General features: G+C 59.6%; 42 protein-coding genes and 1 tRNA gene. 19 read left to right on the forward strand and 24 right to left on the reverse strand.

Going from position 1 to position 42,236, the window contains the following annotated elements:
• Positions 1-44: 44 nt before the first annotated feature.
• The 4 genes from HBH25_RS06160 to HBH25_RS06175 all read right to left on the reverse strand — a co-directional run bounded on the left by HBH25_RS06160 (position 45) and on the right by HBH25_RS06175 (position 2,046).
• Complete coding sequence (locus HBH25_RS06160; RefSeq protein WP_168082569.1) at positions 45-866, reverse strand: M48 family metallopeptidase; 822 nt, start codon at positions 864-866, stop codon at positions 45-47.
• Between the two features lie 101 nt (positions 867-967).
• Positions 968-1,588, reverse strand: coding sequence for an SOS response-associated peptidase (locus HBH25_RS06165; protein ID WP_168082571.1), 621 nt, complete (start codon positions 1,586-1,588; stop codon positions 968-970).
• A 15-nt stretch (positions 1,589-1,603) separates the two neighbouring features.
• Entirely contained in the window at positions 1,604-1,864 is a 261-nt protein-coding gene (locus HBH25_RS06170) for a putative signal transducing protein (protein WP_168082705.1), read from the reverse strand.
• The gene (locus HBH25_RS06175) at positions 1,864-2,046 is read right to left on the reverse strand and encodes a CPXCG motif-containing cysteine-rich protein (protein WP_168082573.1); all 183 of its coding nucleotides are present in this window, start codon (positions 2,044-2,046) and stop codon (positions 1,864-1,866) included. The genes HBH25_RS06170 and HBH25_RS06175 overlap by 1 nt, the downstream gene beginning before the upstream one ends.
• Positions 2,047-2,120: 74 nt before the next feature.
• Here HBH25_RS06175 and HBH25_RS06180 point away from each other — a divergent pair, with 74 nt between their 5' ends.
• Complete coding sequence (locus tag HBH25_RS06180) at positions 2,121-3,290, forward strand: 1-acyl-sn-glycerol-3-phosphate acyltransferase (protein ID WP_168082575.1); 1,170 nt, start codon at positions 2,121-2,123, stop codon at positions 3,288-3,290.
• A 79-nt stretch (positions 3,291-3,369) separates the two neighbouring features.
• Positions 3,370-3,597: a hypothetical protein gene (locus tag HBH25_RS06185; protein ID WP_168082577.1), complete on the forward strand. Its 228-nt coding sequence runs from the start codon at positions 3,370-3,372 to the stop codon at positions 3,595-3,597.
• A gap of 19 nt (positions 3,598-3,616) precedes the next feature.
• Here the strand turns inward: HBH25_RS06185 and HBH25_RS06190 are convergent, their stop codons facing one another.
• The gene (locus HBH25_RS06190) at positions 3,617-4,201 is read right to left on the reverse strand and encodes a YajG family lipoprotein (protein ID WP_168082579.1); all 585 of its coding nucleotides are present in this window, start codon (positions 4,199-4,201) and stop codon (positions 3,617-3,619) included.
• A gap of 693 nt (positions 4,202-4,894) precedes the next feature.
• Here HBH25_RS06190 and mqo point away from each other — a divergent pair.
• Positions 4,895-6,406: a malate dehydrogenase (quinone) gene (mqo, locus tag HBH25_RS06195; RefSeq protein ID WP_168082581.1), complete on the forward strand. Its 1,512-nt coding sequence runs from the start codon at positions 4,895-4,897 to the stop codon at positions 6,404-6,406.
• Between the two features lie 25 nt (positions 6,407-6,431).
• On the opposite strand, the gene HBH25_RS06200 is transcribed toward mqo, so the two are convergent.
• The 3 genes from HBH25_RS06200 to HBH25_RS06210 all read right to left on the reverse strand — a co-directional run bounded on the left by HBH25_RS06200 (position 6,432) and on the right by HBH25_RS06210 (position 7,894).
• Positions 6,432-6,722 carry a PA4642 family protein gene (locus HBH25_RS06200; protein ID WP_168082583.1) on the reverse strand — a complete coding sequence of 97 codons (291 nt, stop codon included), beginning with the start codon at positions 6,720-6,722 and terminating at the stop codon, positions 6,432-6,434.
• A gap of 61 nt (positions 6,723-6,783) precedes the next feature.
• Positions 6,784-7,257, reverse strand: a complete 474-nt coding sequence (locus HBH25_RS06205) for a hypothetical protein (RefSeq protein WP_168082585.1) — start codon at positions 7,255-7,257, stop codon at positions 6,784-6,786.
• Between the two features lie 79 nt (positions 7,258-7,336).
• On the reverse strand, positions 7,337-7,894 hold the full coding sequence (locus tag HBH25_RS06210) for a hypoxanthine-guanine phosphoribosyltransferase (protein ID WP_168082587.1): 558 nt from the start codon (positions 7,892-7,894) through the stop codon (positions 7,337-7,339).
• Positions 7,895-8,044: 150 nt separating this feature from the next.
• On the opposite strand from HBH25_RS06210, the gene upp reads away from it, so the two are divergent.
• The gene (gene upp, locus HBH25_RS06215; RefSeq protein WP_168082589.1) at positions 8,045-8,683 is read left to right on the forward strand and encodes a uracil phosphoribosyltransferase; all 639 of its coding nucleotides are present in this window, start codon (positions 8,045-8,047) and stop codon (positions 8,681-8,683) included.
• A 2-nt stretch (positions 8,684-8,685) separates the two neighbouring features.
• Positions 8,686-9,927 (forward strand): uracil-xanthine permease family protein, encoded by a 1,242-nt coding sequence (locus HBH25_RS06220; protein ID WP_168082591.1) that lies wholly within the window; start codon positions 8,686-8,688, stop codon positions 9,925-9,927.
• A 56-nt stretch (positions 9,928-9,983) separates the two neighbouring features.
• Here HBH25_RS06220 and HBH25_RS06225 read toward each other — a convergent pair whose 3' ends face one another.
• The 3 genes from HBH25_RS06225 to HBH25_RS06235 form a co-directional block, all read right to left on the reverse strand.
• Positions 9,984-12,035 carry an HET-C-related protein gene (locus HBH25_RS06225; RefSeq protein WP_168082593.1) on the reverse strand — a complete coding sequence of 684 codons (2,052 nt, stop codon included), beginning with the start codon at positions 12,033-12,035 and terminating at the stop codon, positions 9,984-9,986.
• Between the two features lie 79 nt (positions 12,036-12,114).
• Positions 12,115-13,143 carry a ferrochelatase gene (locus tag HBH25_RS06230; RefSeq protein ID WP_168082594.1) on the reverse strand — a complete coding sequence of 343 codons (1,029 nt, stop codon included), beginning with the start codon at positions 13,141-13,143 and terminating at the stop codon, positions 12,115-12,117.
• A gap of 13 nt (positions 13,144-13,156) precedes the next feature.
• Positions 13,157-14,059 (reverse strand): TIGR01777 family oxidoreductase, encoded by a 903-nt coding sequence (locus HBH25_RS06235; protein WP_168082596.1) that lies wholly within the window; start codon positions 14,057-14,059, stop codon positions 13,157-13,159.
• Positions 14,060-14,260: 201 nt separating this feature from the next.
• Here HBH25_RS06235 and HBH25_RS06240 point away from each other — a divergent pair, with 201 nt between their 5' ends.
• The 4 genes from HBH25_RS06240 to HBH25_RS06255 all read left to right on the forward strand — a co-directional run bounded on the left by HBH25_RS06240 (position 14,261) and on the right by HBH25_RS06255 (position 18,778).
• On the forward strand, positions 14,261-15,247 hold the full coding sequence (locus HBH25_RS06240) for an NAD(P)/FAD-dependent oxidoreductase (RefSeq protein ID WP_168082599.1): 987 nt from the start codon (positions 14,261-14,263) through the stop codon (positions 15,245-15,247).
• Positions 15,248-15,353: 106 nt separating this feature from the next.
• Positions 15,354-16,340 carry a YbgA family protein gene (locus HBH25_RS06245; RefSeq protein WP_168082601.1) on the forward strand — a complete coding sequence of 329 codons (987 nt, stop codon included), beginning with the start codon at positions 15,354-15,356 and terminating at the stop codon, positions 16,338-16,340.
• A gap of 3 nt (positions 16,341-16,343) precedes the next feature.
• Positions 16,344-17,294, forward strand: coding sequence for a MerR family transcriptional regulator (locus HBH25_RS06250; protein WP_168082603.1), 951 nt, complete (start codon positions 16,344-16,346; stop codon positions 17,292-17,294).
• 41 nt (positions 17,295-17,335) lie between these two features.
• Complete coding sequence (locus HBH25_RS06255) at positions 17,336-18,778, forward strand: cryptochrome/photolyase family protein (protein ID WP_168082605.1); 1,443 nt, start codon at positions 17,336-17,338, stop codon at positions 18,776-18,778.
• Positions 18,779-18,807: 29 nt separating this feature from the next.
• Here HBH25_RS06255 and murI read toward each other — a convergent pair whose 3' ends face one another.
• From murI to hemA, 5 genes are read right to left on the reverse strand one after another with little or no spacing between them, the layout of a single operon-like run.
• Positions 18,808-19,608 carry a glutamate racemase gene (gene murI, locus HBH25_RS06260; RefSeq protein WP_324616862.1) on the reverse strand — a complete coding sequence of 267 codons (801 nt, stop codon included), beginning with the start codon at positions 19,606-19,608 and terminating at the stop codon, positions 18,808-18,810.
• A complete protein-coding gene (locus HBH25_RS06265; protein ID WP_168082609.1) occupies positions 19,601-20,356 on the reverse strand; it encodes a molybdopterin-synthase adenylyltransferase MoeB in 756 nt (251 codons plus the stop codon). Before HBH25_RS06265 ends, murI begins: the two co-directional genes overlap by 8 nt.
• The gene (gene prmC / locus HBH25_RS06270; RefSeq protein WP_168082611.1) at positions 20,350-21,180 is read right to left on the reverse strand and encodes a peptide chain release factor N(5)-glutamine methyltransferase; all 831 of its coding nucleotides are present in this window, start codon (positions 21,178-21,180) and stop codon (positions 20,350-20,352) included. The genes HBH25_RS06265 and prmC overlap by 7 nt, the downstream gene beginning before the upstream one ends.
• Complete coding sequence (gene prfA / locus HBH25_RS06275; RefSeq protein WP_168082613.1) at positions 21,181-22,263, reverse strand: peptide chain release factor 1; 1,083 nt, start codon at positions 22,261-22,263, stop codon at positions 21,181-21,183.
• Complete coding sequence (gene hemA, locus HBH25_RS06280) at positions 22,260-23,537, reverse strand: glutamyl-tRNA reductase (RefSeq protein WP_168082615.1); 1,278 nt, start codon at positions 23,535-23,537, stop codon at positions 22,260-22,262. The genes prfA and hemA overlap by 4 nt, the downstream gene beginning before the upstream one ends.
• Positions 23,538-23,713: 176 nt before the next feature.
• On the opposite strand from hemA, the gene HBH25_RS06285 reads away from it, so the two are divergent.
• From HBH25_RS06285 to ychF, 8 genes are all read left to right on the forward strand, one after another.
• Positions 23,714-25,441, forward strand: coding sequence for a tetratricopeptide repeat protein (locus HBH25_RS06285; protein ID WP_168082617.1), 1,728 nt, complete (start codon positions 23,714-23,716; stop codon positions 25,439-25,441).
• A gap of 3 nt (positions 25,442-25,444) precedes the next feature.
• Positions 25,445-26,062 (forward strand): lipoprotein insertase outer membrane protein LolB, encoded by a 618-nt coding sequence (gene lolB / locus HBH25_RS06290; RefSeq protein WP_168082619.1) that lies wholly within the window; start codon positions 25,445-25,447, stop codon positions 26,060-26,062.
• The gene (ispE, locus tag HBH25_RS06295) at positions 26,063-26,914 is read left to right on the forward strand and encodes a 4-(cytidine 5'-diphospho)-2-C-methyl-D-erythritol kinase (RefSeq protein WP_168082621.1); all 852 of its coding nucleotides are present in this window, start codon (positions 26,063-26,065) and stop codon (positions 26,912-26,914) included. It begins immediately after the preceding gene.
• Between the two features lie 34 nt (positions 26,915-26,948).
• Positions 26,949-27,023, forward strand: a tRNA-Gln gene (locus tag HBH25_RS06300).
• 45 nt (positions 27,024-27,068) lie between these two features.
• Complete coding sequence (locus HBH25_RS06305; RefSeq protein ID WP_168082623.1) at positions 27,069-28,010, forward strand: ribose-phosphate pyrophosphokinase; 942 nt, start codon at positions 27,069-27,071, stop codon at positions 28,008-28,010.
• A 134-nt stretch (positions 28,011-28,144) separates the two neighbouring features.
• Positions 28,145-28,747: a 50S ribosomal protein L25/general stress protein Ctc gene (locus HBH25_RS06310; RefSeq protein WP_168082624.1), complete on the forward strand. Its 603-nt coding sequence runs from the start codon at positions 28,145-28,147 to the stop codon at positions 28,745-28,747.
• Positions 28,748-28,835: 88 nt separating this feature from the next.
• Positions 28,836-29,420, forward strand: coding sequence for an aminoacyl-tRNA hydrolase (pth, locus tag HBH25_RS06315; protein WP_168082626.1), 585 nt, complete (start codon positions 28,836-28,838; stop codon positions 29,418-29,420).
• Between the two features lie 21 nt (positions 29,421-29,441).
• Positions 29,442-30,542, forward strand: coding sequence for a redox-regulated ATPase YchF (ychF, locus tag HBH25_RS06320; RefSeq protein WP_168082628.1), 1,101 nt, complete (start codon positions 29,442-29,444; stop codon positions 30,540-30,542).
• Positions 30,543-30,619: 77 nt separating this feature from the next.
• On the opposite strand, the gene HBH25_RS06325 is transcribed toward ychF, so the two are convergent.
• The 6 genes from HBH25_RS06325 to ydiJ all read right to left on the reverse strand — a co-directional run bounded on the left by HBH25_RS06325 (position 30,620) and on the right by ydiJ (position 37,302).
• Entirely contained in the window at positions 30,620-31,726 is a 1,107-nt protein-coding gene (locus HBH25_RS06325; RefSeq protein ID WP_168082630.1) for a Gfo/Idh/MocA family protein, read from the reverse strand.
• 83 nt (positions 31,727-31,809) lie between these two features.
• Positions 31,810-32,223: a type II toxin-antitoxin system VapC family toxin gene (locus HBH25_RS06330; protein WP_168082632.1), complete on the reverse strand. Its 414-nt coding sequence runs from the start codon at positions 32,221-32,223 to the stop codon at positions 31,810-31,812.
• A complete protein-coding gene (vapB, locus tag HBH25_RS06335) occupies positions 32,220-32,450 on the reverse strand; it encodes a type II toxin-antitoxin system VapB family antitoxin (protein WP_168082634.1) in 231 nt (76 codons plus the stop codon). Before vapB ends, HBH25_RS06330 begins: the two co-directional genes overlap by 4 nt.
• Positions 32,451-32,578: 128 nt before the next feature.
• Positions 32,579-33,604 (reverse strand): UV DNA damage repair endonuclease UvsE, encoded by a 1,026-nt coding sequence (uvsE, locus tag HBH25_RS06340; RefSeq protein ID WP_168082636.1) that lies wholly within the window; start codon positions 33,602-33,604, stop codon positions 32,579-32,581.
• On the reverse strand, positions 33,601-34,191 hold the full coding sequence (locus HBH25_RS06345) for a cupin domain-containing protein (RefSeq protein WP_324616863.1): 591 nt from the start codon (positions 34,189-34,191) through the stop codon (positions 33,601-33,603). The genes uvsE and HBH25_RS06345 overlap by 4 nt, the downstream gene beginning before the upstream one ends.
• 69 nt (positions 34,192-34,260) lie before the next feature.
• Positions 34,261-37,302 carry a D-2-hydroxyglutarate dehydrogenase YdiJ gene (ydiJ, locus tag HBH25_RS06350; protein ID WP_168082638.1) on the reverse strand — a complete coding sequence of 1,014 codons (3,042 nt, stop codon included), beginning with the start codon at positions 37,300-37,302 and terminating at the stop codon, positions 34,261-34,263.
• Between the two features lie 122 nt (positions 37,303-37,424).
• Between ydiJ and HBH25_RS06355 the strand changes: the two genes are divergently transcribed.
• Positions 37,425-38,309, forward strand: coding sequence for a LysR substrate-binding domain-containing protein (locus tag HBH25_RS06355; RefSeq protein ID WP_168082640.1), 885 nt, complete (start codon positions 37,425-37,427; stop codon positions 38,307-38,309).
• A gap of 24 nt (positions 38,310-38,333) precedes the next feature.
• On the opposite strand, the gene HBH25_RS06360 is transcribed toward HBH25_RS06355, so the two are convergent.
• A complete protein-coding gene (locus HBH25_RS06360) occupies positions 38,334-39,557 on the reverse strand; it encodes an MFS transporter (RefSeq protein ID WP_168082642.1) in 1,224 nt (407 codons plus the stop codon).
• A gap of 77 nt (positions 39,558-39,634) precedes the next feature.
• Positions 39,635-41,689 (reverse strand): methyl-accepting chemotaxis protein, encoded by a 2,055-nt coding sequence (locus HBH25_RS06365; RefSeq protein ID WP_168082644.1) that lies wholly within the window; start codon positions 41,687-41,689, stop codon positions 39,635-39,637.
• A gap of 180 nt (positions 41,690-41,869) precedes the next feature.
• Here HBH25_RS06365 and HBH25_RS06370 point away from each other — a divergent pair.
• On the forward strand, positions 41,870-42,236 hold a 367-nt coding region (locus HBH25_RS06370; protein ID WP_168082646.1), incomplete at its 3' end, for an NCS2 family permease.

The raw sequence follows: 42,236 nt of genomic DNA on the forward strand, positions 1-42,236 counted from the left end.
AGGCGCAGGCCGGGAACCTGAGGGTGCTGTGATGAGGCGGTTACTCAACCTTTCTTTGCCGCCTGGTACAGGGGTTCTACCTTGGGGATGGCAGCTTGCAGGGCGGCGATGCGGTTGCCGCTGGAAGGGTGAGTGCTGGTGAACTCAGGCGGTGCGTTGCCAGCTTCGGCGGCGGACATTTTCTTCCACAACGTGATAGCCGCATTGGGATCGAAACCGGCCCGTGCGGCAAGCTCCAGGCCGATCAGGTCGGCTTCGTTTTCGTTGGCGCGGCTGTTGGGCAAGGTAAGGCTGTATTGCACCACGGTATCGGCCAACGCCAGGCTGTCCTGCCCCAGCCCTAACAGTGCGCCCGCACCCGTTCTCGCCATCTGAACGCCATAGGCCTTGGACATGGCTTCGCGCCCGTGTTCACGCAGAGCGTGGGCAATCTCATGGCCCATTACAGCAGCCAGCTCATCATCGGTCAGCTTCAACGTATCGATAATGCCGGTATAGACGATGATCTTGCCGCCGGGGCCGCAGTTGGCATTCAGTTCATCGCTTTTGATCACGTTTACCTGCCAGTCCCACTGGGCGGAGTCTGGGCGAAGTTTTGGCGCCTGGGCGATCAGCCGGTCAGCAATACCCTGAACACGCTTGGCCTCGGCGCTGTTCTTTTCCAATACGCCTTTGCTGGACGCCTCGGTCAGGGTTTGCTGATAAGACTGTGCATACATCTCGTTTACCTGCGCAGTGGACAGCATGCTGAACATGTACTGCTTGCGCTCCACACCCACGGCATCGCCGCTGGTGGTGTTGACGGCTTGGCATGCACCTAGCAGCAGGGTGCTGCTCAAGGCCAAAGTGGCAAACGGCTTACGCATTGGAGGCTTCCTGTAGGGGGCAGGCCAGCAATGCTAGCAGTTCTGTATCGAGCCGGACACAAGGGCGCGGCCAACCTTGTCGCTGAGCCTGAACTGGCAGCTCACGCGGGCGTAAGGCACTCCGGCGCATTGAGCGCGGGGTCGTTCACCAGGTGTGCCAAGGGGCGCTCCATCAACGCGGCAGGGGGCTGGGCCAGCAGCGAATGCAGCACCGGCAGAGGTGTTTCAAGGTTGAGCCAGGCGGCCTGCCCTGCGGCATCGAGCATTAGCGGGCGGCGTTGGCTGGCGGCGGCCTGGGTCACAATCGCCATGCTCAACCATACCTGCTCCTGCACAGGGAACGCCTCCCAGATAGCCGCGAAGTACAAAAACGACCCCTGCGCCGGTGTGAGCCAGTAAGGGCGCTTGCGTACATCCCCACGCCATTCGTAGAACCCGTTGGCTGGAACAAGGCAGCGACGAGCCGCGAACGCGCCCTTGAACATTGGCTGTTCCACCAGGGTTTCGGCGCGGGCATGGGCGGGCGTACGGGACAGGTCGGTGAGCCAGGGTGGGGTAAGCCCCCAGCGTGCCATATCAAGCTGGCGACCTTCGCTGCCCTGGCGCTCAATCAGTACCCGCTGGCCGGGCGATATGTTCCATTGCGCATGGTGCCCGGGGGGAAAGCCTGGCAACGCCGCGAAGGCCGGTGCCCAACGGAACAATGCATAACGACCACACATGGAGAAGGCTCCAGCTCAACACAGCAAACTGCCAGGGTAGCTGTCCGGCGCGTCGGCCGGCAGCACAGAAGCAGCATTGTACGCATCGATCAGGGCACGTGCCCGTTCTGCCTGTGCATCCTCGATCAACAGCGCCAGCAGCCCCAGTGCAGGCAACTCCCCTACCCCACCCAACAGATGACGGCCACTCAAGTGCGCAGCGATGCCTTCGCTACCTAGCATACTGATCAGCAGCTCGGCCTCCAGCAGACTCTCTGGCTCATAGACGCGACGCATCATTCGTTCTCACTGCGCACATCCAGCGACCATTCGGTGCCGTTGGTGTGCAGGCTGAAAATCAGCGGCCTGCAGCACACAGGGCAATCCTCTATATAGTGCTGGTCACCGCCAGACAGGTCGAGTACGGCTTCCACCGGCTCGCCGCAGCAAGGGCATTGGTAACGCTCGGTCTCCAGCATCGGGCCACCTCTACAAGTTATGCGTATAATACAGCGTCTGTTTATAACCCTAGCCGTTTCCAACAAGAGAGCATATGGGCGAATTCGATACCATCCGGCCCTACGATGATTCCGAGGTCGAGGCCGTTCTCAAACGCTTGCTGGCAGACCCGGCTTTCCTCGACATTCTTACCCGCTTTCGCTTCCCGCGCTTCGCCGGGCCGCTGGGCTGGGCACTGCGGCCTTTGATCGCCCGCAAGCTGCGTAGCGAATTCGCGGGCATCGAAAGCGTGTCGGCCCTCCAGGACAAGATTGAAGTCTATGTGGACCACACGATCGAGCGCGCCACTGACGGCGTGACCTATACCGGCGTCGAGCAACTGCGCCGTGGTACGGCCTATCTGCTATTGGCCAACCACCGGGATATCGTGATGGACCCGGCCTTCGTCAACTATGCCGTGTACCATGCAGGCCTGCCTACACCCCGCATTGCCATTGGCGACAACCTGCTGCAAAAGCCCTTTGTCAGCGACCTGATGCGCCTGAACAAAAGCTTTATCGTGTACCGCAACATCACCGGCCGGCGAGAGAAGCTTGCCGCTTACCAGTTGTTGTCTGCGTACATCAACCACTCCATCCGTAACGACTGCCAATCGGTATGGATTGCCCAGGCCGAGGGCCGTGCCAAAGACGGCGACGACCGTACCGATTCGGCCATCCTCAAAATGTTCCACATGAGCCGCAAAGACGAGCCCTTCGCCGAGGTCATCCGGTCGCTCAACCTCACGCCTGTCTCCATCAGCTACGAATACGATCCCTGTGACCTGGCCAAGGCGCGTGAGTTGTATATCCGGGCAACCACCGGGGAATATGTGAAGGCGGCAGGGGAAGACGATGTCAGCATCGCTTTGGGCATCACCGGCTACAAGGGGCGGGTACATATCAACTTCACCCCGCCGTTGACGGAAGGGTTCGACGACCCACGGCAGTTGGCTGCCGAGATCGACCGCTGCGTACTGGCTGGGTACCGCTTGTTTCCCGTGCATTACCTGGCCTATGCACAATGGGACGGCGCCGACGCTAGCCTGAACGTGCCTGCGGCCGCGCGGCTTTTTGGCTCTGATGAACTGGACAAGGCTCAAACCGAGTGGCATCGACGGTTGCAAGCCTGCCCTGAAGAACACCGCCCGTGGCTGATTGCCCAGTATGCATGCCCTGTGCGCAACCAGTACCGGATAAAGGCCGGGCTACCGCTGGACCTGTAACTCGGCAGTTGTCATACAGTCGTCATCCGAGCCCGTCAGGCTGTGCGCCCACTTCCCTGCACAGTTCGACGGAGCCCGCATGCTACATGCTCACAATCAGGATCGCCTTTACCTCATCACCCCCAGCGAAGACCAGGAGGCCCTGGTTGGCGGGCTGGCGGTGAATGTGCAGGATCACGGTTGGCTGGTGTATTGCGCCTTGGGTGGGCACCAGCATGTCCAATGGCCGGATACGGACCCGGCCACTGGCATCAGCCTACTGGACTGGCCCATCGAACTGCCGCTGGCGCAGCACTCGGGAGCATGACCGTGTTGGGCCGCCTGGGTTATTGGCCCAGTTTCTGCCCAATGGTTGCATCCTTGAACAAACGTGTCAGCGAATCGCTGAGTACGTCGCTGACCAGCTTGGTATTGGTCTCCTGGTTAGGCGCCATGCCGAAACGCTGGTCCAGAGACGCACTGTAACGCCCGCTATAGCGCCCACTGCTGTTCTGCACATCGGCGCGGAAGGTTGCACTGATGGTGGCTTCAGTGGCGTACACCTTGTCCTTTGGGGTCTGGTACTTCAGGTCTGCCAGGGTAATGGTGAGCTGAGGGGCGTTATACGCACCGGCGCTGGGGGTAAAGCCAAGCAGGCGTACGGCCGCTTCCGCCTGCGCCTGAAGCTTGGGTAGCACATCAGCGCCATTGACCGAAACAGCGCTGGTTTCCGGGTACAGCCCACCACGGGTGCCTAATGTGGGCGAAGGGCGACCATCGACAACGCGGACCACGACAGGCTGGCCATGGCCCACAGGCGCCAGCTGCTCAGTGATTTTCGGCTGCGGGTTGAGTTGCTGAGGGCTGTTGGCGCAGCCCGTCAGGGCCAGGGCAGACGCGGCGATCAAACCGAACAACAGGCGTGGCAACATGCGAAGCTCTCCAGAATAAAGACGAGGCGGCAGTATATCTGAACGCCCCTAGCGGCTCACCACGCGGGCGGACATGCAATGCTGTTCGGACATCGCGCAAGAATTGCCGGTTCCAGGCGCATTTTATTCCGTTTGGCCGTTATAATCTTGCCCCGATTATAAGGATGTCTCCTGATCGGGCCCTGCCGCCTTCGTGCACATCGTGCGCCTCCAGCCGCGCCCCACAGAGAGGCCTCCACTCGGGTCAGCAATAGGGCGTGCCTGTACGCCTAGGGTTGGCCCTCGGGCTTCGCCACCTTCAACTGCGGCGGACCTTGCTTTGAGGTTTACGACTCCAAAAGAGCGTGAAAAACACCGGTTTTCACAACTTCACGAGAGTGTGGCGAGCAAATAATGAACAACATTGCGTCAGCAAGCACAGCCCTAATGCCCCCGTTCCAGTCATTGCATCGGAGCCTTCACTGCCGGTGACCCTCTCTCACTGCCCTGCTCTCGACTATTGGTCTATTGCCCTGCGGCCGCACACATGCGTTCATGGAGGCAATGCAGGCCTGGTGGCTGACAGCGGCGTGAGCGCAGAAAAATCGGCCTCGGCGATCCAGTCATGCTTGTTTGCGGCCTGTGTGCAGGTCGTGCGGAGCAACCCGGAGCCCTGGCTGTCTATTTGATGCAGAAGATTTTGGAGATGCGTTAATGACGCAGAACGAAGCAGTCGACGTGGTCCTGGTTGGGGCCGGCATCATGAGCGCTACCTTGGCGGTACTGCTCAAGGAGCTTGACCCTTCATTGCGGGTCGAAGTGGTCGAGGCAATGGATTCGGGCGCTGCGGAGAGTTCCAACCCTTGGAACAACGCAGGTACCGGGCATGCAGGGTTGTGCGAGCTCAATTACACACCACAGGCGGCAGACGGCTCGATCGATATCAAAAAAGCCGTGCAGATCAATACCCAGTTCGAGGTCTCCAAACAGTTCTGGGCCTACCTCGCAGCCAAAGGCGCTATTGCTTCACCCAAGGCGTTCATCAGCCCGGTGCCGCACCTGAGCTATGTAGCTGAAGGTGGCATAGGCTTTTTGAAGAAGCGTTTTGAGAGCCTCAAGCCGCACCATGCCTTTGCAGACATGGAATACACCGAGGACCACGCCAAGCTTGTGGAGTGGATGCCCCTGATGATGGATGGGCGCCCTGCCACCGAGCGGCTGGCGGCTACTCGCGTCGCCAAAGGTACAGACGTGAACTTTGGTGCACTGACCAACCTGCTGCTGGGGTACCTGGCTACTACAGCCGAGGCTCAGGTCAGGTACGCCAGCAAGGTTACCGGGCTTGCTCGTCACGCCGGAGGCTGGACTGTCGATGTGAAGGATGTGCGCAGCGGCCACACTCGCCAGCTGGAAGCGCGTTTCGTGTTTCTTGGCGCAGGGGGTGCGGCCCTACCGTTGCTGCAAATGTCCGGTATCGAAGAAAGCAAAGGGTTTGGGGGCTTCCCGGTCAGCGGGCAATGGCTGCGCTGCGATAACCCCGACATCGTCAACCGGCACCAGGCCAAGGTGTACAGCCAAGCAGCTGTAGGCTCACCGCCCATGTCGGTGCCCCACCTAGACACCCGCGTCGTAGACGGGAAAAAGTCCTTGCTGTTTGGGCCTTATGCAGGCTTTACCACCAAGTTCCTCAAGCATGGCTCACTGCTGGACCTGCCTTTGTCGGTACGCGTAGGGAACATTGGCCCGATGCTGGCAGTGGCCCGCGACAACATGGACCTCACCCGGTACCTGGTCAGTGAAGTAAGGCAGTCCATGGAGCAGCGCCTGGAGTCTCTGCGCCGCTTCTATCCCCAGGCCAGGGCTGAGGACTGGCGCCTGGAAGTGGCCGGGCAACGTGTGCAGATCATTAAGAAGGACCCGAAAAAAGGCGGCGTGCTGCAGTTCGGCACTGAGCTGGTCTCCGCCAAGGATGGTTCGCTAGCGGCCTTGCTAGGTGCTTCGCCGGGTGCTTCGGTGACAGTATCGATCATGCTTGAACTGATTGAGCGCTGCTTCCCTGAGCAATACCGTTCGCCCGCTTGGACGGCAAAGCTTCAGGCCATGTTCCCGGCGCGCGAAAAAGCGCTGGCCACTGACGCTGGGCTGTACCGCGAGGTATTCGATCGCAGCAACGCACAGCTGGAGCTGGTACCTGCCGGGCCAACCGGCGGCGAGCGCTACGCCTGAAACAGGCGCATCACCCTACAGGCCGTCAGGCGTTGGCGGCCCTGCGCACGATGTCGATGTAATCCTCTGCGTTGCGCTGATCCTGGATCAGCGCAACGAAGTCCTGACCTTGCGCATCTTTAGCACTCAGGTCATAACCGGCTTCAACGAAAAATCCTACGAACCGCTCGAAGTCATCCACGCGCAAGCCGCGGTAGGCTTTTACCAGCTTGTGCAGGGCTGGCGGCGTGTCATCAGCAGGCTCTACTGCCAGGAACAGCTTGATCTGCTCATCCGCAATCTCATCGCCGATCACCTGTTTCTTGTCTTTGCGCATTGCGTTTTTCACCTTGTGGATAACCCTAGTACGGCAGTTTACTCTGCGCCGTCGCCAGCACTCAACGCGCCTTCACGCTGCCTGTGTGCAAGTCAGCCCATACATGGCCGTTGGGGTAGGCCAGGAACTGCACGTAGACCTGATCGTTTCGCAGCATGTCCATCAGCACCCGGTACTGGGCCAACGGGTAGGCCAGCAGGAGCGTGTGGCTGTTTTCGTCCAGGGTTGGACGTTTCAGGCTTTTGCTTTCAGCGTCGAAGCTGACGATGACCTGAGTGAGGGTGCCGCCTTTGACCAACGGCTTGCCCTTGAGCCTCAGAGTAACAGGGGCGGTGACAGGAATAGGCTGTTGGTTGGACAACCGCTGGTTGCCGGCCACCACGGAAAATTCCGTTACCTGGAACAACTGCTGTTGTTCCGGTGCCTCGGCGCGGAGCCCCTGTTCATCAGGCGGAAGGTACTGGCTGTGCATAGGGTCGGCGGCCAAGGGTAGCGCGCAGGCAAGCAGGATCACAGCAGGGAATACAAGGCGCATGGCAGGCTCCGGAACCGGGCCTGCCACTGTACACCATCGCCGGTAAAACAACCGGCTGTACAGCTCGCTGCGGTAAGGGCTATAGGCCCTTCACAGCATAGATGCCGGCAGCGTTGCGCCAGTAACCCTTGTAGTCCATGCCATAACCGAAAATGAACCGGTCGATACAGGGCAGGCCTACAAAGTCCGCTTTCAGGTCCGGGCTGGCCTTGCGATCGTGCTGCTTGTCGATCAATACCGCCGTATGAACAGCCGAAGCGCCTGCATGATGGCAGAAGTCCATGATTGCGCTAAGGGTATGCCCTTCGTCCAGGATGTCGTCGATGATCAGTACATCGCGATCAATAAACGAAATCTCTGGCTTGGCCTTCCAGAACAGGTCACCACCACGGGTTTCATTACGGTAACGGGTGGCGTGCAGGTAGCTGGCTTCGAGCGGGAAATTCAGGTGGGTAAGCAGCTTGCCCGCGAAAATCAGGCCGCCGTTCATCACACAGAACACGACAGGGTTACGATCAGCCAGCGTTGCGCAGACCTCCTTGCCCACGCGTGCGATTGCAGCTTCGAGCTCGGCTTCGGTGTACAGGCAATCGGCCTCGCGCATCACTTGACGGATATGTTCGAGATCAGCGGGCATGGCGCTCTCCAGGGGGCTGCGGGTAAAAGGCGGCAAAGGTACGCACCCGGACGGAACGAATCAAGCGTTTCTGGACTAACGTCCAGACAGCAGGCGGTGGATAGATTACTCTACCGCGCATTTTTCTGACCGCTCCGGAGACATTTTCCCATGCCCACTCGCGAAATCCGCCACCCGTTAATCCGCCACAAGCTGGGCTTGATGCGCCGTGCTGATATCAGTACGAAGAACTTTCGGGAGCTTGCCCAAGAAGTCGCCGCCTTGCTGACCTACGAGGCCACCAAGGACCTGCCGCTGGAAACCTACGAAATCGAGGGGTGGTGCGGCCCTGTCCAGGTTGAAAAGATCGCGGGCAAGAAAATCACCGTGGTGCCGATTCTTCGGGCCGGCATTGGCATGCTGGACGGCGTGCTCAGCCTGATTCCTGGGGCCAAGGTCAGTGCGGTTGGGGTTGCCCGCAACGAGGAAACCCTGGAAGCCCACACCTACCTGGAAAAACTGGTCACAGGCATCGAGGCTCGCCTGGCCATGATCATCGACCCAATGCTGGCCACAGGCAGCTCCATGGTGGCGACCATCGACCTGTTGAAAAAGGCCGGGTGCCGAGACATTCGCGCCATGGTGCTGGTGGCGGCACCCGAGGGCATTGCAGCCGTTGAGCAGGCCCATCCTGATGTGCAGATCTATACCGCTTCGATCGATGAGCGGCTGAACGAGCATGGCTACATCATTCCCGGCCTAGGCGATGCGGGCGACAAGATCTTCGGCACCAAGCAGAAGGACGCCTGAACATGCAGGACGAGTTCAAGGACCCGCTCTGGCGACAGGTGATCAGCGGCGCGCAAATGCTGTTCGTGGCGTTTGGCGCACTGGTACTGATGCCGCTGATCACCGGGCTGGACCCTAACGTTGCCTTGTTCACCGCCGGGCTGGGTACCCTGCTGTTCCAAGTGGTGACGGGCCGGCAGGTGCCGGTGTTTTTGGCATCAAGCTTCGCGTTTATCACACCTATCATTCTGGCCAAGGGGCAGTTCGGGGTGGCCGCTACCATGGGCGGCGTCATGGCGGCCGGGTTTGTGTACACCTTTCTAGGGCTGGCCGTAAAAGTCAAAGGCACGGGTTTTATCGACCGGTTGCTGCCACCTGTGGTGATAGGCCCTGTGATCATTGCCATTGGCCTGGCCATGGCGCCGATCGCGGCCAACATGGCTATGGGCAAGAGCGGCGACGGGGCGGAACTGATCCCGTACCGCATCGCCATGCTGATTTCCATGCCAGCCCTGCTGACCACGCTGGTTGTGGCGGTGTTCGGCAAAGGGATTTTCCGCCTGGTGCCTATTCTGGCGGGTGTGATCGTAGGGTTTTCCCTAGCCCTTTGGTTTGGAGTGGTCGATACCACGCGTATCGCCGCCGCCCCTTGGCTGGCGCTGCCGCATTTCACTGCGCCGGCTTTCAACCTTCAGGCCATCCTGTTTATCGTGCCTGTGGCGCTGGCACCTGCCATCGAACACATTGGCGGCGTGATTGCGGTAGGCAGCGTGACGGGGCGCGACTACCTGCGCACCCCTGGGCTGCACCGCACATTGCTGGGTGACGGTATTGCAACCACGGCGGCCGGTTTGTTCGGCGGGCCGCCCAATACAACCTATGCCGAAGTGACCGGCGCCGTGATGCTGACCAAGAACTACAACCCGAAAATCATGACTTGGGCGGCGGTATTTGCCATCACCCTCGCCTTCATAGGCAAGTTCGGCGCATTACTGGAAAGCATTCCAGTACCCGTCATGGGCGGTATCCTGTGCCTGCTGTTCGGGTCTATCGCGGCCGTTGGCATGAATACCTTGATCCGCCATCAGGTAGACCTCAGCGAAGCACGCAACCTAGTGATCGTGTCCGTAACGCTGGTATTCGGCATTGGCGGGGTACTGGTAGGCACTGGGGCGGGGCCTGGTGACTTCGGTTTGAAAGGCATTGCACTCTGTGCAGTAGTGGCCATGGCATTGAATCTGCTGCTCCCCAAGTCAATGCACTGAAGTGAACCCCCTGGCGCAGCTGCAGGCTGCGCGCAGGGGGTTTAGCCGATTGCCGATTATTCTACGCCATGCATCCATATCAATTCGCGGTACTCCTTGATCTTGTAGGTATTGTCCTTGCCCAACGCTTTCAGCCGAGCCCTGGCTTCATTGAGCTCATCGAAGCGAATTTGAAGGACCTTCAGGTATTGACCCGCCTGAGCCAACTTGTCCGGGTTGGCCTTCACCCACTCCTCAACAATCGGGATGTACCAGCTAACGCTTGGGGTGTGAGGATGTACAAAGTAGCTTGCGGCCAAGTAGTCAGGCCGGCGCGATGAGTTTCCATGCCAGGCTTCGAACATTGCACGCCCTACCCTTTCGACCGCGCTTTGTGCCAATGCCACTGTCAGCCCGTGGAGGGGGTGGGTCGCGTGGTCCTTGGCAAGTTGAGTGTGCGTGGCAGGCACCCCGGCAACCTGGTTTGGATCGGCATCCATTGTCCAGTAACCCAGGTTGTCGCCCACCCACCTGAGCAACGGTTGCATCACCAGGTTTTTAGCGTAGCTAAGAGCATTGAGCGGTAGCTTAGCTATCCATGCGGCCCCATGTAAGGCTTGGAAAAAAGAATTTTCCGCGGCCTTGTCCCGCTGCTCCAAGGCTTGCTCCAAGGCTGCATGCGCTTTGTGCTCACCCATATCCTTGAGCATGATCAACAGCATCTTTTCAGTGTCACTGCGGTGCCCAGGTTCGATGCTTTGGTAATCCAGCCCGTCCAAGGGAAACAATGCCTTGGCTAATGGCTCGGCAACGCTTGAGACCACATCAGTACTGCCAAACACGCCGGTTATCAGTGGCAGCTTATGCGCCGTATCCTCCTTGGGGACAGTCCAGACCGCTATATCGGCATGCCCCAACCTACGCAGGCATAGTTCTGCATAATTGGAATGCGCAAACAGATCTTCAAGCACATGAAGCGCTTCGCCAAAATAACGAAACCCAGCCGACGTCATGCCCTCGGCCTGTGCAGCCCTTAGCTTTTGACGCATGTAACTGATCGCGAACTTGAAATGAAGGGGAAGGGAGTATTTGGCATGAATGCCGTCAAGTGGGTCGCCAGGCTTGATCAGCGGGTCAAAATCAGGGTCGATGGTTCGAGGGTCAATAGCATCTTTATCGAGGCTGAGCGGGTTATCGATATGCTCTCGTGGGCGATAGACTAACAGTATGTCCGGGGTAACGGTGTACTCCGATCGGCCTGCTTCATCCGCTTCCAGTGAATGAAATTCCCTGGCCGCCAGTACGTCAACTACCCGCGTAAGCGCATCCCGGGACAATAACGCCGGAAAGCTACAGGGGGCGCCGGGTGCCCGTACCAGTTTTGGGTCCACCAGTTGCGAGTGATCCCGCAGCCAGTTGCCAAAATAGATCCGCTCGCACTGCTCTTCGGTAAAGCCCACTGCCAGCAGAGGGGCGCGTTCTATGGAGGCATGGCCAAATTCGCCTTCCGACGGATTGCCGTGCCCTTCGGCAAAGCGTTTGTTTCGCCGCGCACGCTGTCCACTTGCGGCCTTATTGATGGGCGCCAGTGCTGGCAACTTCAGCAATAGCGGGCCATCGAAGTCAACCTTGGTGTAATGGCCAAAACTCACGCCATCTTCAGGAATGGCGTCCATGAACGTCACGCTGGCGGCATACCGTGTGCCTAGTTCTGTCGGCGCTGCTGCAAATGCCACCTCTGGATCTGGCAATGCATCGGCAAAATCATGGCGCAAAATATTGTCAACATGGTGGGCGAATGCTTCGATCATGGCAACCAACAGCCCCGTGGTCTTTTCAGGGTCTGCCACTGCTTCGTCGAGGCCGGCCTGCGACACCCGCAGGGTACGGGTTTCATACTCGTAATCAGCCAGGCCTGCCTCTAACTGGGTAACGTGCAGGGTAGGATTGGCCACCTGTGCGCTCAACAAGGCCGTGCGCAATGCCTTGAACAGCAGAACAGGTAGATTGCCTTCGAACACAGGAAGCATCACTTGCGCAAAGGACAGGTCGCTCGATGCAGCCGCCACGCGCGTCAGTTGGTCCAAGGCATAGGTGCTTTGCAGTACAGGGGTCACTTCGTCAGTCATGGGTGCATCCTTTCGGGTGAGGGACGCTGCATGCTGAAGCGTGCCCCCTCCCTGTCACAGCAGGAAAGCCACCCTGTACTTAGGCTTGTCGCGCTAACCGCTCACACAGCCCGGTCAATGTATCGGCCCATTGCGGGTTATCGTTCAGGCAAGGCACGAGCACCAGTTCCTCGCCCCCCGCCTCACGGAACTGCTCGGCCCCGCGAATGCCGATTTCCTCCAGTGTCTCGATGCAGTCCGCTACAAACGCCGGGCACATGACCAACAAGCGTTTGACACCCTTGGCAGCCAGGGCATCGAGCACCGGCTCAGTGTAGGGTTCGATCCATTTGTTTTTGCCCAAGCGAGACTGGAACGAGACCGACCACTTGCCCTCGGGTAGCCCCATTCGGTGCGCAAAAGCTCGGGCAGTGTGGATGCACTGGCCGCGGTAGCACACCGCGCGTTCCTGAGCCGAAGCATTACGGCAGCAATCTTCGGCCCTGAGGTCGTGCCGGCTGCCTTTGGGCAGCAGCTTTTTGATATGGCTTTCTGGCAACCCGTGGAAGCTAAGCAACAAGTGGTCAAAGTCGTGTTCCAGCCACGGCTGTGCGCTGGCCACAAGCGCATCAATGTAGGCTGGCTGATCATAGAACGGGGGCAGCAACTTGAGCTCAAGGCCCAGGCTGTCCTCTTTGACCACCTGCTGTGCTCGCTCCACCGCCGTGGTGATGGTGCTGTCGGCGAACTGCGGATACAGCGGGGCCAGCGTAACGGTTTTCATGCCACGCTGGGCCAGGCTCCGAAGCACGCTGTCGATTGAAGGCTCTCCGTAGCGCATGGCAATCTCTACAGGGCCATGGGACCAGCGGGGGGCAACCTGTGCCTGCAACCGCCGCGTCAGCTCTACCAGTGGAGAGCCTTCGTCCCACCAGATAGAGGCATACGCATGAGCGGACTGCTCCGGTCGCTTGATCAGCACCAATGACACGATCAGGCGGCGCAGTGGCCAGGGCACGTCGATCACGTAGGGGTCCATCAGAAACTGATTGAGGTAGCGCCGCACAGCCTCCTTTTCAGGAGACGCCGGCGAGCCCAGGTTGATAAGCAACAATGCGTGGTTGGTCATGCGGGGTCCTGATTCAAGAGCGATGAAGCAGATCATCCAGGGCGCTTGGCAATGCCTGGAAACTAAAAGTGAAACCGGCGCGCTGCAGCCTGGCAGGGACAGCTCGCTGCCCACCTAGCAGCAACCCGGACATTTCGCCCAGGCCCGCCTTGAGCACACATGCAGGTAGCGGAACGACGGCTGGCCGGTGCAGCGCCCTCCCCAACTGCTTGGCAAACTCACGGTTACGCACAGGGTGAGGCGCGCACGCATTATAAGGACCGCTGGCGGCTTCGTTGTTCAACAAGAAATCAATCGAGGCGATATGGTCAGCAATGTGAACCCACGGCATCCATTGCCGGCCATTGCCTATGGGGCCACCCAGCCCCAGGCGGAACGGTTTGAGTAACTGAGCCAGCATTCCACCGTCGGCGCTGAGTACCAACCCGGTACGTAGCAGCACTACCCTCATGCCCAAGGCTTCAGCACGCAGGGCGGTTTCTTCCCAGGCGGTGCACAACCGGCTGGCAAAATCCTCCTTGGCGGGCGAGGCCTCTTCATCCAGCTGCCGCTCGCCCCCATCGCCATACCAGCCTACTGCAGAGCCGGAAATCAACACACGCGGCCGTTGTGGCTGTAAGGCCAGCCACGCCAGCAATTGTTCTGTGAGGGTGATGCGGCTGGCCCAAAGCACCTCGCGCCGACGGCGAGTCCAGGGGCGCTGTGCAATGGGTGCGCCAGCGAGGTTGATCACAGCGTCCACAGGTTCGCCCTGCAGGGCTTCAAGCGTGGCAATGCCTCGAACACCTACGCCACACAGCTTAGGCACCCGCTCGGGATGACGGCTCCACACCGTCAGCCGATGCCCTTGGCTAAGCCAATGACGGCACGCGTGAGTACCGATCAAGCCGGTACCACCTGCCAGCAGAATATGCATAGGGGCGTCTCTCCTGTTCACCAGACCCTCTCGCAATGGGTCTATTTTTGTTCAGACAAGGCACTAATGACCAAGGCGGGTCTCAGAATAATCGAGGGCATGCAGAGAAGAGACCGCTAACGCGTACTTATACTCGCTTTCGCGATTGTACAGGCTTTGATACGCAACGCCTGGCTCACGGAAACCAGTAAAGAGGACACTATGACTGTACCCATCGCCATTATCGGTGCTGGCATCGCCGGGCTGTCGGCCGCCAATGCGCTGATGAAAGCAGGCAAGGCTGCTCATCTGTTTGAAAAAGCCAAAGGCCCTGGCGGCCGTATGGCCAGCAAGCGCAGTGAGGTAGGTTCGCTGGACATGGGCGCGCAATACTTCACAGCGCGAGACCGCCGCTTTGTAGCGCAGGTGCAGCAATGGCAGGCCCAGGGTTGTATTGCCGAATGGCAGCCGCAGATGTACCACGCACGCGCCGGGCAATTGACCCCCTCCCCTGACGAACAGACGCGCTGGGTAGGTACGCCTCGCATGAGCGCCATCACACGCGCCATGGCGCAGGACGTGCCCGCCACCTACCGCTGTCGGGTCAGTGAGGTGTTCCGGGGCCAGGACTATTGGCACGTACTGGATGCCGACGGCACCAGCCATGGGCCGTTCAGCCATGTGATATGCGCTCTGCCAGCCCCCCAGGCCACTGCGTTGCTAGCAACCGTACCTAAGCTGGCGGCCGCTGTAGCGGGTGTGACCATGAACCCTACCTGGGCTGTGGCATTAGCGTTTGAGACGCCTCTGGAAACGCGCCTGCAAGGATGTTTCGTGCAGGACAGTGCCCTGGATTGGTTCGCACGGGATCGTAGCAAACCAGGCCGTAACAGCCTGGCCGATACGTGGGTATTACACGCCACCAGTGAATGGAGCCGCCAGCATCTCGACCTTGACGCCATTACGGTAGTGGAACGGCTGCATGGCGCTTTCGCCGAACTGATCAATTGCTCAGTACCTGCGCCCGTGTTCTCGCAGGCCCAGCGTTGGCTTTATGCCCGCCCGGCGGGTAACCACGAATGGGGCGTACTGGCTGATGCGAGCTTTGGGATCTACGTTTGCGGGGACTGGTGCTTATCTGGGCGAGTGGAAGGTGCTTGGTTGAGTGGGCAGGAGGCTGCCCGCCGTTTGCTCGAACAGTTGGATTGATTCAGCGGGCAATCGTCAGCTGGGTATTAGTTGACTTCTTTTACAGGGAACCTATGATCGGCTAACTGTACAAACTTTATAGTCTGTACAATTTTTAGAGGTTGCTATGCGGGATTTCTCTACCGACCTTCCACCCTTGCCTGAAGGCTTTCGCCCAAAGCTTGGCATCAGTGCGTGCCTGGTCGGGGAGGAAGTTCGCTACAACGGTGGCCACAAGACCTCCAGGTACTGTACCCAAGTATTGGGCGAGTACGTGGATTTCGCACCTGTATGCCCGGAAATGGCCGTGGGCCTGGGCGTGCCTCGCGAACCCATCCGCCTTGTAGGTGATCCAGAGGCGCCTAAGGCCCTTGGCAGCGTTAACCCGTCTTTAGACGTCACAGCACCGCTGCTGCGATACGGCGAGCAGATGGCAGCTGAGCTGGGGGATATTTCTGGCTACATCTTCATGCACAAATCACCATCTTGCGGCCTTGAGCGTGTCAAGGTGTACCGTGAAAACGGCGTCACGCAAATGCAAGGAGGCCGAGGCCTGTTCGCACAAGCATTCTGTGCAGCACGCCCCGACCTTCCCGTTGAAGAGGACGGGCGCCTGTGCGACCCCGTACTTAGAGAAAATTTTCTGGTCCGTGTCTACGCCTATGCCCACTGGCAGCACCTATTGGCAAGTGGGTTGACCAAGGGTCGGCTACTGGCATTCCATGCGCGGTATAAGTACCAGCTGATGGCTAACAATCCTGAACAATATAAGGCATTAGGCCACTTGTTAGGGGCTATGGGCCAGTTGGACGTTGAACAAGTCGCTCCCCAGTACTTCAGCCAGTTAATGGCAGCGCTGCGCCGGTGTGCGACCCGCGGCACGCATACCAATGTGTTGCAGCACATCGCCGGTTACCTCAATGGCGTGCTCGATGCCGCTGGGCGCCAGGAGCTTCAAGGCCTTATCACGCAGTACCGTGAGGGTACCGTCCCACTGGTAGTACCGCTCACCCTACTCAAGCATTTATTCCGTCTTAATCCTCACCCTTACATTGCGGCACAGGTGTACCTGCAACCGCACCCGGAAAAATTGAGCCTTCGCAATGCGATCTGAATCATGAAAGCCCTTCCCGAACCTTCCTATCTTGAGGAAAACACCGCCGGCGATGTGTTGCCAGACAACGCGATAGCTCAAGGCTGGCTGCCTATCCGTGAAGTATCCAGGCGGACAGGTGTCAATCCTGTAACGCTGCGCGCCTGGGAGCGGCGCTATGGCCTTATCGTTCCCCATCGCACGCCAAAAGGGCACCGCTTGTATTCGCCCACGCATTTGGAGCGTATCCAGCGCGTTGTTACCTGGCTGAATCGGGGTGTTTCGGTCAGCCAGATCAAAGCGCTGCTGGATACACCTCAGCAGCGCCTCCAGGCCCCCACAGTCAGCGACTGGGTCCCTTTACGGGAAAGCTTGATGCAAGCCATTGCAGGGCTGGCCGAGCGGCGCCTGGACGAGCAGTTCAACCAGGCGATGGCACTGTACCCGCCTACTACGTTGTGCGAACGCTTGCTACTTCCCTTGTTGGCCGACCTGCACGTGCGATGGCAGCAGCAGTTCGGTGCGAACCTTGAGCGTGCTTTCTTCTATGGATGGCTGCGGAGCAAGCTGGGTACGCGGCTGTACCACAACAATCGCCAACTCAGCGGTGCTCCGTTGCTGCTGGTCAAGTACAGCGAAGTGCCTTTTGACCCGGAACTGTGGCTAACCGCTTGGCTTGCAAGCAGCGCTGATTGCTTGGTTGAAGTGCTGGATTGGTCGCTGCCGGCAGGGGAGCTGATGCTAGCCGTGGAACGCCTGTCTGCCCGTGCATTGGTCGTTTATGCCAGCCGTCCCTTGCAGGTAGACATACTGGCCCGGCAGCTAGAGAACTGCCCGTGCCCAGTGCTGCTGGCTGGTCCTGCTGTGGTCATTCACGGGCAGGCCCTGCAGGAGCACGAAGCACTTCGTGCGGTCATGTTGGCCAACGATCCTCTGGCTGCGCAACTCGCACTGCGTCAGCGCAACCTGCTCTGACCTTTTCCGTAAGGCTTTTGTAAGCTCACCGAAGGACTGTTATGCCTCACGACGCACCGCGCCAGCTGGTCTGGCTGCGCACCGACTTGCGCTTCGAAGACAATACCGCTTTGCTCGAAGCCAGCAGCCGGGGGCCTACCTTGGCGCTGTTTGTGGTCAGCCCCGCGCAATGGGCGTCCCATGATGATGCCAGCTGTAAAGTGGATTTCTGGTTGCGGCTATTAGCTACTCTAGAGCGCCAGTTGGCAGCGGTAAACATTCCTTTGCTGATTCGCACGATTCCTCATTGGCATGACGTTCCAGCCGCCTTGGGCAAACTTTGCCAAGAGCAGAGCATACAAGGCGTTCATTGCAATGAAGAGTACGGCTTCAATGAGCGGGAGCGGGATACAGCCACGGCCACCTACCTGGAAAAGGCGGGGGTAAGCTTCAACAGTTACCTCGACCAAAGCTTGTTCGCACCCGGTACCGTGCTTACGAAAACAGGCAATTATTATCAGGTATTCGGTCAGTTCAAGCGCGCTTGCCTGGAGCAGCTGCGGTTTGGCACGCCTTCGACGGGTGGCACACCACGCAAGCAGGCAGCGATCAAGGTTCACAGTGATGCGGTACCTAGCCAGGCAACAGGCTTTACAACACCCTCCAAACGTATTCAGGAGCACTGGCCTGCCACGCAGGGCGAAGCTCAGCGTCGGCTGGCGGCTTTTACAGATGAGGCCATCCACGACTATCACATTGCACGGGACCTGCCCTCGCGACCGGGCACCAGTGAACTGTCAGCTTACTTGAATGCAGGCGCCCTTTCGGTACGCCAATGCCTGGCTGCAGCGCTATTAAGCAACCAAGGCGAGTTGGATAGCGGCAGCGTTGGCGCCACTACCTGGATAGGCGAATTGCTATGGCGGGAATTCTACAAACACATCCTGGTGGGCTACCCCCGGGTCTCTCGCCACCGGGCTTTCCGTCAGCACACAGAAGCGTTGCCCTGGCGAAATGCGCTTGAAGACTTCGCGGCCTGGCAGGAAGGCCGTACAGGCATCCCTATCATCGATGCCGCCATGCGCCAACTGAAGGCCATTGGCTGGATGCACAACCGCTTACGCATGATTGCCGCCATGTTCCTGAGCAAAAACCTGTTGATTGATTGGCGCCTAGGCGAGCAATACTTCATGCAGCACTTGATCGATGGAGAGTTGGCAGCCAATAACGGGGGGTGGCAGTGGAGCGCGTCCACGGGTACGGACTCAGTGCCTTACTTCAGGGTGTTCAACCCTGTTAGCCAATCGGCGCGGTTTGATAGCCAGGGCGTATTCATCAAGGCGTGGGTCCCGGAACTTAAGTCACTTGGCCCTAAGCACGTGCATGCTCCGGCACATGGCAATTCCCTCCCCGGTGCCTTGGCATATCCTGCCCCCATCGTGGACCTGGGCGAAAGCCGAAGGCGAGCACTGTCAGCCTTCAAGAATCTGCCAAGGCAGGGCTAACCTACGGCCAACCGCACGCGCACGTTCCTTCATGTTTCGAACGTGTACACGGCGTCACTGCCCATGCCGAACGCCTGCAACACCTTATGGAAATGCGGCACGTTCCCAGACGTCCAGTACTGAACAGGTGCTGGGGCTGTGGCGCTCAATCGACCTTCGTTTCCCAGTAGCCGGTGCAGCTGTCGCGCCACGGCTGCGCCAGTGTCCACCAACGCTATAGCTTCAGGAAGAAGCTCTGCCAATAACGGCCTGAGGAAAGGATAGTGGGTACACCCAAGGATCAGCGTGTCGCACCCTGCAGCCAGAAGGGGGGTCAAGTAATGCATCAGCAGCGCCCGCAAGGCAGGGCTGTGCAAGTCGCCTTGCTCGATCAGCTCTACTAGCCCTGGGCAAGGTTGAGTTACAACGGTCACGTTCATTGCAAAACGGTCGAGCAGCGCGGCAAAGCGCGCACTCTGCAAGGTGCCTGTGGTGGCCAACACCCCGACAATGCCATTGCGGGTTGCCTGTGCGGCAGGTTTGACTGCAGGCTCCATCCCGATGATGGGCCAGCCTGGGTAGCACTGCCTGAGGTCTGCCGCTGCTGCCGCGGTCGCTGTGTTACATGCGATCACAAGCGCCTTGGCGCCTTGGGTACGGAAGAATTCGGCAATGGCAATGCACCGGCTGCGGATGAACTCAGGGCTTTTCTCGCCATAGGGCATGTGGCCACAATCGCCGACATACAGTAGCGATTCGTTGGGAAGCAGCCTGCTGATTTCCGTTAAAACGGAAAGCCCCCCTACACCGGAGTCGAACACGCCCACCGGCGCGCCTGCACGTTCAACCACCGCGCACCTGACAGACCGGGCACTGCGGGTCACGCTTGAGCCGTAACTCGCGAAAGCGCGATGTGAACCCATCGATCAACAGCAGGCGCCCTATCAGCGGCTCTCCGAAGCCGGCCAGCACCTTGAGCGCCTCAAGCGCCTGGAGGCTACCCACCATTCCAACGAGTGGCCCCAGTACCCCGGCCTCGCTGCACGTAAGCTCGGCGTCGCTGCCATAGCCATACAGGCAGTGGTAGCAGGGGCTACTGGCCAGGCGCGGGTCAAATACCGACAGTTGCCCTTCCAGGCGAATGGCAGCACCGCTCACCAATGGCTTGCCCTGTTTAAAACAGGCGGCGTTTACCGCGCTGCGAGTGGCGAAATTGTCGGAACAGTCCAAAACGAGGTCTACGGACGCTACGGCGTTTCCCAGGCTATCAGTGTCCAGTGCCTGCACATGGGGCACCAGCGCTATCCCAGGGTTGATGCTGCGCAGGCGTGCCATGGCCGATGCCACCTTCGGCTGCCCTACCGCTTCGGTGCCATGAAGCACCTGCCGCTGCAGGTTCGTGAGGTCCACTGTGTCGAAGTCTGCCAGGTGGAGCTCGCCAACACCCGCAGCTGCCAGGTACAAGGCCACGGGTGAGCCCAACCCGCCAAGCCCAACGATCAGTACACGGCTGGCCTTGAGCTTCAGCTGGCCGGCTACATCGACCTGGGCCAGCAATATCTGCCGGCTATAGCGCAGCAGTTCCTCATCGCTTAGCACGCCAGGCGCCCCAGGGTCACGCGTTCGTGGTTACCCAAGTCGATGCGGCTCTCGATCTGCTCAAAGCCCTGGCGTGCCAGTAATTCCCGTACCTGGGCCGCTTGATCATACCCATGTTCCAGCATCAGCCAGCCACCGGGCGCCAGGTGTTCAGGTGCAGCGGCCACAATGTGGCGGATGTCGTCCAGGCCATCGTTGCCCGATACCAGCGCGCTGACAGGTTCGAAGCGTACATCTCCTGCACTCAGGTGAGGATCCTGGCTACGGATGTAGGGCGGGTTGCTCACGATCAGGTGGAAACGTTCGCCAGCCAGCGCACTGAACCAGTGGCTGGTGCGCACGCTCACATTGCCCAACCCAAGGCGGGCCCGGTTGCGCTCGGCCAAGGCCACCGCCTCCGGAACCCGGTCTACGGCCACCACGTCCCAGGCCGCGCGCTCGCACGCCAATGCCAGGGCGATGGCCCCGGTGCCGGTGCCCAAGTCCAGCACACGCGCCTGCTCGACAGGTAGGCAGTGCAGGGCTAGCTCCACCAACAACTCGGTTTCCGGCCGTGGAATCAGGGTATGAGGCGCCACTTCCAGGTCCAGCGACCAGAAGCCTTGCTGGCCCAGGATGTAGGCCACCGGCTCGCCTTCACGGCGGCGCGCCACATAGCTTTGGAAAACCTGAGCAGCCTCGCTGCCAACGATGCGTTCTGGCCAGGTACGCAGATAGCTGCGGCTTTTACCCAGGGCTGCGGCCAGGAGCAGCTCGGCATCCAGGCGTGCGGTAGGCGAATCAGGAAGCTGCGCTTCACGCAGCAGGCTGGCGATAATAGTCATTTATTCACCCAGGGCCGCCAGTTGGTCTGCCTGGTATTCGGCCAGCAGGGGCTCGATCACCGCATCCACACCGCCTGCCAGGATGTCATCAAGGGAATACAGAGTAAGGTTGACACGGTGGTCGGTTACCCGGCCCTGAGGAAAATTGTAGGTACGAATACGTTCCGAGCGATCCCCCGAGCCCACCAGCAGCTTGCGCTCGCTGGCAATGGCGTTCTGTGCGGCGCTGGTCTGGATGTCGTTGAGCTTGGCGGACAGCCAGCCCATGGCACGGGCTCGGTTCTTGTGCTGGGAACGCTCTTCCTGGCACTCCACAACGATACCCGTAGGCAAGTGCGTGATACGGATAGCCGAGTCGGTTTTGTTGATGTGCTGCCCACCTGCGCCCGATGCGCGGTAGGTGTCCACGCGCAGGTCGGCCGGGTTGATCTCGATCGCCACCTGCTCATCGGGCTCGGCCAGCACCGCTACGGTACAGGCTGACGTATGGATACGCCCCTGGGATTCGGTTTCCGGCACCCGCTGTACGCGGTGTGCGCCGGATTCGAACTTGAGCTTGGCGTAGACGTTGTCACCTTCTACGCGGGCAATCACTTCTTTATAGCCGCCGTGCTCGCCTTCGTTCTCGGACAGCACCTCTACTCGCCAACCACGCTTTTCGGCGTAGCGCGAATACATGCGGAACAGGTCCCCGGAAAAGATCGCCGCTTCGTCGCCGCCGGTGCCGGCACGTATCTCAAGGAAGACGTTACGGCTGTCGTTCGGGTCCTTGGGCAACAGCATGCGCTGGAGCATGTGCTCCAGGTCAGCCAACTGCTGCTTGCCTTCGCGCACCTCTTCCACGGCCATTTCACGCAAATCCGGGTCGTTGTCCTTGAGCAGCGCTTGTGCGCCTTCAAGGTCTTCCTGAACCTTGCGCCATTGGCGGAACGCCGCAACCACCGGTTCCAGTTCCGCGTATTCGCGGGAAAAGCTACGGAATCGCGTTTGGTCGGAAATGATTTCGGCATCCCCTAGCAGCGCGGTCACTTCTTCGTAGCGCTCCTGGAGGATATCCAGTTTGTTCAGCAGAGACGCTTTCATTGCACAGGTCTGTCCGTAGCGCCCTCATCGAGGGCAAACAATTCTTGAGCCATGGCCAGTGCATCGAGGCGGCCTTCGGCGGAGAGTTTCTTGAGCTGTACGCTCGGGGCATGCAACAGCTTGTTGGTCAGGCCTCGCGCCAACTGTGCCAATACCTCTTCAGCATTACCCCCGTTGGCCAGCAACCGCTGGGCCTTTTGGAGTTCCTCGTCGCGCAGGCGTTCACCCTGCTGCCGGTAGGCCCGAAGCACATCCACCGCGGCCAGTTCTCGCAGCCGGGCCATGAAGTCGGTCACCCCTTCGGTCACCATCTCTTCAGCAGCCTGGGCAGCGCCCTGCCGGCTCTTGAGGTTCTCGGCCACTACATCGTGCAGGTCGTCGACGGTATACAGGTAGACATCGTCCAGTTCACCCACTTCTGGCTCGATGTCCCGAGGTACTGCGATATCCACCATGAAAATGGGCTTGTGACGGCGCAGCTTCAAGGCGCTTTCCACAGCGCCCTTGCCCAGGATCGGCAATTGGCTGGCGGTGGAGCTGATCACAATATCGCTATTGACCAGCTCCTGGGGTATATCGGCCAGCAGCACAGCATGGGCACCAAATTCCTCGGCCAGCACCTTGGCCCGTTCCAGGGTGCGGTTGGCGACCACGATGCGTTTCACACCCTGTTCATGAAGGTGCCGGGCAACCAGGGTAATGGTTTCTCCCGCGCCGATCAGCAGTGCCTGGCTGCGCTGCAGGTCCGAGAAGATCTGCCGCGCCAGGCTAACCGCCGCAAACGCCACGGACACCGGGTTTTCACCGATGGCCGTGTCGGTGCGTACTTGCTTGGCGGCATTGAAAGTGGCCTGGAACAGCCGCCCCAGCAATGGCCCAACGGTGCCAGCTTCACGTGCCACAGCATAGGCGGATTTCATCTGGCCCAGGATTTGCGGTTCACCCAGCACCAGCGAGTCCAGCCCGGCCGCCACGCGCATCATGTGGCGCACCGCGTCGGCATCTTCGTGCACATAGGCACAGGCCCGCAGCTCGGCTGCGCTGAGCTGATGGTACTCTGCGAGCCAGGCCAATACCGCTTCGGCTTCAGCACTTGACTGCTCGATGTACAGTTCGCTGCGATTGCACGTAGACAGAATCGCGGCTTCGCGGCTGCCGGTACGCTGACACAGCTGCTGCAACGCCCCGACCAGTTGCTCAGGCGTAAACGCCACGCGCTCGCGCACGTCTACCGAGGCGGTCTTGTGGTTGATACCGAGGGCGATGAAGGCCATGCACTGTCGCTGAAGGGATTCTGAGCCGGCAATTGTCCTACTTCATCAAGCTCAGAACAACCACCGTACTCTATTGTCCCAATAGACGGATGACATAAAGCCGCCTGTATGGGTATTGCCGTCCGGCTTGTGTCATGATGCCCACCACTGCAGGTAAGCCGCTCGATTTCCCCCCTATGAAAAAATCCCCCGCGTTGCTTCTCGCTCTCGCCATGTTAGGCGGCTGCCAAAACTGGGCTGCCACCCACGGAACTGCGGCCCCTGCCGCTGCCGAGGCCCCCACTACGCCACCCGCCCCGCCGGTGGTGTATGGCTCGTTCACCGAGGAAACGCTTTACAGCCTGCTCACTGCCGAGCTGGCAGGCCAGCGAAACCGTTTCGACATTGCGCTGGACAATTACGTTACCCAAGCTCAGAAAACCCAGGACCCGGCCGTGGCCGAGCGTGCCTTCCGGATTGCCGAGTACATGGGTGCAGACCAGTCTGCCCTTCAAACGTCACTCATATGGGCCCGCAGCGCGCCTGCAGACCTTGACGCGCAACGGGCAGCAGCCATTGCCCTGGCGCGGTCAGGCCGCTATGACGAGTCCATGGCCTATATGGAGAGAGTACTCCAGGGCAAAGGCGACACACACTTCGACTTTCTGGCGCTGTCGGCAGCCGAGACCGACCAGGCTACACGAGATGGCCTGCTTCATGGCTTTGAACGGCTGCTGGCCAAGTACCCAGGCAACGGCCAGCTGATTTTTGGCAAAGCCTTGTTGCTGCAGCAAGATGGCAAAGCTCAGGAAGCTTTGACCTTGCTGGAACGCAACCCGCCCAAGGACGAAGAAATCGCCCCGCTGTTGTTGCGCGCCCGCCTTCTGCAAAACCTTGACCGCGGGAGCGAAGCGGTTCCCTTGCTGGACAAGGCGGTACGGAAGGCGCCTGAGGACAAACGCCTGCGCCTTGCACTGGCCCGTACTTTGGTTGAACAGAACCGCATCGAAGACGCCAAGGTCCAGTTCCAGGTATTGCTACAGCAGAACCCGGACGACGATGAGTTGCGCTATTCCCTGGCACTGGTGTGCCTGGAAGCGAAAGCCTGGGATGAGGCCGAGGGCTACCTGAACGACCTGGTAACACGCGGTGCCCACGTAGATTCTGCCCACCTGAACCTGGGCAGGGTCGCTGAGGAACACAATAACCCCCAGCAAGCCTTGAGCCAATACGCACTGGTGGGGCCAGGCACTGACTACCTTCCCGCCCAATTGCGCCAGGCCGACATACTCACAGCCAACGGCCAAGCCGCAGAAGCCTCTCGTCGCCTGGCCGCACAACGCGCTGCCAACCCGGACTATGCCGCACAACTGTACTTGGTGGAGGCCGAAACACTGGCCGACAACAACAGGAATGACCAGGCGTGGGCAGTACTGCAAACAGCCCTGGGGAAATTCCCTGGCGATTCCAACCTGCTCTACACACGAGCGATGCTGGCAGAAAAGCGCGGCGACCTTGGCCAGCTTGAGGCGGACCTGCGCAGCATCCTGCAACGCGAACCCGACAACGCCATGGCGCTCAATGCCTTGGGCTACACCTTGTCGGACCGTACCGACCGTATTGCCGAAGCCAAAGCGCTCATCGAAAAAGCCCACCAGCTCATCCCGGACGACCCCGCCGTGCTGGACAGCCTGGGCTGGGTGAATTATCGCCTGGGCAACCTTGAAGCCGCAGAAACCCTGTTGCGCCAGGCCCTGGCCCAGTTCCCCGATCACGAGGTTGCTGCCCATTTGGGTGAAGTGCTGTGGGTACGCGGGAAACAACGCGAGGCGCGTCAGGTATGGGGTAATGCCCTCAAAGACCAGCCAGACAGCCCTACCCTGCGCAGCACCTTGCTGCGCCTCACCGGTTCCGAGAAGCCCTGACCCATGCTGTTGCGTAATTGCTTTGCCCTTTTGCTTGTTACTTTACTCGCTGGCTGTGCCGGCCTTGGCCCGCAGGAAGCTGTGCAAGGGCAAGGCACGGCACAGGGCTGGCGGGCTCACAAAACCGAAGTGGCTGCCATCGATGGCTGGGAAATTTCCGGCAAGGTCGGCATCCGTGCGCCCAGCGATTCGGGCAGCGGCACCTTGTACTGGCTGCAGCGCCAGGACTATTACGACATTCGCCTGTCCGGCCCTCTGGGCCGTGGCGCTGCACGGCTGACGGGCCACCCTGGTGATGCAAGCCTGGAAGTGGCCAACCAAGGGCGTTACCAGGCGGCCACGCCTGAAGACCTGCTCCAGCAGCAACTGGGCTGGCGTTTGCCGGTAGGGAACCTGGTGTACTGGGTACGCGGCCTGCCAGCGCCAGAGGGCAAGAGCTCACTGACGCTCGATGGCGATAGCCGCCTGGCACGGCTTGAACAGGACGGCTGGACAGTGGAATACACCCGTTACAGCCAGCAAGGCGCCTACTGGCTGCCCGAGCGTATGAAACTGCATGGCCAGGACCTGGACGTGACCCTGGTGATCAAGGACTGGCAGCCACGCCAGCTGGGCCGCTGAATGTCACAGCCACGCCTGACCCTGCCCGCCCCTGCCAAGTTGAACCTGATGCTGCACATTTTGGGGCGTCGCGCCGACGGCTATCATGAGCTGCAGACCCTGTTTCAATTTCTGGACCATGGCGACGAGCTGGAATTTGCGGTACGCGAGGACGGCATCATCCAGTTGCATGGCGAACTCCAGGGCGTACCGGCTGACAGCAACCTTATCGTCAAAGCCGCCCGTCGGCTGCAGGCCGAGGCCGGCATAAGCCTTGGTGCTGATATCTGGTTGCGAAAAGTGTTGCCCATGGGCGGCGGCATAGGTGGCGGCAGTTCAGACGCGGCAACTACGCTGGTAGCACTCAACCGCTTGTGGAAGGCGCACTGGAGCGAGGATCGCCTGGCCGAACTAGGGTTGGCACTAGGGGCCGACGTACCCGTATTCATACGCGGCAGGGCCGCATTTGCGGAGGGTATCGGAGAAAAGCTGACGCCTGTAGACCCGCCAGAACCGTGGTACCTGGTGCTTGTTCCGCAAGTGGCTGTAAGTACAGCAGAAATTTTTTCAGATCCGTTGTTGACACGAGACTCTCCCCCCATTAAAGTGCGCTCCGTTCTCAGGGGAAACAGCAGAAATGACTGCCAACCCATAGTAGAGCAGCGTTACCCAGATGTTCGTAACGCTTTGAGTTTGCTAAGTAAATTTACTTCAGCTAGACTCACCGGTACTGGAAGTTGTGTGTTTGGGGCCTTCCCAAACAAAGCTGAAGCTGATAAAGTCTTGGCCCTTCTGACAGATACCATCACAGGGTTTGTAGCGAAAGGAAGCAACGTTTCGATGTTGCATCGCAAGCTGGAAACACTGTTCTAAAGAAGCGAGTGCTCGGCACTTGATGATCCGCTACAGGGGCGTCGCCAAGCGGTAAGGCAGCAGGTTTTGATCCTGCCATGCGTTGGTTCGAATCCAGCCGCCCCTGCCATTTTCTATACTCATCCAGGTATACCCCAGCCGGCAGGTACTGCGCGTGTCCAAGATGATGGTCTTTACGGGGAATGCTAACCCCGATCTGGCTCGGCGTGTTGTACGTCAGCTGCATATCCCGCTAGGTGACGTTTCCGTCGGCAAGTTCTCCGATGGCGAAATCAGTACTGAAATCAATGAAAACGTTCGTGGTAAAGACGTATTCATTATTCAGCCCACCTGCGCCCCTACCAATGACAACCTGATGGAACTGGTCGTGATGGCAGACGCCTTCCGCCGTTCTTCTGCGTCGCGTATCACAGCTGTGATCCCCTACTTCGGCTATGCCCGCCAGGACCGTCGTCCTCGCTCGGCCCGGGTAGCGATCAGCGCCAAAGTGGTTGCAGACATGCTGACCGTAGTCGGTATCGACCGCGTACTCACCGTGGACCTTCACGCCGACCAGATTCAGGGCTTCTTCGATATTCCTGTCGACAACATCTACGGCTCGCCCGTACTGGTCGATGACATCGAAGACCAACGTTTCGAAAACCTGATGATTGTCTCCCCTGACATTGGCGGTGTAGTGCGTGCGCGTGCCGTTGCCAAGTCACTGGGCGTCGATCTGGGCATCATCGACAAGCGTCGCGAGAAAGCCAACCATTCCGAGGTGATGCACATCATCGGGGACGTGGAAGGCCGTACCTGCATCCTGGTCGATGACATGGTCGATACCGCCGGCACCTTGTGCCATGCGGCCAAGGCCCTGAAGGACCACGGCGCTGCCATGGTCTATGCCTACAGCACCCACCCGGTGCTTTCGGGTCGCGCCATCGAGAATATCGAAAACTCCGTGCTGGACGAACTGGTGGTGACCAACACCATTCCGTTGTCCGCCGCGGCGCAAGCATGCTCGCGTATCCGCCAGTTGGATATCGCACCTGTCGTTGCCGAAGCGATGCGTCGCATCAGCAATGAAGAATCGATCAGCGCGATGTTCCGTTAAGGCTCAGGCCTTGCGAACGCCCTGCTGACGAACATGCCCCGCCCCGACACCTGTCCGGGCGGGGCTTTTTTGCCCTACCCTCCCCGCACTGGTCGCAAGTGTCGGGTAGCTCAAGGGCCAATTGGAGAGACAACATGACTGATTTCACTCTGGAAGCCGAATCGCGTTCCGACCTGGGGAAAGGTGCGAGCCGCCGCCTGCGTCGCCTCGCTGCACAAGTGCCTGCCGTTATCTACGGTGGCGAGCAAGCCCCTGAATCCATCAGCCTGATGGCCAAGGAAATTGCAAAGCTGCTGGAAAACGAAGCGGCCTACGCTCACGTAATCGAGCTGAATGTTGGTGGCACCAAGCAGAACGTCCTGATCAAGGCCCTGCAGCGTCACCCTGCCAAAGGCCATGTACTGCACGCTGACTTCGTCCGCGTGATCGCTGGCCAGAAGCTGACCGCTACTGTAGCGATCCACTTCATGAACCAGGAAGCTGCAGTCAAGAAAGGCGGCGAAATCTCGCACGTTGTTTCCGAACTGGAAATCAGCTGCCTGCCAGCAGACCTGCCTGAGTTCATCGAAGTCGACCTGGCCAACGCCGAAGTCGGTACCATCATTCACCTGTCGGACGTGAAAGCGCCTGCTGGTGTTGAATTCGTTGCACTGTCGCACGGTAACGACCTGGCTGTTGCCAACGTTCACCTGCCGCGCGTTCAGGAAGAAGCAGAAGGCGAAGCTTCGGCCGAGTAATCAGCCAAGCCCTTGCGGAAGGGTAAGGTACCTAGGTGCCCTGCCCTTCCTCATACGCTATGCACGCATTCAGAGAAGAGCCCCTGACGTGACCGCCATCCAGTTGATCGTCGGCCTGGGAAACCCCGGCCCCGAATACGAACAGACCCGGCATAACGCAGGGGCTTTTTTCGTTGAGCGCATTGCGCGCGACCAGAACATCAGCCTGGTTCCCGAGCGCAAATTCTTTGGCCTTGCAGGGCGTTTCAGCCACAAGGGCCAGGATGTTCGCCTGTTGATCCCCACCACCTACATGAACCGTAGCGGGCAGGCTGTTGCCGCGCTGGCGGGTTTCTATCGCATTCCGCTGGAATCGATCCTGGTGGCTCACGACGAACTCGACATTCCGCCTGGTGTGGCCAAGCTCAAACAGGGCGGCGGCCACGGCGGGCACAACGGCTTGCGCGACATTATTGCGCAACTGGGTAACCAGAACGGCTTTCATCGCCTGCGGCTTGGCATCGGCCACCCAGGGGATGCCAGCAAGGTATCGGGCTTCGTGCTAGGGCGCGCACCTCGCGCCGAGCAGGAGAAACTCGACGCCAGTATCGACTTCGCCCTCGGCGTGTTGCCAGACATCCTTGCCGGGGACTGGCCCCGGGCAATGAGAACGCTGCACAGCCAAAAGGCCTGACTTCACACAGAGGGTTGTACCATGGGTTTCAATTGCGGCATCGTCGGCCTGCCTAACGTGGGCAAGTCCACCCTGTTCAACGCGCTGACCAAATCCGGTATCGCCGCGGAAAACTTCCCGTTCTGCACCATCGAGCCCAACAGCGGTATCGTGCCGATGCCCGACGCTCGCCTCAATGCGCTGGCAGCGATCGTCAAGCCTGAGCGCGTGATCCCCACCACCATGGAGTTCGTGGATATTGCAGGCCTGGTGGCCGGCGCCTCCAAGGGCGAAGGCCTGGGCAACAAGTTCCTGGCCAATATCCGGGAAACCGATGCCATTGCTCATGTGGTGCGCTGCTTTGAAGACGAAAACGTGATTCACGTTTCCAACAGCGTAAACCCCAAGCGGGACATCGAGATCATCGACCTGGAGTTGATCTTTGCCGACCTGGACAGCTGCGAGAAGCAACTGCAGAAGGTTACGCGTAATGCCAAAGGCGGTGACAAGGATGCACTGGCACAGAAGGCTGTGCTTGAGCGCCTGATCCCTCATTTCACCGAAGGCAAGCCAGCCCGCAGCCTCATGAAAACCATGAGCGTGGATGAAAAGCAGGTGATCCGTGCCTTCCACCTGCTCACCAGCAAGCCTGTGATGTACATCGCCAACGTGGCCGAAGACGGCTTTGAGAACAACCCGCACCTGGACGTGGTCAAGGCCATTGCCGAAGAAGAAGGCGCACTGGTAGTACCGGTGTGCAACAAGATCGAAGCCGAAATCGCCGAGCTGGACGACGGCGAAGAAAAGGACATGTTCCTGGAATCCCTGGGGCTGGAAGAGCCTGGCCTGAACCGCGTGATCCGCGCAGGGTACTCACTGCTCAACCTGCAAACCTACTTCACCGCTGGCGTGAAGGAAGTACGCGCATGGACCGTGCGCATTGGCGCCACGGCCCCCCAGGCTGCTGCGGTGATCCACACGGACTTCGAGAAAGGCTTTATTCGTGCCGAAGTGGTCGGCTATGACGACTTCATCCAGTACAACGGCGAAAGCGGTGCCAAGGAAGCCGGCAAGTGGCGCCTGGAAGGCAAGGAATACATCGTTAAAGACGGCGATGTGATGCATTTCCGGTTTAACGTGTAATCGTTACCCCGCAATGAAAAAGCCCTTGTAGTGAACGCTACAAGGGCTTTTTTGTGGTTTATGGCTTTGAGGAGGGCTTACCCCACCGGTAATTCGGTATTGATAAACTCGGGCACCTCGGCCAATTGGAACTGCCGCTGCTGGTCCTGTTTAACCGTACGCTTGGGTGGCAGCGGTTCCAGCGTTTGGGCCTGCCCCGTTTTCAGCGCCTCCTCGATGGCGGTGATCACGCGTACATCGCGCCAGCCTTCGTCACCATCCGGTTCCACCTCGAGGTTTTTGAGGATGCAGTCGGAGAAGTAAGCCGTTTCGCCTGCGAACTGATCGACCACGGGATGGGTGGTTTCCTGGGTCTCACCGTCCAGGGTCGCGCGGTAACTGATGGCTACGCCTTCGCCAAAACCAAAGCACGGCGACGCCTCGATCTCACCCTTCGTCCCCAGCAATTGGAAGCGCTCAGCGCTTGGCAAGGTGCAGCTGACGGTGAACTGAGCCAAGCGCTCTTCAGGGAAACGTAGCGAGACCGTGACCGTGTCCCAGCTATCCATTTCGCTACCTGGCGTCTTGATGCCCACCGCACTGACCTCGATGGGATCAGCCCCAAACAGTTGGCGCACCATGTTCAGTGGGTAAGGCCCCATATCGAACACAGGCCCGGCAGCAAAGCCATTCTTCATGCGATGGTTACTGGGTTTCACGGTTTGAGTGAAGGTTGACGTGAACAGCCGTGGGTCGCCGAAATCGCCGGCATGCACCCGCTGAATCATCTCTACCGTACCTGGCTCGGAGTGCAGGCGATAGGCAATCATCAGCTTGGCGCCAGACTTGTCCGCTGCCTCGATCATCGCCTTGCAATCCGCTTCCGTCGTCGCCATGGGTTTTTCCAGCAGCACATGGATGCCGGCTTCCAGTGCAGCCACCACAAACTCCCGGTGATAGAAGTTAGGCGTGGCAACGTACACGGCGTCCACTTCGCCGGACTTCAGCAGGTCTGGGAATTGCTCATAGCTGTAGCTCTTGAGCCCGTACTGTTTGGCCAACTGATCGGCCTTAACGGGATCGCCCGTGACCAACGCGGTCATTACCGAATTGTCTGTCTGGCCAACGCCAGGCATGAAAGCGCCTTGGGAAATCCATCCACCAGCTACCACGCCATAGCGGATCTTGCCGTTTGAATCAGGCATCAGGGGCTCCTCTGATAGAAATGAATACCTAGCAGAGGAGCCTTGTGGGGAAACGGAAGTTCCTTTGAATCTCGTGCCGGCTGCTAGGCCACCCAGTCTTCGAATTTCAGACGTTGCACCCGGCTGAACTCCCGCACATTGTTGGTCACCAGAGTACAACCGGCGGCAATGGCGTGCCCCGCAATCGCCGTATCGTTTGGTCCAATCACTGTGCCAGCCTTACTCAGCTGGCTTTTTACTAAAATCGTCTGATCTACTGCGTACAGGTCCCAAGGCAAAATATCGTCAAGCCGCTTTACGAACTCATCAACCAATACCTTGTGCCTTGAAGATGCTTTTTTCCCTACCTGGCCATAGCGCATTTCCGCATAGGTAATGGCAGAAATCACTATGCGGTTGTTTTGGCTGACTTCATGCGAAAGACGCAGCAGCACGGCTTCTGGGTGTTCACGCATTATGAAGGAACAGATACACGTATCGAGCATATACGTGATCACAGCGAAAACCTGCCCTCATCATCTATGATGACTGGGCGCTCGTTAAGAAAGTCATCTTTTGCTTTGGTCAACTGACCCAATGAGAGCCAGCTGGGCCGTACAGGCCGAAGTGTAATGGTATCCCCATGGCGCGTGATTTCCAGCTCGCCTACATCTGTGTAGGCCATATCAGCCGGCAAACGTATGGCTTGGTTTTTACCATTTTTAAAAATCGAGACTGTTCGCATATCCTGGCCCCCCACCTATTGCAAGCATCATAACGAGCCCCCTAGGCCTATGCAAGGCATATGCCTGCTTTACCCTATTACAGCTCGGTTCAGACAGGCATCCGGTACCTAATATTTTATTCCCATGCTCACCTATTCATCAGGTAGCGCTGATAGAACTCCAGAGTGGCCAGGTTCTTTTCCTTGGCCTCGAACATGATGTCAAAGCGGTCGAGAAACTGGAGTGCGTAGTCATTGGTGGCCTGGTTCCACATGCGCGCACTGTGCAGGTACAGGTCGCGCTTATTGACCTTTTCCAGTAGGGCCGGCATTTCCAGTGGGGCATCGGGGGCGAAACCTAGGGCCTGCAGGTGCTCAGGGGGCTGTGAGTAATGCATGGCCGGGCGCACGCCACGCCAGCTTTCGATAATGCGCTGCACGCGATCACCGTGGGGGTCGATGTAGTCGCCTTCATTGATCCAGCAGTGGTGGATGTCCAGCACCACAGGTGCGAGGTCTGCCATTTCCAGGCAGTCATTCACGCCGTAGGTTTTCTCTTCGTTCTCGAAGGTGATGGTATTGCGTGCTACGTCCGAAAGCCGCGGCCAGACGGCTCTTACACCCGCGACGCCCGACCGTCCGGCGATGTGCACGTTGCACTTGAAGTCTTGAAACTGCTGGCCATACCCCATCATGCGAATCATGTCAGCATGGTATTCAAACTCTGCCAGGCTGTTTTCTACCACTTCCGGCCGGTCCGACCCTAGCACGCAGTATTGGCCGGGGTGGAACGACAGGCGAATATCAGCCTTACGAGCGTATTCGCCTATTTCGCTAAAGCGTTCCTGCAGGTAGGCCTGCAGCGTGGACGTCTGATAAAACGCGGCCACGCTGGGGTGGCTGTACAGCGGCAGCAGGTCACTGCTCAACCGCAGCATGTGCAGTTCCTTCGGCAATTCGGCCACGTACGCCAGCAACCTCAGTTGCGCCTCAAGGTTGTGCTCGATCAACTGCAACAGCTTCGTCTCGGCCGCTTCTACCGTGGCGCTGCTGATCCAGCGCAGGGTGGTCGTGCGTGGGTTGAAGGCCTTTTCAATGGCTTCCAGCTCCTTGGCGGCCAAGCTACGGTGGGAATGGCGGTACATGCAGGCAAAACCCAGGCGCCCTGTACTCATGATGCAGCCCCCCATAGCACGTGGAACGGCCCTTGGGCGCCAAATACCGGGTCAGACACTGGGTACGTGGCCTTGGCAATGGCATGGGACTGCTCAGGGGTAGGCGCTTCCCGGCAAATGTCAAAGTGCGCGTTAGCCGGGTAGGCACCCACTACAAGAAAGTCCTTGCTGGCGCCAAGCCTGCAATGCCCCGTACCTGCCGGCAGCAACAGCACGTCACCGGCCTGCACGTCTACTTCATGGCCACCGGGCCCGCCTATTACCAGGCGTGCATTACCTTCGGCAATGCCCAGTACTTCGTGGGCTGTGGAGTGGTAGTGATGGTACTCGAACACGCCGTCTCGCCACTGAGCAGGCCAGTGGTTCACGCCTAACAGTTGCTCGAAGGCCGTTGCCAGGTCGCTGACCTGGGACAGCACCTGGCGGTAGAGGATGACCGGCAGGTGCGGATGATTAGGCACCCAGCCGTTACGGCTTAGTTGAACCGCTTCGACCACGGCCAGGGTACCGTCTGCCAGCATGGGCAGGTTACCAACGGCCAGGGGTACGTTCAGGGGATGAATGAAGCCGTTTTGGGAATGGGCCACGGGGCGCTCCTGACACAAGGGATACCTTGTGGACAGCGGAACGCCTCAGGCTATCAATCCAGAACGCCCTCACCCCATGGCACGCTGCACGTCCAGGAGCACCTCCAAGGGGTGGCGCAGCTCCCGGCCTGCCAGCCGCTTGGCCTGGCTGCGGCATGAATACCCGGTGGCCAGCGCTTCACCCTGTTCGTCTGCCGAGGCTGCGACCTGTGCAGCCCATGACTGGTCAAAGATCGTACGGGAAGTGGCCTGGTTACGGGCTTCATGGCCATAGGTGCCTGACATGCCACAGCAGCCTGTGGCTTGGGTAGCCAGCACCAGGCCAACGCGGGCGAACAAGGCCTCCCATTGTTTTGTACTGGCCGGTGCATTGGTTTTTTCTGTGCAATGGGCCAGCAGCCGGTAACGGGTTGGGGTATTGGCCTTGAGTGTTTCAGGCAAGGCTTCCAGCAACCATTCCTGCAGCAGCTCCACCTTGGGCAACTGTGCGATACCTGGCACCTTGGCATATTCCTGGCGGTAGACCAGGGTCATGGCCGGGTCCAGGCCCGCCATGCGTACCCCGAAGGCACTCAAGGCTTGCAGCTGGCTAGCGTTGCGAATGGCGGCCTTGTTGAAGGCACGCAGAAAACCCTGCACGTGCAAAGGCTTGCCGTTGGGGAAGAACGGCGCCAGGTACACGCGATAACCCAGCCGCGTGATCAACTCGATGAGGTTGACCAGCAAGGGCGTCTCGAAATAGCGCGTGAACGCATCCTGCACCAGGATGACGCTGCGCGCTCGCTCTGCCTCGGTCAACCCGATCAACTGTGCGGCCGTGGCGGGTTGTACGTTCCAACGCCTCAAGCTCGCGTGGAAGTTGAAGCGGCTCAGCAGGGGGCTGTCCACCATGCCGACCTGGCGAGCCAGCAGCCTCTCGACCACAGGCGCTTTCATAAGGCCGTTGTACACCCCTGGCAGCCGGGCCAGGTAGGGGACGGTAAATTCCAGCGAGCCGATGAGGTAGTCGCGGGCCGGGCGCAGGTAGCGGGTGTGGTACAGCTCCAGGAAACGGGAACGGAACTCAGGCACGTTCACCTTCACCGGGCACTGCCCTGCGCAGGATTTGCACGCCAGGCAGCCCGCCATGGCGTCATACACCTCGTGAGAGAAGTCCTGCTGGCCTGCCTTGCGCTCACGGCTGTTGCGCCAGCGTTGTGGCAGGGTTTGCCAGAAGCCCGGCTCGCGCCTGGCCGGCGACAGCACGTCGACGCCCGCCGCCCCCTGCAGCCGCAGCCACTCACGCACTAAGGACGCACGGCCCTTAGGCGACTGCGCTCGTTCACGGGTCGCTTTCCAGGACGGGCACATGGCGTCGTCTGGGTCATAGTTGTAGCAGGCGCCGTTGCCGTTGCAGTGCATGGCCGTGCCGTAGCTTTTCCATACACGCTCATCGATGGTACGGTCCAGGTCGCCCCGCAATTGCACCTCATCGACCCGTAACAGGGGTTCGCTGCTGTCCAGCGGCGTGCAGATTTTGCCGGGGTTGAGCTGGTTATGGGGGTCGAACGCGGTCTTTAGCGCCTGTAACGACGGGTACAGCTCCCCGAAGAAAGCCGGTACATATTCGGAACGCACACCCTTGCCGTGCTCGCCCCACAACAGGCCGCCGTACTTTTGCGTCAGCGCGGCTACAGCATCGGAGAGGGGGCGTATTAGTGCTGCCTGGGCGGGGTCTTTCATGTCCAGGGCTGGTCGTACATGCAGCACACCTGCATCCACATGGCCGAACATGCCGTAGGTCAAGCCATAGCCGTCTAGCAGGGCGCGAAACTCGGCGATGTAATCCGCCAGTTGCTCAGGTGGCACAGCCGTATCTTCCACAAAAGGTTGCGGGCGGATCTCGCCGTCCACATTGCCCAGCAGGCCCACGGAGCGCTTTCGCATGGTGTACACCCGGGTCACCGCGTCATGGCCAACGGCAAGGGTATGGCCCAGGCGCTCCACACTGAGGTCGGCCTGCAGGTGGGCCGTGAAAGCAGCCACACGGGCGTCAACGTCTTCAGCCTCGTCCCCGCTGAACTCGACAATGTTGATACCCAAGGTGTCGCGACCGGGGTCGGCCGGGAAGTACTCGGCCACGCTGTGCCACACGATGTCCTTCATCGCGAGCATGAGCACACGGGAATCTACGGTTTCGATAGACAGCGGGGTGTGCTGGATCAAGGCGCGGGCATCGCGCAGGGCGTCCATGAAGCTGCCATAGCGCACATTGACCAGCACCGAGTATTTCGGGATCGGCAGCACATTGAGCTTGGCCTCCACCACAAACCCTAGCGAACCTTCGGCGCCACATAGCACGCTGTTGAGGTTGAAGCGGCCGTCGGCTTCACGCAGGTGTGCCAGGTCATAGCCCGTAAGGCAGCGGTTAAGCTTGGGGAACACCGCATCGATCAATTCGGCCTGTGTGGCGTTGATATCACGTGCCGTACGGTACACCTGGCCAACCCTGTCCTGACGGGCGCACTGGTGCTCCAGTTCCTCTTCGTCGATAGCCAGGCTATGGACAGCCTCGCCCCCTAGCAACAGGGTGTGCAGTTCGAGTACGTGGTCTCGTGTTTTGCCGTAGGTGCAACTGCCTTGGCCGCTGGCATCGGTATTGATCATGCCGCCGATAGTGGCGCGGTTGGAGGTGGATAACTCAGGGGCGAAGAACAGCCCGTGGGGCTTGAGGGCGGCGTTGAGCTGATCTTTCACGACACCGGCCTGGACACGTACCCAACGCCCTTCCACGTCAATTTCCAGGATACGGTTCATGTGCCGCGACAGGTCCACCACAATGCCGTCCGTAAGCGACTGGCCATTGGTGCCCGTACCGCCACCACGGGGCGTGAGCTTGATCCCCACATAAGCAGGCTCGGCCATCAGCCGGGCAATACAAGCCACATCACTAGCATCGCGTGGAAAAACGGCCGCCTGGGGCAGGCGCTGGTAGATGGAATTGTCTGTCGCCAGTACGGTGCGGCTGGCATAGTCAGCACTGATTTCGCCTTTGAAGCCATTGGCCTGCAGGGCGACGAGAAAATCCTGATAGCTGGCCTTCACGGTGGCCGGGTGCAACTGGGCGATCATGGGTGATGCCTCTTTGAAATAGCGTGCGCTCGATGCAGGGATGCATGGCAGTTGCATCATATTCACCGGGCAGCGCCTTGCGCGCAAACGGATATTCCGCCACCAACTGATGACTTTTTCGAATGAATCACCGTCGCCTTACCCCTTCCATGTCCTTATTGCTGGCGTTCGAAGCGGCCGCACGCCATGAGAGTTACACCCGTGCGGCACAGGAGCTGTCCCTTACCCAAAGCGCGGTGAGCCGCCAGGTACAGGCGCTGGAAGCGCTACTGGGGCTTACGCTGTTTCGCCGTGCAGGCCGGCAGGTACAACTTACGGACGTGGGGCGGCTGTATCAGCGGGAATTGAGCGACGCCTTGGGGCACATACGCAGCGCTACCTTGCAAGCGCTGGCATTTCAGTCCGGTGTAGGCACGCTGCGGCTGGCCACGCTGCCCACATTTGGGTCCAAGTGGCTGTTGCCGCGCCTTCAAGACTTCTACCGCGCCCACCCTGGCATGACCGTGCACATCCACTCACGCATCGAGGCCATCGACTTTGCCGCCAGCGAGATCGATGCGGCTATCAGCGTAGGCACGCACGAACTGCCAGGGTTGGTGAGCCATCGGCTGCAAGCCGAGCAACTGGTGGTGATTCTGGGGGGCGAAGGTGCCAAAGCGCTGGGTACGCTGGCGCCTGAGCATATCGCCAGCCAAACCTTGCTCTCTGTGGCCAGCAACCCCAATGCCTGGGCGGAATGGTTCAGCCACCATGGCCTGCCCCACCGCAGCATGCGCCTGGGGCCTCGCTTTGAACTCACATCACACCTGATTCAGGCCGTGCACGCCGGTATTGGCATAGGGCTGGTGCCGCGGGTGCTGGTGGAGGACGAGCTGGCCAGCGGTGAACTGGCCAGCGATGGCCAGCCGGTGTTCAGCAAGCGCAGCTACTACCTGGTGTACCCGCAGCGCAACGAAGCCTTACCGTCTCTGCGTGCGTTTCGCCAGTGGTTGCTGGCGCAGATCTAGCCGACCGGTTTCGCGCGGCCAGCCCTATGCCTTGGCTTTAGTCGAAGGCAGCAGTACCGTGAGGATGCCCAGCAGTGGCAGGTACGAGCACAGCCTGTATACAAACTCGATACCGTGCACGTCCGCCAGCTGCCCCAGCAATGCCGCGCCAATGCCGCCAAACCCGAACATCAGGCCAAAGAACACACCGGCGATCATGCCCACGTTACCGGGCAGCAATTCCTGCGCGTACACCACAATGGCCGAAAAGGCCGAGGCCAGCACAAAGCCGATCACTACGCTAAGCACGCTGGTCCAGAACAGGTCCACGTAGGGCAGCATCAGGGTGAAAGGCGCAGCGCCCAGGATGGAAAACCAGATAACAGCCTTACGCCCGATACGGTCACCGATTGGCCCGCCAAAGAAAGTGCCTGCGGCAACCGCACCCAGGAACAGAAACAGGTGCAGTTGAGAGCTGGCCACAGACAGGCCGAACTTTTCGATCAGAAAGAAGGTGTAGTAGCTGGTGAAGCTGGCCATGTAGAAATACTTGGAGAAGACCAACAACGCCAGCACCACCAGTGCGCCCGTAATGCGCCTGCGAGACAGGCCGTGGGACGCTTCACGCCCGCGCTTAGCTGAAAAGGTGTTGAGGTGATGGCGATACCAGCGGCTGAGGCCGTATTGCACACCAATGGCAAACACAGCAAACACACCGAACCAAGCAACATGACCTTGGCCAAACGGAATTACGATGGCAGCGGCCAACAGTGGACCAAAGGCCGAACCCGCATTGCCGCCGACCTGGAAGCTGGACTGCGCCAAACCAAAGCGCCCACCCGAGGCCAGCCGGGCCACACGTGACGTTTCCGGGTGGAAGGTGGATGAACCGACGCCAATCAGCGCAGACGCCAACAGGATCATCTCGAAACTGCCCACCATGGCCAACATCAGCACGCCGACCAGCGTACAGACCATGCCGGCGGGCAACAGGAAGGGCTTGGGATGACGGTCAGTGTAAAACCCGATCCAGGGTTGCAACAGCGAGGCGGTAATTTGAAACGTGAGGGTAATCAGCCCGACCTGCGTAAAGCTCAGCCCGTAGTTGGCCTTGAGCATGGGGTAGATAGAAGGCAATACGGACTGGATCAGGTCATTGATCAAGTGAGCCAGCGCACAGGCCCCGATGACTTTCATCACCAGAGGGCTGGCAGTGGCGGGTGTAGAAGGCGAAGAGGCGGTAGAGGCACCGGCTGAAGCAACGGACATGAATCACCTGCTGGTCAAGGACGCACTGTTCAGGTGCGCCACTGTGACATTTTGTAGCACTTTCTACCATTCAAACCTTAAGCCGTTTCAAATCGGGCAGTGGTCGCGCGCAATGCATGGCTGCCTGCATTGAGCCGGTCGGCCGCCCCGTTTACTTCCCGTGCGCCCTCAAGCAAGCGTAAGGCGGCCTGATCTACCTGTTGAATGTTGCCGCTGACTTCATCGGCAGTGGCGGCCTGCTGCTCCACCGCTGTCGCGATATGCGCCAAGGTATCGTTCACCGTCTGAACTGCGCTGGCAATCGAGCCCAGGCTTGCACCAAGCCCAGTGACAGCTTTGGCATCCCCCTCCGCTTGAGAACACGCCGCCTGCATCAGTTCTACAGCCTGCTGTACGGTGCTGCGCAAGCTGTCGACCGTAGCAGCGATCTGCGCAGTGGAGGCCTGGGTCCGCTGGGACAGGCTACGCACTTCATCTGCCACCACCGCAAAACCACGCCCCTGCTCTCCAGCCCGGGCGGCTTCGATAGCGGCGTTCAACGCCAGCAGGTTGGTCTGCCCTGCGATGCCACCAATCACATCCACCACAGACTGGATCTGCTGGCCCTGCTCACTCACTTTGCCCAGCGCCTGCGCACTGGCGTTCAGCCGTTGGTTAAGCTGCTGGATGTTGCGTGTAGTGAGTTCGCTCTGGCGGCTGCTGTCCATGGCAATCTGCTGGGTGTGGCGCGCGCTTTCAGACGCTTGTTCGCAGCTCTTCGCAACGCTTTGCGAGGTGGCGGCCAATTGTGTCGCCGCCGTGGCGATCTGGCTGATCTGCAGCTGCTGCTGCTCCACTTCCTGCAAGGTGTCACCCGCTTGCGCCGTCAGTGTGTTCACAGCACCACTCACCGTGGTGCTTTCCTTGTCCACGGCAGCCAAGCTGACGCGCAACTGGCCCACGGCACTGTTGAGCGCTCGGGAGATAGCCGCCAGCTCATCACGGCCGGCCACCTCAACCTGAACTCGCAGGTCCCCGTCGCGCAGGGATTCAGCCAGAGTGGTAATACCTGCAGCGCTGCGCCGGATAGAGGCTTGCAAGCAGATGAACAGGTACAGGGAAATCAGCAGCAGCACGCCGAAACCAATGGCCACCGGTACGCCTTCTGCAAGGGTTTGCTTACGGTAATTGGCCAGTTGTTGGTCCAGCGATCCCAAAGCCTGCTGGCGAAGGGCTTCAATGGCGTGGGACAGTGTATCCACTGAGCTATCGAAGGCTTCACCGTTCAGGTTTACGGTCCCCCCGAACAGCTTTTCATCCAGCATTTTTAGGGTGCTGTCGAGCAGCGCCGTGCTTTGCGTGTACTGCTGCGCCCATGGGCTATCGCTCGGTAGGCGATCACCGAGCGTAGTACCGCTTTTCACCAACTGTTCGCGGGCATCGCTAATACGGCTGCGCAAGTCGCGCATCTGCAAACGGCTTTGCAAGCTGAATTGCCCGGATGCTACCGAGCTTTCGCCAGCGGCCGCCAAGCGTCCTATGCGCTCATAGAGGTCCGGAGCACGCTGCGTTGCAATTTCCATCAGCAAGTAAGTATCCAGCCATGGGTCAAGAATCAACCCGCTATCTATGGCCATTTGCTCGCGCAAGAGCTGCAGCGTGCTGATGGCAGCCGTGAACTTGTCATAGCCGTCAGGCCACCAGCCCAAGGTGCGCAGGCTCTTCAGGTCCAGGCCTGCGGTGGCTTGCTGTAGCGTCTGGTAACGGTTCATTACCTCTGCGCTTGCACCGGTATCACTCAGGGTTTGCCCCAACTCGGTCAGAGCTTGCTGCAGCTGTGGCGCGGTGGTTTCCAGGGCACTGATCGCGGCCTTGGCGGCGGGTGTAGGTTCACGAAGAATGTCCACAGCCTTCCAGCGTGCCGCCAGCGACCGTTGCAGGCTCAGCGCACGGTCCACAGGCTCTAGGGCAAGCAATTGCGTTACGCCACGGCGTTCTTGAGCGATCAGGCTCAGGCGATCGCGGTAGCCACTCCCCAACAGGCCCAGGCTTACAATCAACGGCACTACAAACAACAGGAACAACAGCAGAAATTTGCCTGCGAACGTGAACCGGCCAAGCAGGCGGATGCCGGGGGAAAGTAGTGTAGACATGTCCGAAAGCACTCCTGGACAACAAACGCGCCCGGCATGCCGGGGTAAGCCTAATGAGAGGCAAATTTCATACCGCTAGCATAGCGCCAGTAGCCCGCTGGCGACGGCTGGCCCGGAATGTGCTTCAGGCCCTGCCGAGAAACTGACCAATCGGTTGATTTTTAACACTTGGGGAAGCACATGCTGGAAGCGTTATTCAAACTCAGGGCCCACAATACCAACGTGCGTACGGAAATCCTGGCGGGGGTCACCACCTTCCTGGCCATGGCCTACATCCTGTTCGTGAACCCCAGCATCCTGGGCGCCACCGGCATGGACAAAGGCGCCGTGTTCGTGGCCACCTGCCTGGCCGCCGCCATCGGCTCGGCCACCATGGGCCTGATCGCCAACTACCCCATCGCACTGGCCCCCGGCATGGGCCTGAACGCCTTCTTCACCTACACCGTGGTGCTGCACATGGGCCACTCCTGGCAAGTGGCACTGGGCGCCGTGTTCATCTCGGCCGTGTGCTTCTTCCTGCTGTCCATCTTCCGCATCCGCGAATGGA

Origin of the sequence: Pseudomonas quercus (assembly GCF_012033695.1) — a bacterium.
Classification (GTDB): Bacteria; Pseudomonadota; Gammaproteobacteria; order Pseudomonadales; family Pseudomonadaceae; genus Aquipseudomonas; species Aquipseudomonas quercus.

What these genes read in the sequence shown, in the direction of transcription:
- HBH25_RS06255 (WP_168082605.1), top strand. Translation starts at nt 17,336, where the DNA reads ATGCCTCACGACGCACCGCGCCAGCTGGTCTGGCTGCGCACCGACTTG.
- HBH25_RS06355 (WP_168082640.1), top strand. Translation starts at nt 37,425, where the DNA reads ATGAATCACCGTCGCCTTACCCCTTCCATGTCCTTATTGCTGGCGTTC.
- HBH25_RS06240 (WP_168082599.1), top strand. Translation starts at nt 14,261, where the DNA reads ATGACTGTACCCATCGCCATTATCGGTGCTGGCATCGCCGGGCTGTCG.
- HBH25_RS06170 (WP_168082705.1), bottom strand. Translation starts at nt 1,864, where the DNA reads ATGCGTCGCGTCTATGAGCCAGAGAGTCTGCTGGAGGCCGAGCTGCTG.
- HBH25_RS06165 (WP_168082571.1), bottom strand. Translation starts at nt 1,588, where the DNA reads ATGTGTGGTCGTTATGCATTGTTCCGTTGGGCACCGGCCTTCGCGGCG.
- HBH25_RS06245 (WP_168082601.1), top strand. Translation starts at nt 15,354, where the DNA reads ATGCGGGATTTCTCTACCGACCTTCCACCCTTGCCTGAAGGCTTTCGC.
- HBH25_RS06180 (WP_168082575.1), top strand. Translation starts at nt 2,121, where the DNA reads ATGGGCGAATTCGATACCATCCGGCCCTACGATGATTCCGAGGTCGAG.
- HBH25_RS06220 (WP_168082591.1), top strand. Translation starts at nt 8,686, where the DNA reads ATGCAGGACGAGTTCAAGGACCCGCTCTGGCGACAGGTGATCAGCGGC.
- HBH25_RS06235 (WP_168082596.1), bottom strand. Translation starts at nt 14,059, where the DNA reads ATGCATATTCTGCTGGCAGGTGGTACCGGCTTGATCGGTACTCACGCG.
- prfA (WP_168082613.1), bottom strand. Translation starts at nt 22,263, where the DNA reads ATGAAAGCGTCTCTGCTGAACAAACTGGATATCCTCCAGGAGCGCTAC.
- HBH25_RS06230 (WP_168082594.1), bottom strand. Translation starts at nt 13,143, where the DNA reads ATGACCAACCACGCATTGTTGCTTATCAACCTGGGCTCGCCGGCGTCT.
- uvsE (WP_168082636.1), bottom strand. Translation starts at nt 33,604, where the DNA reads ATGAGTACAGGGCGCCTGGGTTTTGCCTGCATGTACCGCCATTCCCAC.
- HBH25_RS06205 (WP_168082585.1), bottom strand. Translation starts at nt 7,257, where the DNA reads ATGCGCCTTGTATTCCCTGCTGTGATCCTGCTTGCCTGCGCGCTACCC.
- ychF (WP_168082628.1), top strand. Translation starts at nt 29,442, where the DNA reads ATGGGTTTCAATTGCGGCATCGTCGGCCTGCCTAACGTGGGCAAGTCC.
- HBH25_RS06310 (WP_168082624.1), top strand. Translation starts at nt 28,145, where the DNA reads ATGACTGATTTCACTCTGGAAGCCGAATCGCGTTCCGACCTGGGGAAA.
- HBH25_RS06175 (WP_168082573.1), bottom strand. Translation starts at nt 2,046, where the DNA reads ATGCTGGAGACCGAGCGTTACCAATGCCCTTGCTGCGGCGAGCCGGTG.
- lolB (WP_168082619.1), top strand. Translation starts at nt 25,445, where the DNA reads ATGCTGTTGCGTAATTGCTTTGCCCTTTTGCTTGTTACTTTACTCGCT.
- HBH25_RS06190 (WP_168082579.1), bottom strand. Translation starts at nt 4,201, where the DNA reads ATGTTGCCACGCCTGTTGTTCGGTTTGATCGCCGCGTCTGCCCTGGCC.
- ydiJ (WP_168082638.1), bottom strand. Translation starts at nt 37,302, where the DNA reads ATGATCGCCCAGTTGCACCCGGCCACCGTGAAGGCCAGCTATCAGGAT.
- HBH25_RS06285 (WP_168082617.1), top strand. Translation starts at nt 23,714, where the DNA reads ATGAAAAAATCCCCCGCGTTGCTTCTCGCTCTCGCCATGTTAGGCGGC.
- mqo (WP_168082581.1), top strand. Translation starts at nt 4,895, where the DNA reads ATGACGCAGAACGAAGCAGTCGACGTGGTCCTGGTTGGGGCCGGCATC.
- HBH25_RS06250 (WP_168082603.1), top strand. Translation starts at nt 16,344, where the DNA reads ATGAAAGCCCTTCCCGAACCTTCCTATCTTGAGGAAAACACCGCCGGC.
- HBH25_RS06160 (WP_168082569.1), bottom strand. Translation starts at nt 866, where the DNA reads ATGCGTAAGCCGTTTGCCACTTTGGCCTTGAGCAGCACCCTGCTGCTA.
- prmC (WP_168082611.1), bottom strand. Translation starts at nt 21,180, where the DNA reads ATGACTATTATCGCCAGCCTGCTGCGTGAAGCGCAGCTTCCTGATTCG.
- ispE (WP_168082621.1), top strand. Translation starts at nt 26,063, where the DNA reads ATGTCACAGCCACGCCTGACCCTGCCCGCCCCTGCCAAGTTGAACCTG.
- HBH25_RS06200 (WP_168082583.1), bottom strand. Translation starts at nt 6,722, where the DNA reads ATGCGCAAAGACAAGAAACAGGTGATCGGCGATGAGATTGCGGATGAG.
- HBH25_RS06365 (WP_168082644.1), bottom strand. Translation starts at nt 41,689, where the DNA reads ATGTCTACACTACTTTCCCCCGGCATCCGCCTGCTTGGCCGGTTCACG.
- HBH25_RS06225 (WP_168082593.1), bottom strand. Translation starts at nt 12,035, where the DNA reads ATGACTGACGAAGTGACCCCTGTACTGCAAAGCACCTATGCCTTGGAC.
- HBH25_RS06360 (WP_168082642.1), bottom strand. Translation starts at nt 39,557, where the DNA reads ATGTCCGTTGCTTCAGCCGGTGCCTCTACCGCCTCTTCGCCTTCTACA.
- HBH25_RS06325 (WP_168082630.1), bottom strand. Translation starts at nt 31,726, where the DNA reads ATGCCTGATTCAAACGGCAAGATCCGCTATGGCGTGGTAGCTGGTGGA.
- HBH25_RS06210 (WP_168082587.1), bottom strand. Translation starts at nt 7,894, where the DNA reads ATGCCCGCTGATCTCGAACATATCCGTCAAGTGATGCGCGAGGCCGAT.
- vapB (WP_168082634.1), bottom strand. Translation starts at nt 32,450, where the DNA reads ATGCGAACAGTCTCGATTTTTAAAAATGGTAAAAACCAAGCCATACGT.
- upp (WP_168082589.1), top strand. Translation starts at nt 8,045, where the DNA reads ATGCCCACTCGCGAAATCCGCCACCCGTTAATCCGCCACAAGCTGGGC.
- hemA (WP_168082615.1), bottom strand. Translation starts at nt 23,537, where the DNA reads ATGGCCTTCATCGCCCTCGGTATCAACCACAAGACCGCCTCGGTAGAC.
- HBH25_RS06185 (WP_168082577.1), top strand. Translation starts at nt 3,370, where the DNA reads ATGCTACATGCTCACAATCAGGATCGCCTTTACCTCATCACCCCCAGC.